Below are 55287 nucleotides of genomic sequence, written 5' to 3'. Positions count from 1 at the left end.
CGAATCGGCGAGCCGGCGGATTTCCTGGTCCGTGTCTTCGTTCAGGAGATTGGTGACGACGATGCGCGGCTCGTGCAGGACGACGTAACCAAGCCCGATGCCCTCGTTGTAGCTGTCGCCATCGATCGCCACATGCCGGGTAAGGTCGAGCTCAATGCCGGGCCGGGTGATCTTCTTCAGTTCACCCGTGGCGATCATTTCGGCGAGGATCATCGCCGTCGTCTCGAGCGCCTCGACCTCGTCTTCGCGGTAGTTGCGCTGCGCCTTGTTCTGCACGACCAGAACGCCAAGCGTTCGCCCGGTTCTCAGAATCGGAACGCCGAGGAAGGAGTGATAGATTTCTTCGCCCGTTTCAGGCAGGTAGCGGTAGGCGGGATGCGACTGCGCGTCCGAGAGGTTCAGCGGCTGGGCGCTCGCGGCAATCGTACCGACGAGACCCTGACCCATCTTCAGCTGGGCCAGGTGGACGGCGTCGGGATTGAGACCTTCGGTGGCGTAGAGTTCGAGGACGCCGTCGGCGCGCAGCACATAGACCGAGCAAACCTCCGCAACCACGTTGCGGGCGATTTGCCGGACGATCTGGTCAAGGCGTTCCTGCGGTTCGAGCGGCTCCGCCATCAGTTCGCGCAGCCGCTTCAGCAGAACACGCGGACCTGTCGACAGATCTCTCATCGCATAAGCGCTCCCGAATGCCTAGAAACATGCCCGGGACAATCTCAAGTCGTAAACGATTCTCGAAAGGCACCCGGCCGATATCAACTCTTATCGAGACCGTAGCAGGAATGCAAAGTCCTGACAGCCAGTTCGGCATAGGCTTCGTCGATCAACACAGAAATCTTGATCTCGGAGGTGGTGATCGCCTTGATGTTGATGCCCTTGCCGGCCAGAGCCTGGAAGGCGGAAGCCGCGACGCCGGCATGGCTGCGCATGCCAATCCCGATGACCGATACCTTGACCAGCCCGCGCTCGCTCTGGATCACGTCGTAGCCGATCGCATCCTTCTGCTTGCCGAGCACCACCATCGCCTTGTCCAGATCGCCGGACGGCACGGTGAAGGTGATGTCGGTGCGAGAGCCATCTTCGGAGATGTTCTGCACGATCATGTCCACGTTGATGTGGTTTTCGGCCAGAGGCCCGAAGATCGCGGCGGACACGCCCGGCCGGTCGGCAACACGGCGCAGCGAGATCTGGGCTTCATCCTTGGCATAGGCAATGCCGGTTACGACTTCCTGTTCCACGATTTCATCCTCGTCACAAATCAGCGTTCCGGGCGGGTTCAACAGATCACCCATGCCCGGCGCATCGGGATCATCAAAGCTGGAGCGCACGAAGGTGCGGACCTTGTGCACCATGGCAAGCTCGACGGAGCGGACCTGCAGCACCTTGGCACCGAGCGAGGCCATTTCGAGCATTTCCTCGAAGGCGATCTTCTTCAGCCGGCGGGCCTTGGGCTCGACGCGCGGATCGGTCGTGTAGACGCCATCGACGTCGGTGTAGATGTCGCAGCGGTCGGCCTTGATGCCGGCGGCGATCGCCACGGCGCTGGTGTCGGAGCCACCACGGCCGAGCGTCGCAATCCGGTTGTCCGGACCGATGCCCTGGAAGCCGGCGACGACGGCCACCTGGCTTTCCTCTTCCATGCGCCGGATCAGTTCAGTGCCGTCGATGTCCTCGATGCGGGCCGCACCGTGCGTGCTGTCGGTCTTGATCGGGATCTGCCAGCCCTGCCACGAGCGCGCATTGACGCCCAGCGACTGCAGGGCGATCGCGAGAAGACCGGAGGTGACCTGCTCGCCGGAAGCTACGATCGCATCATATTCGCGCGCATCGTAAAACGGCGAGTTGGCGCCCGTCACCTTCGGCATGTTCTGGACCCAGCCGACAAGCTCGTTCGTCTTGCCAGCCATTGCCGAAACCACGACAGCCACCTGGTGACCGGCATCGACTTCCCGTTTGACGTGGCGCGCGACGTTGTGAATGCGGTCCAGATCTGCGACGGAAGTTCCGCCGAATTTCATCACAATACGAGCCATGGCCAATTCCGGTAGTGTTCAGATGACGTCTTGCGGCGCCGGACATACGAAAACGCTCCACCGGCGACGGGGAGCGAAGTTGCGGTCTCTTAGCGAAATCCGGCCGAGGGCGCAATGGGTGAATGGAGGCGCCTGCCCGCGACGTCCCGGCACTTGACTTCGTCGGCCATTCACCCGATTTCAACATCATCATAAGGGAGTAACTGCTATGAACGCCGCCGAAGTCCGCACCACCGTCGATCAGAGCGAAATCGATCGTTTCTCGGCCATGGCGGCGGAATGGTGGAATCCGACCGGCAAGTTCAAACCGCTGCACAAGTTCAACCCGGTTCGTCTGGCCTATATCCGCGATACCGCTGCGGCGCATTTTGGGCTTGAGGCGAACGCTGCCTCTCCGCTTAATGGGTTGAGAGTTCTCGACGTCGGCTGCGGCGGCGGCCTCTTGTCCGAGCCGGTCGCCCGCATGGGCGCAACCGTCACCGGCATCGACCCTTCGGAGAAGAACATCGGCATCGCCTCCACCCATGCCGCGGCAACGGGCACCGACGTCGACTACCGGGCGCTGACCGCCGAAGATCTCGCCGCCGCCGGCGAGACGTTCGACATCGTCCTCAACATGGAAGTCGTTGAACACGTCGCCGACGTCGAACTGTTCATGACCACCTGCGCCAGCCTTGTTCGTCCCGGCGGCCTGATGTTCGTCGCCACCATCAACCGCACGATGAAGGCTGCGGCACTCGCCATCATCGGCGCAGAGTATGTTCTGCGCTGGCTACCCCGCGGCACGCATCAGTACGAAAAGCTGGTGCGCCCGGACGAACTCGAAAAGCCCCTGAATGCAGCCGGCATGGACATCTTCCAGCGCACAGGCGTGTTCTTCAGCCCGCTCACCAACAGCTGGAACCTGTCGAAGGACATGGACGTCAACTACATGGTGGTCGCGAAGAGACCGGCCTGAGGTTCAGACTTTGAGCTTTCCGACTGCGGTCAGCATGTCGCGTTGGCGTTCGATGTTCCGAGCGGACATCTCGCGGACCCGGTCCCGCTTCAAAACGGCGTCCTGCCCCTCGCAGTCGTATGGCTTCTTGAAATGGAACGCATGCGGGCTCGGCCCGTGGTCGTGAAGATGTTCGAAACGCTCGACGCCCTCCGCCCATGTCGGCAAACGATCTTTGGGCACCCACCACAAAACCAAAGCGGGCCAGGCTTTTTCCACCTGCCAGATGCGGGCATGCTTCAACGCATCGGCGTGAACACCCGAATAGGTGAATGCCATCAGCGCTTCCAGACTTGTCCAAAGGGAAAGCGAGGACGGCGCAGTCTCAAACCCGCTGCCCTTTATGAACCGAGGAAAGACTTGAGGTCCCCAGCAAGCGGGACCGGTCTCGCCTTCATACCCTGAGCGACCGACAAACCCTTCCGCAGCCTCAGCAGCAGCAAAATTGAAAGGTTCGCGTAGGCGAAAGCCTTCAACTAGATCCGAGTCATAGCTTGCTCGAAAAAGACCGAAGTTATAGATCGCAAGCCGCATCGACCTAGTTCGCGTCATCCGGCAGCACGGGCAGCGGTGCGACCTCGATGCCTTCCTCCAGCAGCGACCGCACCTCCTCGGCCTTCGCCTGGCCGATGATGCCGCGCGCCTCGGCCTCGCCGTAGTGAATCTTACGGGCTTCCTCCGGGAACCGGGTTCCGACGTCCTCGGACTTCGACTTGATCTCGGCGATGGCTTCCTTGAGTTTTGCGTAGGCGGCCTGCTGCACGGCATTCGTTGCCAGCGCCTGCCTGTCTTCCTTCTTCCGCGCCGTCGAGACGGAAGGCGCCATCAACGATTTCGAGACGGCGACAGAGCCGCAGGTGGGACAGGACACAAGGCCGAGCTCCACCTGCCGGTCGAAATCACCGCTGCTGGAAAACCAGCCCTCGAATGTATGCGCCTCGTCACAGATCAGGGAATAGTGGATCAAGCTGCAGCCTCGCCTTTCGAACCATTGCCAGCGGTTTGCATCGAAAAGTCCCGCCCGTTCTTGAGGTTCGGTATTTTCGCGCGCGCCGCCTTTACATCGGCGAGATCGATTTCGGCAAGCACGATTCCCTCACCCGTGCCGCCGGCGGACGCCAGAACCTTGCCCCACGGGTCGATGATCATCGAGTGCCCGAACGTCTCGCGTCCGTCCTCGTGTAGACCGGCCTGCGCGGCGGCGATCAGGAACGCGCCGTTCTCGATGGCGCGGGCGCGCAACAGGATTTCCCAATGCGCCTCTCCCGTCTGGCGGGTGAAGGCAGCCGGGACCGTCAGAATATCGGCGCCGGCCATCGCTTCCGAGCGGAACAGATGCGGGAAGCGGACATCGTAGCAGATCGCAAAGCCCATGTTGCCGAAGGGAAGCGAAGCAACGAGCCCCGTCTCGCCCGGACGATAGACTGCGCTCTCGCGCCAGCTCTCGCCATTGTCGAGATCGACGTCAAACATGTGAATCTTGTCGTAGCGGCACACCAGTTCGCCATCTGGCGCGAACAGAAAGCCGCGATTGGCGATCTTGCCGTCATCGAGAGCGATGGCAGTGGAGCCGACATGGACGTGGATGCCGAGTTCGGACGCCAGCGAACGCGCCGTCTTGACGATCAGATCATTGGCTTCGTCCTTAAGGACAGCCATCAGCGCCGGCCTGCTCTTCTGCACGGCGCCGGTCATTTCGGGCGTCTGAACGTAGACGGCGCCATGGGCGGCCGCCTCTCGCACGAGCCGCGCCATGTCGCTTGCGTTCTTTTCCGGATCGACACCGGAGCACATCTGGATTGCAGCCACCTTCACAGTCATCGGATCAGCCCTTCCCTGCTTCAGGCGGCCAGCATGGCGTCGAGCTTGCCGGCGGCATCGAGCGCATGCAGGTCGTCGCAGCCGCCGACATGCTCGTCGTTGATGAAGATTTGCGGGAACGTCGCACGGCCGTTCGCCTTCTGGATCATTTCCTTGCGCAGATCCGGAGAGAAGGTCGCATCATGCTCGACATAGGCGACGCCCTTCTTTTCAAGAAGGGACTTTGCCCGCGAGCAAAAGCCGCAGAGCTGCCGTGTGTAGATCGTAACCGAGGCCATCATGTACTCCAATGGGGTGGCAGGGAGACCACCTGAAAAGAATTCCGTCTGATTGTCATATAGGCCCGTCCAGCGCCCTTGCAAAGGTGAGGACCGTCACGTCGGTCGCACCGGCCTTCTTCAGGACGCGCGTGGCTGAAGCGACTGTCGCCCCGGTCGTATAGACATCGTCGACAAGCACGACGCGCAGACCGGCGACATCCAGTTCGTGCCCGGGCGCCATCGCGAAAGCGCCTCGGACATTGTCCTCGCGCGCCTTGAGCCCGAGGCCGACCTGCTGCGCCGTCTTCTTTTTGCGGATGAGGCTTGCAGGCAAGAAGACTTTTTCGGTTCCGGCGGCGATCTGCCGGGCGAGTTCCGCCGACTGATTGAACTTGCGCGACATCAGCCGCTGGCGGTGCAGCGGCACGGGCAAAATCGCATCCGCTTGGGCCAGTGCGTCGCCACCTGCCCTTTGCATCCACGCCGCCATCATGCGGCTGAGATCGATGCGATCGCGGTATTTCAGATTGCCGACAAGCTCGCGCACACTACCTTCGTAAAGGGCCGCGGACCGCAACCGGTTGAACACGGGCGGGTTGGCGATCGCTTCCGCGGAGAGAATGCCAGGGCCAGGATCATAGGAAAACGGCGTGCCCATCACCTCGCAATAGGGCCGGTCGATGAAGCGGATGCTGGCCCAGCAGCCGGCGCAAAGCGCGCCGTGATCGCCGCTGCCCGCACCGCAAACCGCGCAGCATGGCGGGAAGGCCAGATCGGCGACGAACCGGCGCACCGGCAATGTCATGCCGGACAGTGATGACAGGCCGCGAAGAATGGACGCTCCAAGCATGAGCTTGACAATAGCGCAAGCCAGGGCCCAAAGCGAAGCACCAACTTCAAGAGACGGCAGGCAGAACCATGGACCCAATCTTCGACCAGGCGCTGATCGCGCGCAATCGCGAACGGGCGAAAAACCTCTCCGAGGGACCGGCGACCTTTCTGCTCGATATCGCGGCGGAAGAACTGGCGGGCCGGCTGGGGGCGGTCGAGCGGCAATTCGAGGAGGCTGTGGAACTGCACGGGGGAAGTGGCGTCACGGCGCAGATGCTCGCCGGCACCGGAAAGGTCGGTCACATCCGGCGCGTCGAGACGTCGGCATTGTTTGCCGCTCCCGGTGAAGATATCCTCGTCGCACCGCTCGACGCAGTGCCGCTGGAACCGCAATCCGTCAACCTGATCGTCTCCCCTCTCTCCCTGCATGTGACGAACGACACGCCGGGCGTGTTCATCCAGATCCGCCGCGCGCTGAAGCCGGACGGCCTGTTCCTCGCCGCCGTTCCGGGTTCGGGCACATTGCAGGAACTGCGCGAGGCGTTTCTGGCAGCAGAATCCGAGAAGACCGGCGGTGCCAGCCCCAGGGTCATTCCCTTTGCCGACGTGCGGGATCTGGGTGCCCTATTGCAGCGGGCCGGCTTCGCTCTTCCGGTCGCCGACACGGAAAACTACACGGTGCGCTACGACACCATGTTCGGGCTGATGCGGGACTTGAGGGCAATGGGAATGACCAATCCGCTTGTCGGCAGAAGCCGCAAGCCTCTCCGGCGGGAAACGCTGGTCCGGGCCGCTGAAATCTATGCCGAGCGGTTCTCGGACCCGGATGGCCGCATCCGGGCGACCTTCTCGATCGTCTATCTGGCAGGTTGGGCGCCACACGAAAACCAGCAGAAGCCGTTGAAACCCGGCAGCGCCAAGGTACGCCTGGCCGACGCGCTGAAAACGCAGGAGATCAAGATCTAGAGGTGAAGCAAAGGGACATCAGCCCGCGTTGGTAATGGCATTCGACACTGTCGAGAAGACGTTGCCCAGACCATCTGAGAAGAGCTCAAGACCACCGATGAGGCCAGCGGAAATGAGCGTGGCGAGGAGGCCGTACTCAACGACGGTGGCGCCGCGACGATCCTTGAGAAGAGCAATCAGAAACTCCACAGTCGCGACCCTTTTTCAGCACTCATTGGTTAGAAGGAAACACCCCGCCTGTCAGCAACCGTCCGATGCATCGCCATCCCCCAGGACGCAAACAGATCCCGGCGAGTCCAGCAGAACGCTGCGGCGCAGCGTGTAGGTGCGGCCGTTGTTATCGGACTTCTTGATAGAGCCGGTCGTGATATTGTCGTAAGGATCCTGGATGCTCGCGTAGAACGGCCCTGTCGACTTCGACAACATGGGCGTCAGGATGAGCGAGAGCGCCACGACGGCAATCCCGAACAGCAGGGCGAAATTCAGAGCGCCGGTACGATAGGTCTTGGCGGAGAACTGCTTCTCATCCCTGATCGTTCTCCAGAGTTCGTCATCTGTCACTTTCGGCACCCTTGTCCTGCCAACGCATAACTTGCGTCCAATATCGCAACGGGTGATAAAAGTTCTGTTAACGACGCTTCGAAAGAGAAAATAAAATGTGATCCGGGGCCCTGCCGTCACGCGGTGTCACTGGCCGGTGCCCGTCGCCACTCCCGCGTCCAGCAATTCAGCCGTCGTCGGAAACCACATGTCGGCCGCACCCTTGGCAAACATCTGCGACAGGAAGGCGGGTGCAACACCCGCCTCGCCATAGAGGCCGCGATCCTTTTCCTGTTCCTTTGCGGGATCATTGCCCAGGACGACGTATTGCGCGTCAACGCGGTATTGATGAAATCCGAGCCGTCCGCCGGGCCCGATGATCCGCTGCGCTCCGCCGATGAAGATGATCGTACAGGCGGACGTGCAGTCCCCGTCCACCCGCGTGTCGATGCCGCGTTCGCGGATCAGCTTCGCAAGACCTCTGGCCTCGAAGATGTTTCCGCCTTCGCTGGCGAGCGTGACGGTCTTGATTCCAGGATGGCCTTCAAGGAGTTCCCGCATACGCCGGGTCGCATTCAACTCGATCGACCCGACCAGAGATACCACGCCGGCCTCGTCGTCCACGATCATCTGGTATCGGCTCATGCGTTCGCGCTCCATCCGCGCGGCAAAGCTTTCGCCCTTGGGGATGTAGATGGTCGTTTGCCAGGCCTCGAAGGCATAGGAGATCGTCAGCCAGAAAGCGATGATGACACCGAGCTGCGCGCCCCAATGCGCGGCGATGGATCCGTTGCTTCGGATATGGGCTTCGCCGGCCCGGAAGACACCGACCACCTGCCAGACCAGCACCACACCATGGAACAGGAACATCAGCAGGAACACTGCGATGCGACCGTCGAAATAGTCGTCGCCCTTCGCGGGACGCAGCAGCCATTGGGCGAGAAAGATGAGGGCCCGAAGCAGCACGAGGTTGACGGCAAAGGACCACCAAAGCCCCTGCTCGCCGCGCCAGTGGGACCGGATGTAGGCTGCAATCGAGGACGGCACCGACGTCCGCTCGGAAAGATGCTGCGTGTCCATACTGGCAGATTAGCGCGGCGACCGGATTTTGTCTGCATCTGCCACCAGGCATGCAGCCTACGTTTCGACGCCCCGACGCTTTAGGCTGTCGACCAGCGCCTCCACACGGGCGGTCGCCTCACCGAGGTCCGTTCCTTCCTTTTCGATCCAGCTGCTGTACTTCTTGAACAACCGCGCGAAGGTGACCAGATCCTCGTCATCCCAGTCCCGCACGGCCTGGGAAAACATGATCGCCTTGTAATCGAAAATGGCATCCAGATAGGCCTGCCCGGTCTCCGTCAGTTCCAGGCAGATTCGGCGGGCGTCTCCCTGCGAGGCGACCCGGCGCAACAGGCCTCGCTCGACCACCTCCGCGACCAGCCGGCTTGCTCGCGACGGGTCGATCGCCAGCCGTTCGGCAATGGTGCCCACCGTCACTTCTCCGGAATCCGGCATGCACGCAGCGGATCCGACCGTGTGGACGACCTCAAGTTGGGGGACATCGATGTCGAGTGAAAGATGTTCGATCGCCTTGCGGGCCACCTGCCGGCGGATCATCGACCGGCGGATAACGGAAAGCGTGTCATCGATCATCACGGCTGCGCCTGCGGCGTCTTCCGACAGGCCGTTCTGCCTGTACCGGCCCACACGCAGATCACGCCCGCATAAGTCTTTCTGATCTGCCGCCAATGACCGTCCAATCTCCTTGTTTCCCGCCTGTTCCACTCTCATTATGACACCCGTCGGACATCGGTCAAGAATATGCATCACGCATATGCAGGCAAAATGTAAATATATGCCATTTACATATAAATGCTACAGACATATAAATTGCGCGTTCTTCAAATAAGGTTCCCCGATGAATACTCAAGCCCTTTCCTCCCGGCGGCGCCACGTCATCTACATCGCGGCTCTGGCCTCGATGTTCATGGCCGTCCTGGACATGCAAATCGTTGCGACAGCGCTTCCGACAATCGCCGATGACCTTGGCAATCTTGACCTTTTCGGCTGGGTCGGAGCCTCCTACCTGCTCGCCACGGCAGCCGTCACGCCGTTCTATGGCAAGCTTGGCGACCTCTTCGGTCGCAAGACCATTTCCATCGCCGCCATCACCATCTTCACGATCGGGTCGCTCGCCTGCGGCCTTGCCTGGTCGATGGAGAGCCTCATCGCTGCCCGCGTTCTGCAGGGCCTTGGCGGCGGCGGCCTCATGACCACCGCCTTCGCCATTATCGCCGACCTCTTCGAACCGCGTGAGCGGGCGAAATACCAGGGCTATTCGACGATCGTCTTCACGCTCGCAAGCCTCACCGGGCCCGCCTCCGGAGGCCTGATCGCCCAGTCGATCGGCTGGGAATACGTCTTTCTGATCAACCTTCCGATCGGCATTCTCGTGGCCGCGGTCCTGGCATTCGCCATGCCGGCCAACCTCAGCACGAAACGGCCTGCAATCGATTATCTCGGCGGTCTGCTGCTCGCCGTCAGCGTGACCGCCATCGTTTACTGGACGGAAGAAGCGGTCTCGGGCTCCATGTCGACCGCGCTCTATGTCGGCATGCCCATCGTCGCAGTGCTCGCGCTCGTCGGCTTTATTTTTGCCGAGACGAAGGCCGAAGAGCCGATGCTGCCGCTCTCACTCTTCACCAACAGGACGATCGCGCTGTCGCTGGCGATTTCCGTCGTCGTCGGCGTCTGCACGCTGGGCCTGCTCAATTATTTCGCCCTGTTCCTGCAGACGGTGACCGGCCTGCCGCCGGCATATGCGGGGCTCCTGTTCATCGCACCTTCGACCGGCTCGCTGATCGCCTCAGTGACATCCGGCATCATCGTGTCAAGAACCGGGCGCTACAAGATCTTCCCGGTCATCGCGATGGCGTTGGGAACCGTCACCCTCATCCTGTTCAGCCAGGTGAGCGCCGCGACGCCCATATGGCTGATCGCGCCGCTGATGTTCTTCTTCGCCTCCGGCATCGGCCTGCAGATGCAGACACTGATGACGGCCATCCAGAACGCCGCCCCGCACCACCAGGTCGGAGCCGCGACCGGTGCGATCAACCTCGCACGGATGATCGGTGCCTCCTTTGGCCTGGCGGTCAATGGCGGCCTCTTGAATGCCGGGCTCGGATACTTCCAGGGTCGCCTGCCGCAGGACGTCGTCGCCAGCCTTCCTGCGCCCGTCAAGGAGATGACCCCGGAGGCCATGCAGGCGCTTCCTCATGACGTCTATGTCATGGTCGTCGATGTCTTCACCGATGCGTTTGGCTGGGTCTACAATTTCGGCGCCATCCTGTTCGCGTTGAGCTTTGTGCTGGCTCTTCTGCTGAAGGACGTCCGCCTGCCGGTTCATGAGAAGGCGGATCCGCTCGACGACACCGAACCGAAGAACGCCACGCTTGCGCCGGCACTCGGCGAATAGGCGAGACGGACCTGCGGGCGGGACTCGACCTCCCCCGCCCGCAGGTTTAAGCTTCGAAGGCCAAGGTCAGGATGGCCTTCACCCGGAGAAGTTCGCGATGGACGACGCCGACCAGAATGACGACCGCCTGACTCCCGAAGAGGCCCGTCAGGATCACCGCGAAATGCTGTGGTTTCTGGGGCTGAACGCGGCCTTCGGCATGGTCCTCGGCATACTCGTTGCTGCGGTTCTGATCGCCACGGATGTCGGCGGCCTCGGCACGCACATCTTCCGCTCGCAGACGCCTTACCTTGCCGCTTTCATGATTTCGGCACCGCTCGCATTGACGTTCGGAAGCGCGGTTACGGGATCGGCCATCATGATGATGCCGTACCGGAAGAAGTTCGAACGCAGAACGAAGCTTCCACCCCGAAATGACCGACGTTAAAGCAGATCCAGGAGGAAGGGGATGAGCGGCTCATCTGCCGGCGGCATCGGATAGTCGCGCAGGGCCTGCGGCTTCACCCATTTGAGCGCCTGCCCCTCGCGGCCATGGGCGACGCCCTCGTAGCGGCGGCAGACATAGAGCGGCATCAGCAGGTGGAAATCGTCGTAGGTGTGGCTGGCAAAGGTCAGCGGCGCAAGGCAGGCGACTTTCGTGGTCACGCCGATTTCCTCATCCAGCTCGCGGATCAGGGTTTCCTCCGGCGTCTCGCCCGGCTCGACCTTGCCGCCGGGAAACTCCCACAGTCCTGCAAGCGCCTTGCCCTCGGGGCGCTGGGTCAGAAGAATGCGGCCGTCGGCATCGATGAGCGCACAGGCGGCAACGAGCAGGATCTTGCGAGGCGTGGCAGACATGCGCGATCAGTCCTTCACCCAATAGCGGTAACGATAGGCTTCCTTGAACCCGAAGCCGCGATAGAGCGCCTTGGCGGGGTCGTTGGCAGCTTCCACTTGCAGCCAGGCCTGCCGCGCGCCGCGCAGCTTCGCCCAGAGGAGGGCCGAGGACAGGATTTCCGTCGCCAGCCCTTGGCGCCGCAGGTGCTTGACAACCGCAACCTGCTGGATGCCGGCAAGATCATTGTCGTGGATGCAGAGCGCAACCGCCCGGGGCCCCTCGACCTCGTCCTCAATGAAGAACAGGCCGGCTTCCGGCTCGATCGCACTGAACAGCCGGACCAGAGCGTCGCGCGACGCCCCCTTGTCCGGTTCCACGGCAAGGCAGGCCTCCACAAAGCGCTCGATGTCATGGCTCGGCAGGTGGTCCTGGCCGTTACCGAGATCCATACCCGCGATGTTCGCGGTCTGGACGGAGGTCTCGCCTTCCGGCTTGAAGCCCTGTTGCTCCAGAAGAGCGACCAGCTGGGGCGGGCAGAGCGGCGTTTCCTTGATGGCAAACCGGCGGCCGGCCTTGGTGAACATGTCACGGGCCTGCGAGAGACGACCGGCAATATCCCGTATGTCGCGCGGGTCCAGCGGGACGAGCGAGTTGGCCCGCCGGCTCGGATGCCCTGCTGTCATGCGCAACTGCCAGCTTCCGTCATAGCGGATGTCGGCAGCCGGCCAGGCCCGAAAACCGACCGCTTCGAGACGGCGGACAAGCGGCAGGTTTGGATTGACGTCAGAGGCCACGGCAGGGGTATTCCACATCGAAAGAGATCAACTCCGGTAGTCGCCATTGATGGCGACATATTCCTTGGTGAGATCGCAGGTCCACACGGTCGCCGAACCCGAACCGATACCCAGATCGGCGCGGACCTTGATACGCTGCTGCTTCATGACGGCCGAGGCCGCTTCCTCGGAATAATCTGCGTCGCGCTCACCGTCGACGGCGACGCGGACGTCGCCGAACCAGATGGCGAGACGGTCGCGATCGGCAGCCTCGCCGGCCTTGCCGACAGCCATGACGACGCGGCCCCAGTTGGCATCCTCGCCGGCGACAGCCGTCTTGACGAGCGGGGAATTGGCAATCGAAAGTGCAATCCGCTTCGCGGCAGCATCGCTCTCGGCGCCGGTGACGTTGACTTCAAGCAGCTTGGTCGCGCCCTCGCCGTCACAGACCACCTGCAGGGCAAGGTCCTTCAGGAGATCGTTCAGCGCCGTACGGAACTCGCCGAGCGCGGGATCGGATGCATCCGTAATCTTCGTCTGGCCATCAGCAGCGGCCGCACCGGTCGCAAACAGCATCAGAGTGTCGGAGGTCGAGGTATCACTGTCGACCGTTACGGAATTGAATGTCGGGCCGACGCCGTCGGAGAGCAGAGCCTGCAATGCCGACGCTTCGATGTCGGCGTCGGTAGCAACGAAGGACAGCATCGTCGCCATGTCCGGCGCAATCATGCCGGCGCCCTTGGCGATGCCGTTGATCGTGACCGTGACACCGCCAATCTTCGCCGTCCGGGTCGCGACCTTCGGAAACGTATCCGTGGTCATGATTGCCTTGGCCGCTTCCTGCCAGAAATCGCCCGTGGCCGCACCTGCCATGTCGGACAGCACGCCGGCAAATTTTTCCGCCTTCAGCGGCTCACCGATCACGCCTGTCGAGGCAAGGAAGACCTCGCTCTCGCTGCAGCCGACGGCTTCGGAAGCCGATTTGGCGGTCAGGGCGGTCGCCTCGCGGCCCTTCTTGCCGGTAAATGCGTTCGCATTGCCGGAATTGACGACTACGGCCCGAGCCACGCCGTGCGGCAAATTGGCACGGCAGAAGTCGACCGGGGCCGACGGGCACTTGGAACGCGTAAAGACGCCGGCAACGGCGGCAGGCTCATCGAACAGCATCAACAGGACATCGGTTCGGCCCTTGTACTTGATACCTGCGGCAGCGGTCGCCATGCGCACACCGCGAAGCGCGGGCATTTCAGGAAAGGATTTCGGAGCGAGCGGCGAAACGGTTCCGGACATGGCCAAATGATCCTGGGAAAGAGCGGGTTGATGCAAATCGGGGCAAGCCCGCCGGATCGCTGAGACCCGGCGGGCGGTGTCAGTCTTTTACTTCGTCGGCTCGGTAGCCTCGGGCGCCTTGTTGGCGTCCTCGTAGCCCTTGCGCAGGGTCTCGTCGAGAATGTCGACCTTGGTCTTGTCCTTGGCTTCCTGCAACAGCGCGACGTACTTGTCACGCATCACCAGCTGGCGAACCTGATCCTTGACCTGATCGAGCGGCGGCGGAGCGACGTCGCGCTTTTCCTCGACCTTGATGACGTGATAGCCGAACTGCGTCTTCACCGGCGTCTTCGTGTAGGTGCCGACCGGCAGCGAGAATGCCACCTCTTCGAATTCCGGAACCATGCGGCCCTTGGTGAACCAGCCAAGATCGCCACCTTCGCTCTTTGCGGGATCGTTGGACTTTTCCTTCGCCAGCGTGACGAAATCGGCGCCCTTGTCGAGCTCGGCAATCACAGCCTTCGCCTCGTCTTCGGTCTTCAGCAGGATATGACGCGCATGCACCTCCTCCTGCTTCGGCATTGCCGCGATTTCCTTATCGTAGCGCGCCTTGACCTCATCATCGGTGACGGCGTCGACGACATGCTTCTGGAAATAGGTGTTGTGAAGCTCGCGATCCTTCAGATAGCGCATGCGCATCTTGAAGTCGGCGTCGTTTTCCAGACCTTCGGCCATGGCGCTCCCGGCGAGGAGCTTGAGGTCGATCGCGCCGGAAAGGGCTGCGACTTCCTTCTGCTCGGGCGGCAGCTTGGCGAGCTGCGGATCCAGGTTGGCGACGGCGAGATCGAGTTCCGACTGGTAGATTTCCAGATCGCCGACCTTGGCGACGACCTTGTCCTTGGCATCTTCGGCAAAAGCCGCGGCGTGGGACAACATGAATGCAGCGATTGCGGCCGCTGCGAATTTCCGAGTGCTGAGCATGAACAGGCCTTTCCCTATTGTCCCGGACTTCGAGGAGCACATATGCGAAACCGGGCGAAAATCGTCATGAACAGTCAAATGTGGCCTTTATCGGCCCGCCTGTCCCGTTGACATCATTTGCCCCCCCTCTTATCTGTCACGCAACCTCGCGTCCAGAAGAGTTCCGGGCGATTTACACCGATTTGCCGCAATTTTCGGCGAACGAAATACAGTCAAGGAAAGGGCCATTCGATGGTCAGCTTCGGCGGATTAGCCCGCAAAATCTTCGGATCAGCCAATGATCGCCGCATTCGCGCCTACCAGCCGAAGGTGGCTGCGATCACTGCGCTGGAAAGCGAAATGCAGTCCCTCTCCGACGAGCAGCTCAAGGCCAAGACGGCCGAGTTCAAGGAGCAGCTCGCAGCCGGAAAGACGCTCGACGACATCCTCGTTCCGGCCTTCGCGGTCGTCCGCGAAGCGTCAAAGCGCGTTCTTGGCCTGCGGCCTTTTGACGTACAGCTGATCGGCGGCATGATCCTGCACGAAAACTCGATCGCCGAAATGAAGACTGGCGAAGGCAAGACGCTGGTGGCCACGCTTCCGGTGTATCTCAATGCGCTCGCCGGCAAGGGCGTGCACGTCGTCACCGTCAACGACTATCTCGCCAGCCGCGACTCCGCCACCATGGGCCGCCTCTACGGCTTTCTCGGCATGAGCACGGGCGTCATCGTCCACGGTCTCGATGACGAACAGCGCAGCCAGGCCTATGCCTGCGACATCACCTACGCCACCAACAACGAGCTCGGCTTCGACTATCTGCGCGACAACATGAAGTTCGACCGCGCCCAGATGGTCCAGCGCGGCCACAACTATGCGATCGTCGACGAAGTCGACTCGATCCTGGTCGACGAAGCGCGCACGCCGCTCATCATCTCCGGCCCGCTGGACGACCGCTCCGATCTCTACAACACCATCGACAAGTTCATTCCGGAACTGGTCCCAAGCGACTACGAAATCGACGAAAAGCAGCGTTCCGCCAACTTCTCCGAAGACGGCATGGAGAAGCTTGAAAACCTGCTGCGCGATGCCGGCATGCTGAAGGGCGAGACCCTTTACGACATCGAGAACGTCGCCATCGTCCACCACCTGAACAACGCGCTGAAGGCGCACAAGCTGTTCCAGCGCGACAAGGACTACATCGTCCGCAACGACGAGATCGTCATCATCGACGAGTTCACCGGCCGCATGATGCCGGGCCGCCGTTATTCGGAAGGCCAGCACCAGGCGCTCGAAGCCAAGGAACACGTCCAGATCCAGCCGGAAAACCAGACGCTGGCCTCGGTGACCTTCCAGAACTACTTCCGCATGTACGACAAGCTGGCCGGCATGACCGGTACGGCATCGACGGAAGCGGAAGAATTCGGCGACATCTATGGGCTTGAAGTCGTGGAAGTCCCCACCAACCTGCCGATCGCCCGTATCGACGAGGACGACGAAGTCTACCGGACGGCGGAAGAAAAATACCAGGCCATCATCACCGAGATCAAGGCCGCCAACGCCAAGGGCCAGCCGGTCCTCGTCGGCACGACCTCGATCGAGAAATCCGAACTGCTGGCCACGCTCCTGAAGAAATCAGGCTTTTCCGACTTCAGCGTGCTCAATGCCCGCTACCACGAGCAGGAAGCCTACATCGTTTCGCAGGCCGGCGTTCCCGGTGCCGTCACGATCGCCACCAACATGGCCGGCCGCGGTACCGACATCCAGCTCGGCGGCAATCTCGAGATGCGCCTTGAGCGCGACCTGGCCGACATGGAGCCGGGCCCTGAGCGCGACGCCAAGGCGGCCGCGATCAAGGAAGAGGTCAAGCAGCTCAAGCAGCAGGCGCTGGCCGCCGGCGGTCTCTACATCATCGCCACCGAACGTCACGAAAGCCGCCGCATCGACAACCAGCTGCGCGGTCGCGCCGGTCGCCAGGGCGACCCGGGACGCTCGAAGTTCTATCTCTCGCTTCAGGACGACCTGATGCGCATCTTCGGTTCCGAGCGCATGGACAGCATGCTCCAGAAGCTCGGCCTGAAGGACGGTGAGGCGATCGTCCATCCGTGGATCAACAAGGCGCTCGAGCGCGCGCAGAAGAAGGTCGAGGCACGCAACTTCGACATTCGTAAAAACCTGCTGAAATATGACGACGTGCTCAACGACCAGCGCAAGGTGGTCTTCGAGCAGCGCGTCGAGTTGATGGACGCGGACGACATCTCCGAAACCGTCACCGACATGCGCCAGGAAGTCATCGAAGCGATGATCAGCCGTCACATTCCGGAGCGGGCCTATGCCGAGCAGTGGGATGTGAAGGGCCTGAAGGCCGAAATCGAGAATGTTCTCAACCTCGACCTGCCGGTCGAGGAGTGGGTCAAGGAAGACGGGATCGCGGAAGACGACATTCTCGCCCGCGTGACCGAGGCTACCGACAAGGCCGCCGCCGACCGCGCCGAGCGCTTCGGTCCCGAGGTCATGACCTATGTCGAGCGCTCCGTCGTGCTGCAGACGCTGGACCATTTGTGGCGCGAGCACATCGTCAACCTCGATCACCTGCGCTCCGTCATCGGTTTCCGCGGCTACGCCCAGCGCGATCCGCTCCAGGAATACAAGCAGGAAGCGTTCGAACTCTTCACGGCGCTGCTCACCAACCTGCGCCAGGCCGTGATCACGCAGCTGATGCGTGTCGAGATCGTCCGCCAGGCTGCCGAAGCACCGGCCCCCGAACTGCCGGCCATGGAAGCACATCATCTGGATGCCACGTCTGGCGAAGATGAATTTACGCAGCCCGCGCTGGCGTCTGCAGAAACGACGGCTCTCTATGTCGCTCCCGAAAACCGCGATCCGAACGATTCGGCAACTTGGGGCAAGGTCGGCCGCAACGAGGCCTGCCCCTGCGGATCCGGCAAGAAATACAAGCACTGCCACGGTGCATTCGAGCAGGCCTGAGATAGTTTCAATCTGAGAATACTTTAACTATTCGCGGCACTACATTATGATCGGCTCCACATCTCATGGAGTCGATCGGTGAGATGCGTGCGGGAACGGAATGGTTAAGCAGTTCGGGATTGATGAGTAGAAGAAGCATAAGACTTCAATTCGCAAAAGCACTACTGCTTTCCAAGCCACTGAATTTTCGTATTTTTTACGACGAAGATCATGTGGCTTTCTTTCCGAAGCTGGGCCTGTGCTTCAACAGGATCAAGAAAAGTGGAAACACGTCCATAGCGGCAAGGCTGTTGGAGTTGGAGAATGGCGTCACCGCCAGTCCCGACTTCAAGCAGCAAATCCGAAACCCGATGAATGTCTCTCTCATTGAAGCCAGTCGCTACGACAACCTCTTCAGCTTTGCGATATCTCGCAATCCCTACACGCGGGCCCTGTCATGCTATCTCGATAAAGTGGGCAGGGGGCGGCATGAAAGGTATCGCCTTCCCGGCTTCGGGATGAACAACAGGGAGGGTTTCACATTATTTCTCGAAGCGCTTCAAAGTGATGTTCTAGCGCACAACCGGCATTTTTGGCCTCAATACAATCTCCTTTTCCAGCCAATCGAGAAATATGGCCACATCGGAAAGATTGAAAACATCGTCGAGGAGATGCACGTGTTATTCAGAAAATGCGGCCTGAACACGGACTGGGCACAGTCCTTTGCAAAGCCGCACTCCGTTGAGGCCGGAACGACAAAGATAACATCAGCCCGCGACAGGCTCGAGACCTTCTATGACAGCCATAATATTCAACTTGTTCAAGATATATATTCAGACGACTTCGTAAATTTCCGGTACTCAATGAACTTCGAAGACGCAGCTCGCGGATAGGTATCCCGTCCATATCGACTTCGGTCGAGCAGCGTCAGACGTCAATCATTGCCATCAGCGTCTCCAGGCGATCCGCCTCTGCCGGCAGTTTGTCCGTCCTAAGCCGTGATATGCGGGGAAAGCGCATGGCCACACCCGACTTGTGCCGCTTCGACCGCGCAATACCTTCGAACGCAACCTCCACGACGAAACCGAAATCCGGCTCCGCGCGAACCGCCCGCACCGGGCCGAAGCGATCGACCGTATTGTTGCGGACGAACCGATCGAGCACTTCGAGTTCGGCATCGGTGAAGCCGAAATAGGCCTTGCCGACCGGAACCAGTTCGCCGACGCCCGGATCATCCGTCCAGACGCCGAAGGTGAAGTCGGAATAGTAGCTCGAGCGCTTGCCGTGGCCGCGCTGGGCATACATCAGCACCGCGTCGACATTGTAGGGATCCCGCTTCCATTTGAACCAAGGACCCTTTGCCCGTCCGGGCGCGTAGGAACTGTCGAACCGCTTCAGCATGACGCCCTCGATCACCGGATCCGGCGGGTCGGAGCGCAGGCGATCCAGCTCTCCCCATGTCGAGAAATCGACCAGCGGCGAAAGGTCGAAGCGCTCCGGCTGCGCCCGCTCTATCAGATCGGCAAGGCGGGAACGCCGCTCGGCAAACGCCGTCTCTCTTATGTCCGTCTCACCGGAAAACAGCAGGTCATAGGCGCGAATGAAGGCCGGATATTCCGTTGTCATCCGGGCGCTTACCGTCTTGCGGTTCAGGCGCTGCTGCAGGTCGGAAAAGGTTCGCGTCGGCCGGTTGGTTCTGGCCGTGCCGCCGATCAGGAGCTCTCCATCGATCACGCCTTCGAAGTCAACGGCCTCGAGGATATCGGGAAAGGCATCGGAGATGTCGTCGCCACTGCGCGAATAGAGTTTTCGGCGGCTGCCTGCGCTTGAGAGCTGAACGCGAATACCATCCCATTTCCATTCGGCGGCGTAGTCTTCCGGATCGAGCTTTTCCAGATCGCCCTCGCCGACCGGATTGGCGAGCATGACCGAGTGGAAGATGGCCGGCGTCGCCAGCTCCGGCTTCTGCGCCCGCCCCTCCAGCCATACGAAGAGGTCGATATATGGCGGATGCAGCCCGTGCCAGAGGGTTTCGATCTCGCTCACCTCCACCGCCCCGAAAGTCGCCAAGGCCTGCTTGGCGAGCCGCGCGGAAACGCCGATGCGCAACCCGCCGGTAGTGAGCTTGATGAAGGCATAGCGCCCGGACGGGTCGAGCCTGTCGAGGAGCCCCCTGACATGCGCCCGCACCTCGGTCCGCCCGAGACTGTTCATCTCCTCGACGACAGAAGACAGTGACGGAGCCTTCTGGCCGGGGCCGGCCGCCTCGCCACCGCTCTCCCAGGCGAGCGAAATCGTCTCCGCCAGATCCCCGACATAGTCGTAGGAATAGCGGAACAGTTCCTCGTCCATCCGTTCGAGGATCAGTTCCTTGAGGAGGGCCGGTTTGACGGCGTGAATGTCGAGCGTACCGGTCAGTGCGGCGAGCGCATAGCCGCGATCGGGATCCGGTGTCGAGCGAAAATAGTCGACCAGAAGCGCGAGCTTGGCATTGCGCTGCGGCGTCAGCAGAAGCCGGTCGAGAAGGGCGGAAAAGGCCTTCATCAGTCGCCCTCGTCCTCGTAGCCGACGAGATGCAGCGGCCGGGCGCGAATGCCCTGCAGTGCGCACCAGCGCACCAGCGCCTCCTCCCGTCCGTGGGTTACCCAGACTTCGCCGGGCTTCAGCTCGGCAATGGTCGCGGTCAACTCCGGCCAGTCACAATGATCGGAGATCACCAGAGGCAATTCGACGCCGCGCTGCTTGGCGCGTTGACGCACCATCATCCAGCCGGACGCGAACGCGCCGATGGGATCGGAAAACCGCCGCGCCCAGCGGTCGGAAAACGACGCCGGCGGTCCGACGACGATTGCGCCGCGAAACGCCTGCCTGTCCGTCCCCTCCACGGTCGCCGGCCGCAGGTCGCCGAGATCAATTCCCTCGCTGGCGTAGTAGTCGCAGAGCTTCTGCAGCGCGCCGTGGATATAGATCGGCGGCTCGTAGCCGGCCTCGCGTATGAGCGCGATCACCCGCTGTGCCTTGCCGAGCGCATAGGCCCCGACGAGATGAGTGCTCTCCGGGAAGGTGCTCAGCGATTTCAGTAGCTTGCCGATCTCTTCCACCGGATCCGGATGATGGAAGACCGGTAGCGCAAACGTCGCCTCGGTCACGAACACGTCGCAGGCCACCGGCTCGAATGGCCGGCAGGTTGGATCGTGGGAGCGCTTGTAGTCGCCGGAAACGACGATCCGCGTTCCGCCACGCTCGACCGCGATCTGCGCCGACCCCAGCACATGGCCGGCGGGATGGAACGAGACGGCCACGCCGCCGATTTCGATCGTCTCGCCAAGGGCCGTCGGCTGCTCGCTCCCGGCAAAGCCATCACCATAGCGGATCCGCATGATGTCTAGCGTCTGGCGGGTCGCCAGGACGGATTGATGGCCGGCACGCGCGTGATCAGAATGACCATGGGTGATCAGCGCCCGCGCGACCGGTCGCACCGGATCGATGTAGAAGTCGCCGTCGGGGCAGTAGAGACCGGCAGGTTGCGGATGAAGAAGTGCCTCTGGTTTCATGAGAACAAGATAGGTTTCAAGCCGCCGAAAACCAACAGGCAGCGCGGCACCGCGAGACGCCTGAGGCTCCGTCCTCACCCTTTCTTAACCCTGTTGGCGATACAACAATACAAGTTCCTCTGCATTTGATCACAGGTATTGCGTTTTGATCATGGCGGTCATTGAAACAGCCGAAAAAGTGCTGCCTCCCCGTTTGCGTGCACGCACTGCACCGCACACGGCGAAGCTTGCCGCCATGCTGACCGGAACAGATGAACTCGCACACGCCCAGCGCATGGCGTTGATCGCTTTCGTAATCCGCGTCGTCAGCGCCGGCATCGCCTTCATATCCCAGATCATTCTCGCCCGCATGATGGGCGAGTTCGAATACGGCGTTTTCGTCTACGTCTGGGTTCTGGTGATCACCTTCGGCGATTTCTCCTGTCTTGGTTTCAACACGGCGGTCATCCGTTTCCTGCCGGAATACGAGGCGGCGGGAGACAATGCGAAAGTGCGCGGCGTGGCCTTTACGGCCCGCATCTTTGCACTCTTGGCTTCAAGCCTCTTGCTGGGCGCCGGACTGGCCTTCCTGCATGCCTTTGGAAACTCGCTGCCGCCCTACTACCTTGCTCCCGTGTTCCTCGGACTGTTCGCGCTGCCCATGATCGCACTCGGCGATGTGCTGGACGGCACGGCGCGCGCCAACCGCTGGCCCGTCAATGCGCTGAGCCCGACCTTCGTCATTCGTCCGACGCTGATCATTCTTTTCATGGCCGTTGCCGTGAAGCTCGGCCAGCCGAGCACGGCGGTCACGGCCATGGTCGCCGCCCTGGCGGCCGCTTATGTGACGACCGTCGGGCAATTCGTCGTCGTCACCATCCGCCTCGGCAGGCGCTTCCTCAAAGGCGACCACAGCATCCACTTCGGCCAATGGATCAAGGTCGCCCTGCCGATCTTTTTCATCGAAGGCTTTTCCTTCCTGCTGACCAATTCCGACGTCGTCATCGTCGGCATCTACCTGCCGCCCAACGAGGTTGCGGTCTACTTCGCCGCCGCGAAGACCATGGCGCTGGTTCAGTTCGTCTTCTTCTCGGTCAAGGCTGCCGCCGGCCCGCGCTTCTCGACACTGTTTGCCCGCAACGATCTCGCCGGCCTTGCACGCTTCGCCAATGAGACCGCGCGCTGGACCTTCTGGCCGTCGCTCGCCATCGGCATTTTCGTGCTGATGGTCGGAAAGCTGATCCTCTCGCTCTTCGGGCAGGCCTTTACGGCAGGCTACATGCTGATGGTGATCCTGTTCTTCGGCCCGCTTTTCAAATCCATGATCGGCCCGGCAGAATCCCTTCTGACCATGTCCGGTCGCCAGAGGGCTTGCGTCGTGGTCTATATCGGCGCACTGGTCGTCAATATCGCTCTCAATATGACACTGATTCCGCTTTGGGGATTGACTGGCGCCGCAGTCGCCACTACCGGCGCCATTCTTGTCGAAACTGTCTTGCTCCATTTAGCCGTGCGCCACGCGCTCGGCATCAGTCTATTCGTCTTCGCCGATCCGTTGGCCGACAAGCCCAAACCGGAGGCCCCATAATGCCTACGACCCAAAACCCTACGAACCAGCCTCCCGTCGATCTCGTCTATCCGGCCACGGCTAGAAAGGCCGACGTGGAACCGCTTCCTGCCGCCGACATCAGCCTCGCCGTCGGCCGCCCGGGTCGCGAGCTGTGCCTCTACCCCGCTTCCGTCGGCTATGATCTACAGAGCGAACTCGACTTCCTGTCGAACCGGTCGGCAGAACCGAATATCTTCTTCTCCGCCCGCTTCCTCGTCCCGGCCATGCCACGGCTGGAGGACAAGGTCATTCGCCTCGCCGTCATGCGCGATAACGACGAGCGCCGCAGCCGTCTGCGCTTCCTGATGCCCTATTCGATCGAGAAGCCCGGATTTTCCCTTGGGCCCTCGATCATGCGCGCCTGGGCCAATCACTTCGGCCCGCTGGGCACGCCGCTGGTCGATGCCGAAGATGCCGCCGAGAACGTCGACAACGTGCTGGAGGCATTCTCCTCGCCGATCGCCGGCCTGCCGAGCGTGCTGGTCCTGCCCGATCTGCGGCTGAACGGCCCGATAGCCAGCCTGTTCAAGGCGATCGCAATCGGCCGGAACCTGCCCGTTCTGGCAACGGAGAAGTCGCTGCGCCCGATGCTGCAGAGCTACGAGGACGGCCAGACCTATCTGCAGGGATCCGTCAGCGCAGCACACCTGCGCGAAATGCGCCGGCAGTGGCGCAAGCTGGAGGAGATAGGCGATCTCACCTACAATGTCGCCCGTCAGCGGCAGGACGTGCGGTTGCGCATGGAAGAATTCCTGGCTCTGGAGGCCGGCGGCTGGAAGGGCCGGAAGCGCACGGCCATGGCCAACGACCGCTTTGGCGCCGCCTTCTTCCGCGAGGCGATCACCAATCTCGCCGAGATCGACGCCGTCCGTATTCACACGCTCGACCTCGATGGCAAGGCGATCGCCTCGATGATCGTCTTCATCATGTCCGGCGAAGCCTACACCTGGAAGACGGCCTATGATGAGAGCCTCGCACGCTTCTCACCGGGCAAGCTCCTCGTCATGCGGCTGACCGAATGGCATCTCGACGACGCCAACATCGAGCGCACCGATTCCTGCGCGGTGCCGGACCATCCGATCATGAGCCGGATGTGGCTGGAGCGCGAGGAGATGGGAACGCTGCTGATCGGCCTCAGGCCGAACGCCGACCGCGATCTGCGCCAGGCCGCCAATCAGCTGCACATGTATGCGAGCACCCGCAATGTGGCCCGGATGATCCGCAACAAACTGCTGTCGATGGCACGACGCGGCCGCGGCTCCGAATAGCAGGCAACTGCGCGGCGGCTATTCCGCCGCCTCGCCTTCCACCATCGCCTGATCGCGCAGCAGCCGGCGGATGATCTTGCCGGTGGTCGTCATCGGCAGGTCGTCGACGAAAGTCACTTCGCGCGGATATTCATGCATGGAAAGCCGCTGCTTCACCCAATCGGATAGCTCGTACGCCAGCGCATCACTTCGCTCGTAGCCATCCCGCAGCACCACATAAGCCTTGACGATTTCGGTCCTAACCGCGTCCGGCTTGCCCACGACGGCGGACAGCCGCACGGCCGGGTGCCCGCTCAGGCAGTCCTCGATCTCGCTCGGCCCGATGCGGTAGCCGGACGAGGTGATGACATCGTCGTTGCGCCCGAAGAATTCGATGTAGCCGTCGCGATCCATGCGCCCCTGGTCGCCGGTCAGCATCCAGTCGCCGATGAATTTCTCCCGCGTCGCCTTCTCGTCCCTCCAGTAGCCGAGGAACATCACCGGGTCGGGCCGCCTCACCGCAATCTGCCCGGTCGCGCCGGCCGGCAGTTCGCGCCCCTCGTCGTCAACTATCGCAACATGATGACCCGGCACCGGCCGCCCGATCGGTCCGGCACGTGTCACACCCAGTTCCGCAGCCGAGGAAATCACGAAGTTGCATTCGGTCTGGCCGTAGAATTCGTTGACCGTGATGCCGAGCACGCGCTTTGCCCACTCATAGGTCTCGCGCCCGAGGCTCTCGCCGGCCGAGCCGATCGTGCGCAACTGAAGATCATAGGTGTCGAGCGGCGCCTCGACGGATTTCAAGAGGCGCAGCGCGGTCGGCGGAATGAAGGCATTGCGCACCTTCATCTCAGCCATGATGCGATAGGCGGTGTCCGGATCGAACTTCTGCGCCGGCGACGAGACGACAGGAACCCCGAGCATCAGGCACGGCATCAGCGCATTGAGCAGGCCGCCCGCCCAGGCCCAGTCCGACGGCGTCCACATCCGGTCGCCCGGCTGCGGCAGGAAATGGTGGGCGAACTGGATGCCGGGAATGTGCCCGGCCAGAACGCGGTGGCCGTGCAGGGCGCCCTTCGGCGCGCCGGTGGTACCGGAGGTGAAAATCATCAGCGCCGGATCGTCCGGCCCCGTTCTCGGCCCATCGAAGTCGGCCGGCTGCGAAGCAATCAGCGCCCCGAAGCCATGCGCGCCCTCACCAGCCGTATCGCCTGTCAGGATGATGTCCTTAAGCTCGGGCAGCCGATCGCGGATCGCCTTCAGCCGCGAATGGCCGAAATCATTGGTGACCACGACCGATGCACCGGCAAAGGCCAGCCGGTATTCCAGGGCCTCTGCGCCGAAGAGCAGCGCCAGCGGCAACGCGATGGCGCCAAGCTTGTAGATCGCCGCATGGGCGACCACCGTCTCGAAGCTCTGCGGCAGGAGCAGCGCGACCCGGTCTCCGGGCACGACGCCAAGAGAGCGCAGGGCGTTTGCAAAGCGGTTGGACTGCTCGGAGAGTTCGCCGTAGGTCATCGACAGATGGTTGCCGTCCGGCGAAAAATGCTGGAGACAGACCCGGTCCGGCTCCCTGACGGCCCAGGCATCGCTGATTGCCCGCCCCATGTTGAAGTCCGCCGGGATATCCCAGACGAAATCACGGATCAGGTCATCATAGCTGTTGCGGGGCGGCAGTTTCATCGGCAGCGTTCCAGAATGCTGCACCGCAATAGCATTTCGCGGCAACGATGAACAAGAAAAAAGCGGGACCGGGAAAAGGTGGCGTGCTCTAACGGGCAAACTTCGAACCCGAAGGGTTCGCAAGGCCAAGTGGCCGTCGCCGGTCGTCCGGCGCCCGCTCTGGAGCGAAGCAGCCAAGGGCTGCGGCAGCATGAAGAGAAAATTGTGGTGCCCCATGCCGGGGTCGAACCAGCACTCCTTGCGGAACTCGATTTTGAGTCGAGCGCGTCTACCAATTCCGCCAATGGGGCATCCGGCTTCGTGGTCGAAGCGGAATTCAGCGGGACTATACGAACGCCGAGGGCCGGGTCAACCGTGATTTTCGCAATTTCTCCCGCTCACGAAAAGTTTTTGAGAAAAGCGTAAGGCTGCGGAAAAGGCTGATTTACAGGCATCACGCCTCCCCCTAAAAGGTCATCGATATTTCAAGAAGGACGGCCATGCTGAGACGCCTCTACGACTGGACCATGTCGCTGTCTGCGACGAAGCATGCGGAAAAGGCGCTTTTCGGCGTCTCCTTCATCGAAAGCTCCGTCTTTCCAATACCGCCGGATGTCCTGCTGATCCCGCTGACGATTGCGAGACCGCAGCGCTGGATAAGACTGGCCGTCATCTGCACACTCGGCTCGGTACTGGGCGCCTTCCTGGGCTATGCGATCGGCATGTTCCTGTTCGAGAGCATCGGCAAGCCGATCCTCGCTTTCTACGGCAAGGAGAACTCGTTCGAGCAGATCGCCGAGTGGTACAACACCTGGGGCGGCTGGGGCGTGCTGTTTGCCGCCGTCACACCGTTCCCGTACAAGGTGCTGACGATCTTCTCCGGCGCCACGGGTCTCAATTTCGTGGTCTTCACCGTCGTCAGCATCATCGGCCGGGCCGCACGCTTCTTCCTCGTAGCCTGGCTGCTCAGCCGCTTCGGTGAGCCGATCCGGCTGTTCATCGAGAAGTATCTCGGCATCCTTTTCACGGTTTTCGTCGTGCTTTTGTTCGGCGGCTTCTACCTGGTAAAATTTGTATTCTGAACGGACGATCGAAACGATGATAGCCGACAAGCTGACCCTGAAATCCTCCGCTGCCCTGCTGACCGCCGGAATGGTCGCCGTCATCGGATCGGCGCTCGCCTTCGAGCACATCGGCGGCTACATTCCCTGCCATCTCTGCCTGATCCAGCGCCAGCCATACTATCTCGGCATACCGCTCGGCGTGCTGGCCGTTCTCTCCGCCGTGTTCAAGTTGCCGGCATCGGTGACGCGCGGTCTTCTGCTCCTGCTTGCCATCATGATGATCGTCGGCGCCGGCCTCGGCGTCTATCATTCCGGCGTCGAATGGGGTTTCTGGGAAGGACCGGCAAGCTGCTCGGCGGGTGGAGCAAGCGTCACCGGCAGCGCCTCGGACCTCTTGACCCAGATCGGCTCGGAACATGGCCCGTCCTGCACGGTCGCAGCACTTCGCATCTTCGGATTGTCGATGGCGAACATGAACGTCATCACCAGTCTCGTGCTCGCCGCGATTGCCTTCATCGGCTTCCGCAAGACCGCCTGACGAGCACTGGCGAACCCAGGCTTACGGCTGCAGTTCGGAATCCCAGTAGAGATAGTCCATCCAGCTTTCATGCAGGTAGTTCGGCGGAAACAGCCGGCCGTTGTTGTGCAGGTCGGCCACCGAGGGCCTGTAGGGCTTCTGGATCGGGATCATGCCCGCCTGCTTCGGCATCTTGTTGCCCTTCCTGAGATTGCAGGGAGAACAAGCCGCCACCACGTTTTCCCACGTCGTCTCGCCGCCATGCGAGCGGGGGATGACGTGGTCGAAGGTCAGGTCTTCGTGCGTCCCGCAATACTGGCACTGGAAGCGGTCGCGCAGGAAGACGTTGAAGCGGGTAAACGCGGGGTTGCGGGACGGCTGGACGTAGGTCTTGAGGCAGACCACGCTCGGCAATCTCATCGAGAAGCTCGGCGAGGAAACGGAGTGTTCGTACTCGGCGACGATGTTCACGCGGTCTAGGAACACGGCCTTGATCGCGTCCTGCCAGGACCATAGCGACAAGGGATAATAACTCAGTGGCCTGTAGTCGGCATTCAGCACTAGAGCCGGCAAAGCCTGTGGTGACACTGCAATCGTCAAGTGAGCACTCCTGATCGATTCGGCATTCGCAAGAACGATATTAGGCGTGTTATTACAGCTATGTGAAGCCTAAATAACAATCGGCCAATGCTTTCCGCAGAACCTCCCGAATACTGTTGCCGATCGGGGTCACGTAACGGGAAGCGCCTCCCTCTGCCGGCGCCGCGCATAGTCGGCCCAGAGCAGCCGGGCGGCGACCGACCGCCATGGCGCCCAGGCCGCCGCGATCGCTTTCGTCGCCTTCTCGTCAGGCCGCTCGCCGTTGAAGAACAGGTCTCCCGCGGCCGCCCGCAAGGCAACGTCGCCGACCGGGAAAATGTCCGGATGGCCGCCGCAGAACATCAGGTAGATCTCCGCCGTCCAGGGCCCGATGCCCTTGACCGAAGTCAGCCGCGCCATGGCCTCGCCGGCCGCCATTTGCGGCACCGCATCGAGATCGAGGTCCCCTTCAGCAACGGCTGCGGCAATCCGCCTCAGGGTCGTTTCCTTGGCCCGCGACAGGCCGAAGCCCGCAATCACCGTCGGCTCGGCCGCAAGATAGGCTTCGGCGGTCACGTCACCAAGAGCCGAGACCACCCGGCCCCAGATGGCGTTGGCGCTCGCCCGCGACACCATTTGCGAGACGACGATATGGGCGATGCCGGCATAGCCCGCCGGCTGCAGCCTGAGCGGCACCATGCCAGCGCAGGCACCGATCACCGGTTCGAGACGCGGATCGGCCTGCAGGAGGGCGTCGAGACCGCGCCGGATATCCTCGTCCGAGCGAATGATGTGCATGCGCGGTGCTTTTCCCTTGGTGTGGCCGAAACAGTCGTGGCAGAAGAAATCATGCAGACCGACGACCGGCAACCCGTTTTCCGCTTCGCGCCGAGCCCCAACGGCGCGCTTCATCTCGGACACGCGCTGTCCGCCCTGATCAACCGCGACATGGCTGAAGCGGCCGGCGGCAGGCTGCTGCTCAGGATCGAGGATATCGACCTTGCCCGCTGCACGCCGGCTTTCGAAGCGGCGATGCTCGAAGACCTCGCCTGGCTGGGCTTTCCCTACGAAAAACCGCCGCGCCGGCAATCCGAGCATTTCGACGAGTACCGGCAGGCACTTCAGGCCCTGATAGAGCGCGGCCTCGCCTATCCCGCATTCATGACGCGCGGCGAGGTCAAGGCGGAGGTGGCAAAGGCGGAAAGTGAGGGCGTGGCCTGGCCCCGCGATCCGGACGGCGCGCCGCTTTACCCGGACACCGACAGAAAACGACCAATAGAGGAAAGAGACCGGCTTCTCGCCTCCGGGATGAAACACGCATGGCGGCTCGACATGGAAAAGTCCCTCGCCTCGATCGACGCTCCATTGACCTGGCTTGAAACCGGCGACGGCGCCCGCGGGATCATTCCGGCGAACCCGGCGGCCTGGGGCGACATCGTGCTGTCACGCTCGGACGCGCCGTCCAGCTATCACCTCTCGGTCGTCCTCGACGATGCGCTGCAGGGGATCACCCATGTTGTACGGGGGCTCGATCTCTTTCACGCCACGTCCGTTCACCGGCTGTTGCAGCATCTGCTCGCGCTGCCGCAACCGGTCTATCATCACCATCGGCTGATCACGGATGACGGCGGCAGGAAGCTTTCGAAGAGCCAGGGCGACACTGCCTTGTCGGCGCTGCGCGCCGCAGGTCACTCATCCACCAACATCCGACGCCTCGTCGGCCTTTAGGGCGGCGCGCTCCTTGTATCCCCGCCCGCCATATTTGCTCAAAACCTCGAATTTCATAAGGGCAGCGTTGAACTCGGCGCCGATGATAAAGATGACGCTGACGATGTTGAGGAAGATCAGAACCACCATCACAGAGGCGAGGCCCGCATAGGTCGCGGTATAATTGGCGAAGGTTGACAGATAGAGCGCGAAAAGCAGGCCGCCGCCGGCCCAGAGCAGCATCGTCAGAAGGATGCCGGGAATGATGTCGACGATCTTCCTCCGGCCGGCCGGAAGCCAGTAATGCACGCAGATCAGCCCGAGCAGCAGGACGACGAGCGTCGTGTAGATGCGCCAATTCGAAACCGCCGTCAGCGGGCCGGAGAGCCAGGGAAACTGGGTCTCGGCAAATTGCAGCGCGATCGGCACCGCCAGCAGCAGCGTACTGGCGATTGCCAGCACGATGACGGCCAGCAGGATGTAGCCGAGACTGAGGAGACGGGTCGTGTACCAGTGGCGGTTCTCGCTCACGCGGTAGGCGCGGTTCAGCGACACCCGTAGCGCCTCGACGCCGTTCGACGAGAAATAGGCGGCCGCCAGAACCGAAATGGTCAAGAGGCCGCTGCGTTGCTCGGTCAGCACCTCCGTCACCTGCTTGGAGATCGGCTCCGCGATCGCCGCCGGCCAGGTGTCGAATATGAGATGCACGGCCGTCTCGGAAAAGCGATTGGCGCCGAGGAAACTCGCCAGCGTCGTGCCGAAAATCAGAAAAGGGAAAACCGCGAGCAGCGTCGACAGCGCGACGTGACTTGCCATTGCGAAACCGTCATCGTCAATGAAGTGGAAGACCGCATCCACCGTGACCCGATATAACACCTTGATTTTCGAAATCATTCGCCCGCTGTCGATGCCTCCGGAGATTGTATCGTCTTCCTGAATATGGGAAAGCTTTGGCACTTGTACAGGAATCGATGAATGAATACCGCCCATAGCGTGACCTCTCCAGTCATCATTGTCACCGGCTGCTCTTCCGGCATCGGTGCGTTTTGCGCGCGGGCACTGAAAGCCGACGGATGGCGGGTTTTTGCCACCGTGCGGCGCGAAGAAGACCGTTCAGGCCTCGAGGTTGACGGTATCGAGACAGCGATCATGGATTACACCGATCACGCTTCGATTGCCGCCCTCGTAGAGAGGGTTACGCAGGAAACCGGCGGCCGGATCGATGCCCTCTTCAACAATGGCGCCTACGGCCAGGTCGGCGCGGTCGAAGATCTGCCGAGCGATGCATTGCGCCGGCAGCTGGAGACGAACGTGATCGGCTGGCACGAGTTGACGCGCCGCGTCATTCCGTTCATGCGCCGCCAGGGCCACGGCCGCATCGTCCAGTGCTCGTCCATTCTCGGCATCGTCCCCTATCGCTGGCGCGGTGCCTATAATGCTTCGAAATTCGCGCTGGAAGGGCTCAGCATCACGCTCGCCATGGAACTAGCCGGCAGCGGGATTCATGTCAGCCTGATCGAGCCGGGTCCGATCGCCTCACGCTTCGTCGACAATGCTCTCGTCAAGCTGCGCGAAACGATCGACATGGAAAATTCCGTGCACCGCGACGAATATCGCCGCCAGCTCGCCCGTCTTTCGGGTGAAGGGCCGCCGAACCGGCACAAGCTTGGCCCGGAAGCCGTCTATGCCGAGCTCCGCCACGCCTTGACCGCCCGCACGCCCCGCCCACATTATCCGGTGACGACTCCTGCCAAACAGGGGATCATCCTGAAGAAGATTCTGCCGGCAGCACTATTCTACAAGATCATTCGGCGCTTCGGCTGACCGGTACGGGAGGAAACGCATGTCAAACTTCACCTACATCCTGGCCCTTGCCGTCATGGCGCTGGTGGTCCTGGTCCTCATCCGCGGCCTCTACAACATGCTGAAGGGCAACAATCCGAGCCTGTCGAACCGGCTGATGCAGATGCGCATCCTGCTGCAGGCCATCGCCATCGCCCTGATCATGCTGACGCTGTGGCTGACGGGCGGCGGACGCAGCTGACGACGACGGAAAACCTCGGAACTGGAAATACGGGAATAGCATGGTCAAGCTCAACAAGATCTACACGAAGACCGGCGACGACGGCACGACGGGACTGGTCTCCGGTCCGCGGAGACTGAAACACGACCTGCGGGTGGAAGCCTACGGGACGGTCGACGAGACGAATTCGGCGATCGGCATGGCGCGCCTGCACACAGGCGGCATTGCGGATTTGGACGCGATGCTGATGCGCATCCAGAATGATCTCTTCGATCTCGGCGCCGATCTTTCTACGCCCGAGACCAACGAGCCGCCGGCCTTCGAGCCGCTGCGCGTGATCGACGCCCAGGTGGATCGGCTGGAGGCGGAGATCGACCAGCTCAATGCCTCTCTCGATCCGCTGCAATCCTTCGTTCTGCCCGGCGGGTCGCCGGCCGCCGCCAATCTGCACCTTGCCCGCACCATCGCCCGCCGCGCCGAACGGCACATGGTGGCGCTGGCCAAATGCGAGGGCGAAATTGTCGGCGCGCCGGCGCTGAAGTATATCAACCGGCTGTCGGATTTCCTGTTCGTCGCGGCGCGCTATGCCAATGACAGCGGCAAGGCCGACATTCTCTGGGTTCCGGGCAAGAACAGATAGATCGTCTGGCCCTTGCGGCCATAGGGAGGCAGGCGCATGTTCATACCGCTCTACGATGCGAATGCCCTCAAGCATATCCAGGCGCAATATGTGACGATCTCCCTGATCGTCAGCAATGTTGCCGTCTGGCTCGTCAGCGGCTTCCTGTCGACGGAAGCCTTCCAGAACGAACTCCTGATCGGCCTTGGTTATATCCCCGCCGTCGCCTTCGGCTATGGGATCCTCGATCCGAGCCTGGCGATCGCGCCGGACTATGCCACCTACGTCACCTATGCCTTCCTGCATGGCAGTTTCTGGCATCTGGCGTCCAACATGGTCTTTCTCTGGGTATTCGGAGACAATGTCGAAGACGCGCTCGGCCATGTGCGCTTCCTGATCTTCTATCTGCTGTGCGCCGCCGCCGGCGCCTTCGTCCATGGCCTGACCGCCCCACATTCCGAGGGGCCGCTCGTCGGCGCTTCCGGCGCGATCGCCGGCGTGGTCGCCGCCTACATGATCCTGCACCCCAAGGTCCGTGTCTGGATCCTTGTGTTCATGCGCATTCCCATTCCCCTGCCGGCCCTCGTCCCGCTTGCGCTCTGGATCGGCTACCAGTTCCTGATGCTGCTGATCGACAACGAAAGCAACGTCTCCTGGGGCGCGCATGCGGGCGGCATCCTCGCCGGCGCCGGACTCGTCGTCATCATGCGCCGACCGGGCGTTCCGCTGTTCGACCGGACCATGCAGACGCCGAAAGCCGTCACCCATATCGAGGCGGCGGAGAGCAGCGCGCGGATCGCGGCAGAAGCCCCGCCGCCGAAGACAATTCGTTGGGGCCGCCAATGAACATTATTGACGTGTACGTAAGCGTAATATATGCACGCTACCCATAGGATAATTCGCAGAAACGCGTTGAAATTGGGGAAAAAACGCTTATCCATGTCGCCAATCGACAATTGGGCGTACGCGCAATAGCGCATTTTCTCCCCACCGAAAGTGAAGGAAGGAATTCGATGAAGATCCTGGTCCCAGTCAAGCGCGTTGTTGACTACAACGTGAAGATCCGTGTCAAGCCGGACGGTACGGGCGTCGAGCTCGCCAACGTCAAGATGTCGATGAATCCGTTCGACGAAATTTCCGTCGAAGAGGCGCTGCGTCTCAAGGAAGCCGGCAAGGCTGAAGAAGTCGTCGTCGTGTCGATCGGCCCGGCCAAGGCCGAGGAAACGCTGCGCACCGGCCTCGCCATGGGCGCCGATCGCGCCATCCTGATCGAGACCGACGAAGCCGTCGAGCCGCTCGCCGTTGCCAAGCTCCTGAAGGGCGTCGTCGAGGCGGAAAACCCCGGCCTCGTCATCGTCGGCAAGCAGGCGATCGACGACGACTCGAACCAGACCGGCCAGATGCTGGCAGCCCTGCTGGGCTGGGCGCAGGGCACGTTTGCCTCCAAGGTCGAACTCGGCGACGGTTCCGCCAAGGTCACCCGCGAAGTCGACGGCGGTCTGCAGACCATCGAGATCAAGCTTCCCGCCATCGTCACGACGGACCTGCGCCTCAACGAACCGCGCTACGCTTCGCTGCCGAACATCATGAAGGCAAAGAAGAAGCCGCTCGACAAGAAGACGCCCGCCGATTTCGGCGTCGACGTCGCTCCGCGGCTGACGGTCCTGAAGACCGAAGAGCCTGGCGGCCGCAAGGCTGGTGTCAAGGTCGGCTCCGTGGCCGAACTCGTTGACAAGCTCAAGAACGAAGCCGGCGTGCTTTAAGGGACGGAAAGGGAGTTTAGTAATATGGCCATTCTTCTTCTGGCAGATCATCACGACGGCGCCGTTTCCGACCAGACCGCCAAGGCTCTGACCGCAGCCACGCAGATCGGCGGCGACGTGCATGTGCTCGTCGCGGGCGCAAATGTTGCAGCCGCAGCGGCAGAAGCCGCCAAGCTTTCGGGCGTCTCAAAGGTCCTGACGGCGGACGCCGGCGACTATGCCAACAACCTCGCCGAGCCGCTCGCAGCCCTGATCGTCTCGCTTTCCGGTTCTTATGACGTCATCATGGCGGCCGCCACTTCGGTCGGCAAGAACGTCATGCCGCGCGTCGCAGCGCTCCTCGACGTCATGCAGATTTCGGAAATCACCGACGTCGTCTCCGCCGACACGTTCAAGCGCCCGATCTATGCCGGCAACGCCATCCAGACCGTCCAGTCGAAGGACGCAAAGAAGGTGATCACGGTCCGCGCCGCCTCCTTCCAGGCAGCGGCAGCCGGCGGCTCCGCCTCCGTCGAGGCAGCACCCGCTTCGGCCAACCCCGGCCTGTCGAGCTTCGTCTCGGACGCACTGTCGGCCTCCGACCGTCCGGAACTGACGTCCGCCAAGATCATCATCTCGGGCGGCCGCGCACTCGGCTCCTCGGAAAAATTCAAGGAAGTCATCCTGCCGGTCGCCGACAAGCTCGGTGCCGCCGTCGGCGCCTCGCGCGCTGCCGTCGATGCCGGCTATGCACCGAACGACTGGCAGGTCGGCCAGACCGGCAAGGTGGTGGCTCCCGAGCTCTACATCGCCTGCGGCATCTCCGGCGCGATCCAGCATCTGGCCGGCATGAAGGACTCGAAGGTCATCGTCGCGATCAACAAGGACGAGGAAGCGCCGATCTTCCAGGTCGCCGACTACGGCCTCGTCGCTGACCTCTTCGAAGCCCTGCCGGAACTCGAAAAGGCACTTTGACCTTTCTTTCGCACTTGCGAAAGGACTGGAAAAATCCGAAGGTCCGGACTATCAATCTGCCGGGCGGTTTTTTAAGACCGCCCGGCTTTTTCATACAACGAGCCTGAAATGGCGCAAGGGAGAGAGGCAATGGACATGCAGATCAAGACCGTCGGCGTAGTCGGTGCGGGCCAGATGGGCTGCGGTATCGCTCAGGTCGCCGCGGCTGCCGGCTACAAGGTCCATGTGTACGATCTGAACCAGGACCGCATCGAAGCCGGCCTTGCCACCATCAACGGCAACCTCGCCCGCCTCGTCTCGAGCGCCAAGCTCGACGAGACCGAGCGCAAGGCGACGCTCGAGCGCATCACCGGCTCCTCCGACATCCAGGACATGGCCCAGGTCGATCTGGCCATCGAGGCGGCAACCGAAGACGAAACCGTCAAGCGCAAGATCTACGCCCAGATCTGCCCCGTACTGAAGCCGGAGGCCATCCTGGCAACCAACACCTCCTCGCTGTCGATTACCCGGCTGGCGTCGGCAACCGACCGCCCGGAACGCTTCATGGGCATCCATTTCATGAACCCGGTGCCGGTCATGAAGCTCGTCGAACTGGTGCGCGGCATCGCCACCGACGACACCACCTTCCGCGCCGCCAAGGGCTTTGTCGACACGCTCGACAAGACGACCACTGTTGCCGAAGACTTCCCCGCCTTCATCGTCAATCGCATCCTGCTGCCGATGATCAACGAGGCGATCTACACGCTTTACGAAGGCGTCGGCAGCGTCGAGGCGATCGACACGGCCATGAAGCTCGGCGCCAATCATCCGATGGGCCCCCTGCAGCTTGCCGATTTCATCGGCCTCGACACCTGCCTGTCGATCATGCAGGTGCTGCATGACGGGCTCGCTGACAGCAAGTATCGTCCCTGCCCGCTGCTGGTAAAGTATGTCGAAGCCGGCTGGCTCGGCCGCAAGTCCGGTCGCGGCTTCTACGATTATCGCGGCGAGAAGCCGGTTCCGACCCGCTAGGGTTCACGACCGCAAGCGGCGAAAGCCCCGCAATAGCCGCGTTCAGCGACCGTTAACGTCCCTGCGATACCCTCTGGCATGCATCGGGGGAACGTATGCGTTACAGCTATCGACTGAGGTTCTGGATGACATTCGTCCTGCTGTGCACCACGATGTGCGCAGCCGCATGGATTGCCAAGGTGAAGCTGGTCGAAAGCGCGAACCGCAGAACCCTCAGCAATATTGCCGAAACCACGGTCAGCCGCGCCACGCTCTCCGTAGACTATGCCATCGCCTCGATGGGCCGCTTGCTGGATGTCGACGGCGGCTCATGTTCGGAGAAGAGCCGCAAGCTCCTGCGGAGAGTCATCTTCGAAACGAGCAACCTGAAGGAAGTTCGTATCCGCGAAGGTCAGCTGACCTGCTGGGGGCTGAACGGCGCAACCGACGGGCTGGACACAGCGATCAAATTGGCGCCGAAGGTGCCCGCCGCCAATCACTTCTTCAGTCTTTTCCTCCTCAACGCCTCCGCCTGGCAAGGCCTCGGCATCCGCTGGCAACTCAGCGAAACACACGACATCATCGAGATCATCAACCCGGGAACGCTCTACGACATCCTCCCGCCCGACCTGCGGTCGCGGGCAAACATCCGCCTGCTTCTTTCCGACGGGACCGTCTTCGCGCGCTATATCTCCAGTGGCGACTTCGAATGGCGGACAACGAACGCGGAAGTCTACACGGCAACCTCGGGCCGTTTCCCGATAAGGGCGGAGATCGAGGTCGACCGGCAGTTCCTGCTTGGCTGGCAGCAGCAGATCCACCCGGCCGCCCTGATCGGTGTGGGACTGGTGATCTGCCTTCTCTCCTTCTTCGTCACCCGCGGCATCGTGCGCGGCAAGGGAATGGCAGACGATATCGACGCCGCCATCCGCTCCGGTCAGATCCGGCCCTACTATCAGCCGATTGTCAGCATCTCGACCGGGGAAGTCATGGGTTTTGAAGCTCTCGCGCGCTGGATTCGCAACGATGGCACCCTCATCCCGCCCGACAAGTTCATCCCCTTCGCCGAAGAGACCGGTCAGATCGAGACGATCACCCACAGCCTTCTGAAGACCGCAGGCGAGGATATTGGCGAGCACCTGCGTGCTGACCCGCGCCTGAAGATGAGCTTCAACGTGACGCCCACACAGTTCCTGAAGGCCGGATTCGCCTCCAACCTGCTCGAGCAATTCCACCGCAACGGTCTGCCACCGGCCTCAATGGTCGTGGAAATAACAGAACGCCAGTCGCTCGGAGACAAGGAGGCCGCGCGCCGGGTTGCCGAAGAGCTCTCTGCCTTTGGCGTCAGGATCGCGATCGACGACGTTGGCACCGGGCACAACGGCCTGAGCTCCATTCACGGCCTCGGCGCACAGTATCTGAAGATCGACAAATACTTCGTCGACAGTCTGACGGTGAACAAGAAGTCCCTGGTGCTCATCGAGATGATGGCGTCGATTGCCAGGGAATTCGGCATGACGGTCGTCGCCGAAGGCATCGAAACAGCCGAGCAGGCCACTATTCTCGCCCGCCTGGGCATTACCGAGGGTCAGGGCTATCATTTCCACCGGCCGGTACCGGCCGCGCAACTCAAGTCCCTTCTGACACGCGCCCCCGAACAGGGCCCGCCGGCAAAGAAGACCAGGGGCCTTCGCAAGGCAGCGGCCTGATTCTCGCCAATTCCGGACTCAGGTCAGCGGGATCATGACGGCCTTCCGATAGGCCGGACGCTCCTTGAGCCGATCGTACCAGGCTTCCAGCGCGGGCATCGACGGGCGTTCGATATCCATTTCAAACCAACCATAGGCGATCACGCCAAGCGGAATGTCGCCCAGACCGCAGACGTCTCCTGAGAGATAGGGCTGCTTCTCCAGCGCAGCATTGGCGATTGCCAGCCCCTTGGCCACGGTTGCTATGCCGCGCTCGACGGCGGCCATGTCGCGCTTGCCGGGTTCGGTGCGCACCATGTTCCAGAAGACGTCACGAAAGCCGCCGCCGAGGGTCGCCGGTGTCCAGTCCATCCATTTTTCTGCGCTAGCCTTGCCGGCGAGGTCCGTCGGCCCGAAACCGTCGGCCCCATATTTCGCAGAGAGATATCGAACGATGGTGTTTGACTCCCAGAGAACGAAGCCTTCGTCCTCGATCACCGGCACGAGGCCGTTCGGATTCATGGCACGGTAGCCGGGATCGTTGACGACGCCGAACACCCCGCCGGCATCGATCCGTTCATAGGAAAGGCCGAGTTCTTCGGCGATCCAGAGAACTTTCTTGACGTTGGTCGAATTGGTGCGACCCCAAATTTTCAGCATTGGACGTTCTCCGTGATCTCTGCTTTCTTGCCCGAAATCAGCTTCCGATTGCCGCGCCGATCAAAGCCTTCGCATCCGGGCTGTCCCAGACGGCCGGCCCGTTCATGGCGCCGAGCAGGCAACCGTCCTCGCCAATCAACATGGTTGCGGGAAGTCCGAAGGCAAGCCCTTCCTTCTTCATCGTGTTGAAGACACCCATCGTGCTGTCGTGGTAGAGCGCCAGCGACTGGATGTTGTAATCCTTGTAGAAGCCTTTCGGCTTCGTGTCGTCGCCCGTGTCGATGTTGACGGCGACGACCTGGAACTTGTCGTTGCCGAGTTCGCGCTCAAGCGCGTCCAGCGCCGGCATTTCCTCACGGCAGGGCACGCACCATGTCGCCCACATGTTGAGCAGCACCGTCTTGCCTTTGAAGCTTTCCAGCGTGTGCGGCTTGCCGTCGGCATCCTTGAAGGCAAGCGCAGGAAGCACACGCGGCTCGCTGACGGCGTTCATAGCCGCGACCTCGCCGACAGTGAACTTGGTAAGCTTGCCGATCTTCTCCTGGTCGACCTTGCAATTGTCCGAAAGCCCTGCCACCTCGGCCATGCTCTTGCCAGAGGCGGCGTGCTTCACGTATACCGCAGCCGCGCCAGCCACCATCCCCGCGACGGCGGCAATGGCAATCAGTTTGACGGAAGGCAGGCGGAAGCTTTTCTTTTCTGTCATTTCGTACTCCAGACCACTCTCCAAGGCAGGCACTTCATGGCGGACTCGACGGACAGCAAATCCTCCAACCAGATGTGGGGCGGGCGTTTCGCTTCCGGACCGGATGCGATCATGGAGGAAATCAACGCCTCCATCGGTTTCGACAAGAAACTCTTCGCCCAGGACATTTCCGGCTCGATTGCGCACGCCACCATGCTTGCCTCCAAAGGCATCATCACGGAAACCGATCGCGATCAGATCGTCGCCGGTTTGAACACGATCCGTGGCGAGATTGAAAGCGGCAATTTCGAGTTCTCACGCAAACTTGAAGACATTCACATGAACGTCGAAGCGCGGCTTGCGACGCTGATCGGCCCCGCCGCCGGCAGGCTGCACACCGCCCGCTCGCGCAACGACCAGGTCGCCGTCGATTTCCGCCTCTGGGTCAAGGAAGAGCTCGGCCGCATGGAAAAGGCGCTGACCGGCCTGATCGCCGCCTTCCTGGACCGTGCCGAAGAGCACGCCGACACCGTCATGCCCGGCTTCACCCACCTGCAGACGGCCCAGCCGGTGACCTTCGGCCACCACTGCATGGCCTATGTGGAAATGTTTGCCCGCGACCGCTCACGCGTCCGCCACGCCATCGATCACCTCGACGAAAACCCGCTCGGGGCTGCGGCACTCGCTGGCACCGGCTTTGCCATCGACCGGCACATGACCGCCAAGGCGCTTGGTTTCCGCGAACCGACCCGCAACTCGATCGACACCGTGTCCGATCGTGACTTCGCGCTCGAATTCCTCGCGGTCGCCGCCATCTGCGCCACGCATCTCTCCCGCCTCGCGGAAGAAATCGTCATCTGGTCGACGCCGCAGTTCGGCTTCGTACGCCTGTCGGACGCCTTTTCGACCGGCTCCTCGATCATGCCGCAGAAGAAGAACCCGGATGCCGCCGAACTGGTGCGCGCCAAGACCGGCCGCATCAACGGTTCGCTGATCGCGCTCCTGACGGTGATGAAGGGCCTGCCACTCGCCTATTCCAAGGACATGCAGGAAGACAAGGAACAGGTCTTCGACGCCGCCGAAAGCATCGAGCTGGCGCTTGCCGCCATGACCGGCATGGTCCGCGACGTCACCATCAACAAGGACCGCATGAAGGCCGCTGCCGGCTCGGGCTATTCGACCGCCACCGACCTCGCCGACTGGCTGGTCCGCGAAGCCGGCCTGCCGTTCCGCGAAGCCCATCACGTGACGGGTCGCGCGGTCGCCATGGCCGAAGGCAAGGGTTGCGATCTCGCCGCCCTCAGCCTTGCCGACCTGCAGTCGATCAACCCGGCGATCACCGACAAGGTTTTCGACGTGCTGACAGTCGAGGCTTCCGTCGCCAGCCGCACCAGCTTCGGCGGCACGGCGCCATCGGAAGTCCGCAAGCAGATCGCCTATTGGCGCTCGCGGAACTGATCAGTACGCTTGATCTGTCCGATCACGAGAATCGGGGTGCACAAGCGTCCCGATTTTCGCTATGACGGCTTCACGATAAACTTCCGGCAAGAACCCAAATGCAAAAAGCGATCCGAAGCATCACCCTTTCCGCCGCCGTACTGGCGCTTGCAGGCCTGGCCCTTTCAGGATGCGGCCGCAAGGGCGATCTCGATCCGCCGAGCACGCCGATCGAAAAACAGAACACGAAGGCCGTCGACACCAGCAAGGTTGAGGTGCAGGACAAGCCGTTCATTCTCGACCCCCTTCTCTGACAGGTAGACGTCCGTGAACCATTTCGAATACCGCGACGGCATTCTCTATGCCGAGGATGTGCCCGTGCCGGAAATCGCCAAGGCCGTTGGTACGCCGTTCTATTGCTATTCCACCGCAACGCTTGAGCGCCACTACAAGGTCTTCTCCGGCGCCTTCGCCGACGTCGATTCGATGGTCTGCTACGCCATGAAGGCCAACTCCAACCAGGCCGTCCTCAAGACGCTCGGCCGACTTGGTGCCGGCATCGACGTGGTGTCGGAAGGCGAACTGCGCAGGGCGCTCGCCGCCGGCATTCCGGCAAACCGCATCATGTTTTCGGGCGTCGGCAAGAAGCCGTCGGAAATGGACCTCGCGCTCGAAGCCGGTATCTACTGCTTCAACGTCGAATCCGAGCCGGAGCTGGAAATCCTCAACCAGCGCGCCCTTGCCGCCGGCAAGCAGGCTCACGTTTCCTTCCGCATCAATCCGGATGTGGACGCCAAGACCCATGCCAAGATTTCGACCGGCAAGAAGGGCGACAAGTTCGGCATTTCCTACGAGCGCGCCCGCAGCGTCTACGCGCACGCCGCAACCCTCAAGGGCATCAAGGTCACCGGCATCGACATGCACATCGGCAGCCAGATCACCGATCTGCAGCCGTTTGCCGACGCGTTCCGCCTGCTGCGCGAACTCGTCGACACGCTGCGCGCCGACGGCCACACCATCGAGCATGTCGATATCGGCGGCGGCCTTGGCATTCCCTATCGCGACGATAACAACCCGCCGCCCCTTCCCGACAGCTTCGCGGAAATCGTCAAGGGGCAGCTGAAGGATCTCGGCTGCAAGATCGTCGCCGAACCGGGTCGTCTGATCGTCGGCAATGCCGGCATCATGGTCACCGAGGTGATCTATGTGAAGGACACCGAAGACAAGACCTTCGTGATCGTCGACGGCGCGATGAACGACCTCATCCGCCCGACGCTCTACGAGGCGTATCACGAGGTCAAGCCGGTCCGGATCTCCGCCGCCAACTCTCCCTGGATCAAGGCCGATGTCGTCGGCCCGGTCTGCGAGAGCGGCGACTTCCTCGCGAAAGACCGGGAGATGGCCATGCCGAAGCCGGGCGACCTGCTCTGGGTCGGAAGCGCCGGCGCCTATGGCGCGGTGCAGGCGGGCACGTACAATACCCGTCCGCTGATCCCGGAAGTCCTGGTTAAGGGCGGCGATTTCCATGTCATCCGTCCGCGCCCGACCTACGACGAACTGATCGGTCTCGACTCCGTGCCAGCCTGGCTCGACTGATACACGGCCGGTTCAAAATTCGTTGATACCGGGCAAAAAAGGCGGGGCCGGCACAAAGCGCCCTCGCCTTCGCCACAAACAATGTTATCCTGACGCCATGAATTCGGCATCGTGCCGCCTTAACCGCCTTGGATGAAACAAGGCAGGGAGCCCGACTGGATGACGGAGCCTGGGCAAGGCCAGAGCAGCAGCAAATCTCAGAAGCAGACGCGAGCGTTGGCGTTCCGGCGGATCACCGCGGCCAGCGTGATGCTGGCCGAAAGGTTGATGCCCATTCTGCTTGCGCCGCTCGCCGTCGCCGCACTTTTCCTGTGCTTCGCCTGGTTCGGCCTTTACCGCCTGATGCCGGATCCGCTGCGCCTCACGCTGATCTTCCTGTTCGTCTTCGCCTTCCTCGCCTCGCTCCTGCCCGCACTCAGGCTGCGCTGGCCGAAGAACCGCGAGGCCGACCGCTTCCTCGAAGAGCGCAACAATCTCGCCCACCAGCCCGTCGCCATCCAGGACGAAGAGCCGGCCTTCGACAGCCCGATCGCCGCCGCCCTCTGGCACGAGCACCAGCGGCGCATGGCGGCCCGCATCGCCTCCCTCGACGCCGGTTTGCCTCGGCCGGACATCGCCCGCTTCGACCGCTGGGCGCTGCGCGCCGTCCCGGTCCTGCTGGTCACGGTCGCCTTTGCCTATTCGTTCTCCAATGGCGCCGGCACTCTCGTCGACGCCTTCCGCAACCAGTCCGTCGCCGCGAGCGATCCGGACATGCGCATCGACGCCTGGATCGCGCCGCCCGCCTATACCGGCAAGGCGCCCGTCTACCTGACAAGCCGCCTCGACCAGTCCGGCGAGCCGGTTTCCGTGCCGGAGGAATCGGTCCTGACGATCCGCATGACCGGCGGCAAGGGCGACAAGACCGCCCTCTTCAAGCCGCAGGGTGTCGGCACTGCCGAAGAAGTGCCGCTTCTGGCGGCAGAAAAGACGGACGACGCAGCACCCGAGCCGAGCCAGGCATCCGCTGACACCCCGGAAACGCATCAGATGACGCTTCAGCAGAGCGGCATTCTCAGCGTCAATGGCCGCAACTGGGCGCTCTCGGTGGTCCCGGACCGGCCGCCGGAAATCGCCTTCGACGGCTTGCCGCGGCGCGCCGTCAACGGCGCTCTGGAAATTCCGTTCAAGGCCAGCGATGATTACGGCCTGCAAGAGGCCCATGCGGACATTGAGCCAGCCTACGACGCCGACAAGGACGCCGTGCCGCTCTTTCCCCTGCCGGAATACAAGCTCAACCTGCCGCGCCGGAATACCAAGGATGCCAAGGGCCAGACGAGCCGCAATCTTACGGAGCATCCGCTCTCGGGCAAAAGGGTCAAGATCACCCTCGTCGCGACCGACGCCAAGGGCCAGACGGGCCGCAGCCAACCGCATTACATGACCCTGCCGGATCGCGGCTTCAGCAAGCCGCTGGCGGCCAGCGTCGCCGAAGAGCGTCAGATCTTCTCCCTCGATGTCCGCGCGCTTCCGCAAGCGATCGCGATGAACGAGGCGCTGCAGGTCCGCCCGGAACTGACCATTCCCAACCTCACCGATTTCCTGCTCATCCGTTCGGCCTTCATGCGGATGAAGATGACGCGGGATCAGGAAGGCCTGAAGGATACCGCTTCCTATCTCTGGGAGATCGCCAACGGCATCGAGGACGGCGACCTGTCCCAGGCCGAGCGCAAGCTTCGCGATGCGCAGCAGGCGCTTGCAAACGCGCTGGAGCGCGATGCCGGCGATGAGGAGATCAAGAAGCTGATGGACGAGCTTCGCAAGGCGATGGACGAGTACATGAAGGAACTCGCCAAGCGCCTCGACAACAATCCGAACGCTTCGCCGCAGCAGCAACAGCAGCAGGCACAGAATATCCTGCGCCAGCAGGATCTGGAAAACATGATGGACCAGATCGAAAATCTGGCCCGCTCCGGCAACAAGGATGCCGCCCAGCAGCTGCTGTCCGAACTCCAGCGGATGATGAACAACCTGCAGGCCGGCCGCCAGCAGCCGAACGGCGGCCAGCAGCAGGACAACCCGATGCGCCAGCAGATGGACAAGCTTGGCGAGCTGATGCAGCAGCAGCAGAAGCTCATGGAGCAGACCTTCCAGATGAACCAGGCGCTGAAGGACCGCATGCAGCGCGGCGACCCGGACCAGCAGGAAGGCGACGACCAGCAAGGCCAGCAGGACGAGGGCCAGCAACAGCAGCAGGGCCAGGATCAGTCCGGCGGCGATCAGCAGCAGCAACAGCAGCAGGATGGCGACCAGCAGGCCCAGAACGGCGAGAACGGCCAGCAGTCAACCGACGGCATGACCAAGCAGCAGCTGGAGGATGCGCTGAAGAGCCTCAAGGCCCAGCAGCAGGCGCTGGCCGATTCGCTGGCGGAACTGCAGGGCGAACTGAAGAAGCTGGGCATCAAGCCCGGCGAAGGCTTTGACGATGCCAACCGCGAAATGAACGGCGCTGCCGGCGCGCTCGGCAAGGGTCGCGGCGATCAGGCGGTCGACGGTCAGGGCCGTGCACTGGAAGCGCTTCGCCGCGGCGTCCGCGACATGATGAGCCAGATGATGCAAGCCATGCAGGGCAATGGCCAGGGACAGACCGGCCAATCGCAGGGCCGTGACGGCCGTGACCCGCTCGGTCGCCCTCTCGGAAATCGCGGTCCGGATTTCGGCGAACGCGTGAAGGTGCCGGATGAGATCGACATCCAGCGTGCCCGCGAAATCCTCGACGCGATCCGCGAGAAGCTGTCGAACAATCCGGCCATGCAGATCGAGAAGGATTATCTGGAGCGTCTGCTGGATATCAAGTAAGCGGCACTGACGGGTCCGTCAGGCCAAGGACTTCTCATACATTTGGCTCAGCGCTTTAAAGGAGCCTTCGACGCCCTCCGGCAGCCAGAGCGGCTCTTCCACCGTCTGCCTCAAGCTCCAGCCTTGACGCTGATAGAACCGTTCCGCCCGCGTGTTTCCTGCAAGACAGTATACCTTGGCGATCTTGCATCCGGCAGACGCCAATTCATCCTCGCCATAGGCAAGCAATGCCTGCGCGGCTCCGGACCCGCGCGCTCGCTGGTCCACATAGAGCCGGCAGATCTCGTCATTGCGCGTGGAAACGAAGCCGAGCACGGTTCCGCCAGCCACGGCGACAGAGAAGAATTCTTCGCCGAGTGCCTCGGCCAACCACTGCGAGAAATGATCGGGTGTTCGAAAAGCCAGGATGCCCGGCGGAACGAGATCGGCATGGGCCTCGTGCCAGGCCCGGTGCCAGAGAGAAATCAGCGGGGCGTAGTCACCATGATGGACGGGTCTGATGGTTCCTTGCACGCCGCCCGCCTCAGGCTCAGGCCGCCAGCGCCAGCGCGACGGCCTTACGGATGTCGGGAAGCGCGAACGGCTTCGGCACCACGTCGACGATCTTGCGCGCAAGGTCGTCGGCCCGCTCGCGCTGCTCGGCATAGCCGGTCATCAGCAGGATCTTCAGCTGGGGAAAGTGCGACGAGGCTTCATGCGCCAGCGCAATGCCGTCCATGACGGGCATGCGGATGTCGGAAAGCAGCAGATCGAACGAGCCGGCCATCAGCTTTTCCAGGCCTTCCGCGCCGTCCGCGGCCTCTTCCGTCTCATGTCCGTCAAGACGCAGGGCACGAGCCACGAAGGTGCGCAGGGTGTCTTCGTCTTCGGTGATCAAAATCCTTGCCATGTCCCGCATCGCTCCATCTTTGTTACTGTCCCGTGAAGGCAACTCATCAAAGTTTCCTTTGCGATCGGTAAATGCAGCTTGCCATCAAGCGGGCATAGTTAACAAGGTCTGTCCGCCGGACGGCCGGAAATCACTCCGCGTCGCCGGTCACGACGCCGACGAAAGGCAGCTCGCGGAAGGCATAGGCGACGTCCATGCCATAGCCGACGACGAAATAGTCGGGACATTCGAAACCGACGTGATCGGCCTCCAGTTTTTCCGAACGCTTGACGCTCTTGTCGAGAAGGACGGCAATGCTGACATGCCGCGCGCCGCGCTCGTAGAGTAGTTCCTTCGCAAACAGCAGCGTGCGGCCGGATTCGAGAATGTCGTCGATCAGCAGAACGTCCCGGTCCTTCACGTCGCTGTCGATGTCCTTGACGATCCGGACCCCCTTGGAGACGGTGCCGGTGCCGTAGCTCGAGAGGGTGATGAACTCCACTTCCGGCGCAAGGCCGGCATCGTGCAGCGCCCGGATGAGGTCGGCGGCGAAGATGAATGACCCCTTCAGGACGGCGATGACCAGAAGGTCACGTGTCGGGCCGGATGCGATCTGGGCGGCAAGGGTACGGTTGCGCTCGGCGATCTGCTCGGCGGTAAAAAGGGGTTCGATATTCTTTCCGCGTACGACGGGCATGCGGCATTCTCCTGGGTGGCGACACTAAAGCCGATACCATGAGAGATGCCCGGAAGCACCCTATTGCATGAAGGAAACCCTGACATCCGGCTGTTTTCCACCGGGATAGCTCAATCGCGCGGCAAAGCCGCGGCTCATTCCGCCCGAAAGCGCGTCGGTCGGCGGGTCGAGGATCAGGCTTGCCGTCAGTTCGCCATCGGCGAGAATATCGGCGCGCAGGCGCGGCACCGGCTGGTCGCTTTCGAGCCGGTTTTCGATGATGCCGTTGACGAGCAGCACATGCATGCCGTTCGCCATCTGCGGCGTCACCGTGACATGGGTGATGTCGAGCGGCGAGACGGATGCCGGCACGGACGCCCCGCCGGCGAGCGCCGAAAAGCCGCCGCAAAGCGCGAAGACCGCCACGAACGAGGTCGCCACAAGCCCGGAAAACTGGCGCTTCGGCAATCGCGCCAGCATACGCTCCGCAAAGGACATGGCGGAAAGGGCGAGGTCCCGGCCGGAAACCATTCTCGCCTTGCGGAATTTCGGGCGGGAAAACGAGGGCCGTTCGTGAGAATCCGGTTTGCGGTTGTCGTTGATGACGACGAATTCGGCATCGACGACATCGGCATGGCCGGATGACTGATAGCGTGGGCGCCGGGATGCCACCGGCCGCTCGGGCGGCAGCAGGTCGATCGTCTCGGCTCTTGCCTGCCGTGAACCGTATGGAGCCATGGCCGCCTAACCTCTCCCTCCGCCGGGCGCATCCATGGTCTGGACAAAGCCCGGCATTGAAACACATAGGAACGGGTCGTAAACGTAAATGGTTAACGCTTCGCAAAGACGGCCCCCAAAACAACGGTTTTCGGCCGTTTCTTTACCGCCTGTTAACCACGTTGGTTAAGAAGTGTCATGTTGGCTCCAATTCAAATCCGAAGCCAGAGACTGGAAATGCTCCCTTGATCCATTTTGAAAATGTCGGCTTGCGATACGGAATGGGTCCGGAAATCCTCAGGGACCTGACCTTCGATATTCCAAAGCGCTCCTTCCAGTTCCTGACCGGACCCTCCGGTGCCGGCAAGACGACATTGCTGCGCCTGCTTTTCCTGTCACTCCAGCCGACCCGCGGCCTCATCCGCATGTTCGACCGGGACATCGCCACCATTCCGAGAAGCGAACTGCCGATGCTGCGCCGGCGCATCGGCATCGTCTTCCAGGATTTCCGCCTGCTGGAGCACCTCACGACATATGAAAACGTGGCGCTGCCGCTTCGCGTGCGCGGCAAGGACGAGGCGAGCTACCGCACCGACGTCGTCGAACTGCTGAAGTGGGTCGGGCTCGGCGATCGCATCAATGTCCTGCCGCCCGTGCTGTCCGGCGGCGAGAAGCAGCGCGCGGCGATCGCCCGCGCCCTGATCGATCGCCCTGAGATCCTGCTCGCCGACGAACCGACCGGCAACGTCGACCCGCCCATGGCCAAGCGCCTCTTGAGCCTGTTCCTGGAACTCAACCGCCTCGGCACGGCGGTGGTCATCGCCACCCACGATTTCGCGCTGATGGACAGCATCGACGCGCGGCGTATGATCCTGACGGAGGGGCGGCTGGAAATCTATGAGTGAGGCCATGAACGACAGGACGGGACGACAGCCACCGCCGCCCCAAACGAAAAAGCCGCGCCGACCGCCGCTTCGCCTGCGCGCCGCGGGTCCGATTGTGCCCTCGTCCAACATTCAGGGCAACGCGCTGATGGTGGTCATCGCCATCATGGCGTTTCTCGCCTGCATCACGCTCGGCGGCGTGTCGATGGTCCGGGCCACCGCCCATTCCTGGCAGAGCCAGATTTCGCGGGAAATCACCATCCAGATCAAGCCTGACGACCGGCTGGACATGAACCAGGCTCTGGAGAAGGCGAAGAACATCGCGCTCTCCTATGTCGGCACCAAGTCCGGAACCATCATGGACGAGGCGGCAACGGCGCGCCTGCTCGAACCCTGGCTCGGCACCGGTCTCGACATCAACGAACTTCCCGTCCCGCGCCTCGTCATCGTCACCATCGACGAGAACAATCCACCCGATTTCAGCGCCATGCGGGCGCAGCTGAAGGCGGAAATTCCCCAGGCGACGCTGGACGACCATCGCACCTGGGTCGATCGCCTCGTCTCGATGGCCCGGACCACGGTCGCCATCGGTGTCGGTCTCCTGGGCCTGGTCTTCTCCGCAATGGTGTTGACCGTGGTCTTTGCAACGCGCGGCGCGCTGGCCGGCAACCATCACATCGTCGAGGTGCTGCATTTCGTCGGCGCCGAGGGCTCCTTCATCGCCAACGAGTTCCAGAAGCATTTTCTGAAGATCAGCCTCAAGGGCTCGGCGGCGGGAAGCCTTCTCGCCGCGGCCTCCTTTGCGGTCGCCGGCTTCTGGCAGAGCCGATCTCTCGCCACCCCGCAGTCCGATCAGGCGACCGCCCTTTTCGGCACCTTCTCCGTAGACTATCTCGGCTACGCCGGTATTTTTGCCACGATGATCGTCATTGCTTTCCTGACGACGCTGACGGCCAGGATCACCGTGATTCGCACGATCTACGAGATCGACCGGATCCGGTCGGACCCCGCCCGCTCCGATGGCACTGCGGGTTGAGGAAAGCCGGAGAGAATGGCCTTGGCGGTTTTGGTCTGTTTCGCACCGGATTCGATAATTAAGAAGATTTCATGGTCACCGAGGAAACATTGCACGGCGCCCCAATGACCGAATCGCGCCGAAAAGCCGAGCCCCGTGCCCGCCGAAGCCTCTTTCGGCGCGTCGCGCGTCGGGTGGGCATTGTCAGCGTTCTTCTGGCCGGCGTCGTCTTCGTCGATTTCCTGCGCTTTGCCGACACCGTCTCCTCCTACGCGCCGCCCTCCTCCCCGAAGGCCGACGCGATCGTCGTGCTGACCGGCGGCTATCAGCGCATCGATCAGGCTGTCGCCCTGCTCGCCGAGCACGCAGGCGCCCGCCTTCTTATCTCCGGCGTGCATCCGAGCACGACCGGCGCCCAGATCCGCAAGATGACCGACGCGCCGAAAGACCTGTTCAACTGCTGTGTCGATATCGGTTACGCCGCGCTCGACACGATCGGCAATGCCAACGAGACGATGGCGTGGATCGAGAAGAATGGCTATCGCTCGGTCCTGGTCGTGACCAACAACTACCACATGCCCCGCAGCCTTCTGGAGCTTCGCCAGGTCGAACCCCGCATCGAGTTCCTGCCCTACCCCGTCGTCAACGCTGATCTCAAGCAGCGCAACTGGTTTGCCGATCCGAACGCCATGCGCACCATGATCGCCGAATACGTCAAGCTGCTGGCTGCCAGGCTTCGCGGCCTGACCGGAATCGGCATCGGTTCCGGCCTGAGGGCCGGCATGGACGGATAGCCCTCGACGGCCGAACGTCTTTCACTCCACGCCCATTTCGTGTAGGCAGCGGAAAACGACTTTCACATCAGGCCCTCCGATGATCTTCTTCCGCTCGATGCTGTTCAACATCCTGTTCTACGCGAACATCATCATCCGGATGATCGTGCTGTCGCCCATCTATTTCTTCTTGCCCCGCAAGACCGCCTTCCGGATTCCGAAGAATTGGGCGATGTCCAACCACCGCCTGATGAAGGCGATCGTCGGCACCACCTACAGCGTCGAGGGCCTTGAGAACCTGCCGGACGGTCCGTACATCGCGTCACCGAAGCACCAGTCGTTCTGGGACGTCTACGCGCTGCTGCCGTTTATCAACGATCCGCTTTTCATCTTGAAGCGCGAGCTGATGTGGATCCCGCTCTTCGGCTGGTACGCCATGAAGCAGCGGATGATCCCCATCGATCGCGGTGCACGCGGCAAGGTCATGGTCGACCTGATGAAGCGCACGAAGGCGGAAATGAAGACCGGTCGCCAACTGGTCATATACCCCGAGGGAACACGCCGCCCGCCCGGTGCCGAGCCGCAGTATCGCGCCGGCATCGCCCGCCTCTACCGCGACCTCGAAATGCCCGTCGTGCCGATCGTCTGCCATGCGGGTCTGTTCTGGCCGCGCCGCAGCCTCAACCGCTATCCGGGCCACATCACCATCCGCATCCTGCCGCCGATCGCGCCCGGCCTGCCCCAGGACGTCTTTTTCAAGACGCTTGTCGAAACCATGGAAAAGGCGAGCGACCAACTGCTGCTCGAAACCGTCGAGAGGAATGCGGACCTGCCGCTGCCGCCGACGGCCGTCGCGAGGATCGCGGAATTGCGGGCGCAGAACGCCGCTGATCAGCTTCCGGCCTGAGCGAGCCGCCCCATCTCTGCGATCACCCTCTCCAGCCGATGGTCGCGAATGCCGATACCCCTGAGATGCTCGACGGTGTTGCGGACATAGGCCTCGTTCGGCCCGGACCGGCCTGTCGCCGAAAGGACGGTGCCGGCGGCATGCAGCGGGTCCAGCGCACCGGCATACTGTTCGTGCCGGCGATCGATGACATAGGTGAGAGCCCTCACCTTTCGCCCGTTGTCCAGCCGGATCGGAACGCTGCGTTCGAGATAGACGCTGGTCACCAGCTCACGCTCCCGCAGATAGTCGATGACGCTGTCGCGGTCGTGCGGTTCAACCTTGAACGCCATGCCCCGGCACGAGCCACCCTGGTCGAGACCGAGCACGAGACCCGGACGCTCGGGCGTGCCGCGATGCACATAGGAGCGGACGCAAAGGGCGCGACGGTAGCCGGCGAGAAGCGCCTGACGGCTTTCGCTGAACACAAAGCCCGGGTTCCACATCAGCGAACCGTAGCCAAACACCCAAAAATCGTCCATATCCCGCGTCAAGTCTCTCAATAAGCCGATTCAAGAACGTGGAGAACCCAATGGCGGCACCTGCTCCCGGCAATAGATCGATAGTGTCAGGAAGGGTCTATTGGCTGGCCGCAGCGGTCCTCGTCGCAATAGTCCTCTATACGGGCGGATGGTATGTCGCGGCAAGTCAGCTGAAGACCAGGGTCGCCGAGTTTCTGGCCGGATCCGGCGCCGCCGACGGCATCGGCGGCCAGTGCAGCGCTCTGGATGTCCGGGGCTATCCGTTCCGCATCGGCCTGTTCTGCGACAAGCTGGCGATCGACGACAGCCGTCAGGGCCTGTCGGCAACCTTCGGCGCCCTGCGCTCGGCCGCGCAGATCTATCAGCCAGGCCATGTCGTCTTCGAACTCGACGGACCGGCCGAGCTCCGCACCACTTACGGCCTTTTCACACATCTCGAATGGTCCAGCCTGCAATCGAGCTTCCGCGCCGGCCTTGGCGGGGTGAGCAAGGTCGACCTGATTGCCAAGGACATCACCGGAAGCGTTTCGAGTTCTCTCGCAAAGGTATCCGCCGATGTGAAATCCGGTCACGGTGAAGCGCATCTGAGAGCCAACGGCGCGGACCTCGACGTCGCGCTGCTGGCCGAAGATGTCAACGCCACGCTGGCCGATCCCGCGCAGAAGGTCCTGCCGCCGTTTTCGACCAGCATCGACCTGACGCTCACCGGCAAGGCAGGTCTTCTCGCCGGCAAGGAACGACTGGATACGGTTCTTCGCAATTCCGAAGGCCAGTTGCGCGGCCTCGCGGTCGATCTCGGCGAAGGCCGCATCGTGACCGCGTCCGGCCCATTCAGCGTCGATGAGAACGGCTTCATCTCCGGCCGCATTCGCGTCGAGATCGAACGCATACAGGCCTGGCGCGACCTGCTGGTCAGCGAGTTTCCGGAAGCTGCGGGCCAGATCCGCAACGTCGCCGATATCCTGAAGAGCATCGCCGGCAAGCACGACAACGGCACCATAAGCCTCGACATCGAGGACGGTGCCGTCTTCGTCAGCTTCATCCCGATCGGCTATCTGCCGCCGCTGTAATCCGGCGGTTTCGCGATTACTTCTTCTCGTCGCGCAGATGGCGGCCGAAGTCGGGCGTATCCACGTCCTGGCCGGCCTCGATGATCAGGCGGCGGATCGCCCGCGTGCGGGTGAAGAGTTCGAACAGCTTGTCGCCTTCGCCCCACCGGATCGCCCGCTGCAGATAGGCAAGATCTTCCGAAAAGCGCGCCAGCATTTCAAGGATCGCATCCTTGTTGTGCAGGCAGACGTCGCGCCACATGGTCGGATCGGACGCGGCAAGACGGGTGAAGTCGCGGAAGCCCGAAGCAGAATACTTGATGACTTCCGATTCGGTCACCGTTTCCAGGTCATCGGCGGTGCCGACGATATTGTAGGCGATGATTTGCGGCAGGTGCGAGACGATCGCCAGCACCTTGTCGTGATGCAGCGGGTCCATCTCGTCGATCTTCGAGCCAAGCGCCATCCAGAAATCCCTGAGCGCCTGCAGCGCCGCCGGATCCGTGCCTTCGAGCGGCGTCAGGATGCACCAGCGACCGGAGAAGAGACCCGAGAAACCGGCATCCGGGCCCGAGCGTTCGGTACCGGCAATCGGATGGCCCGGAATGAAATGGACGTTGTCCGGCATGTGCGGCTGCATCTGCGCGATGACCGACGCCTTGGTCGAGCCGACGTCGGTGACGATCGCGCCCGGCTTCAGGCTGCCGGCAATTTCTGCCGCGACCGCAGCCGATGCACCGACAGGAACCGAGACGACGACGAGGTCCGCATCCTTGACCGCGTCAGCGGCGGACGCGACGTAGCGATCGCCAAGCTCCAGTTCCTCGGCGCGCTTTAGCGTATCCGCGCTGCGCGAAGAAATGACGACTTCCTTGGCAAGACCGTACTTCTTGATGTCGCGCGCTATGGACGAACCGATAAGGCCGATACCGATCAGTGCTATCCGGTCGAAGAGAACATTGCTCATTTCTGCTCACCCATGAATTCCGTCAGTGCGGCGATCACGCCGCGATTGGCCTCTTCCGAGCCGATCGTCATCCGCAGCGAATTGGCAAAACCATATCCCTTGACCGCTCTCAGGATATAGCCGCGGCTGGTCAGGAAGGCGTCGGCCGCATCGGCGCGCTTGCCGTCCACGTCCGGGAAATGGATGAGGACGAAATTGGCGACCGACGGCGTGATCTTGAGACCCAGTTTTTCCAAAGCCTCCGTAACCGTCGAAATCCAGGCAAGGTTGTGCTCGACCGCCTTGCCGACGAAGCCCTGGTCGCGGATGGCGGCCGACGCGGCGGCGATCGCCGGAGCGTTGAGGTTGAACGGACCGCGCACGCGGTTCATCGCGTCGATGACGGCGAGCGGACCGTAAAGCCAGCCGACCCGCAGCGCGGCCAGACCATAGACCTTGGAGAAGGTCCGGGTCATCACCACGTTGCGGTTGGACGAGACCAGTTCGATCCCCGCCTCGTAGTCGTTGCGGCGGACATATTCGGCATAGGCCGCATCGAGAACCAGCAGCACATGCGATGGCAGGCTCTGATGTAGCCGGCGGATTTCGCTGACCGGCACATAGCTCCCGGTCGGATTGCCGGGATTGGCGATGAAGACCATCTTCGTCTTCGCCGTCACAGCGGCGAGGATCGCGTCGACATCGACGGCGCAATCCCTTTCCTTGACCACGACCGGCGTCGCACCCGCGCCCATGATCTGGATCTTGTAGACGAGGAAGCCGTGCTCGGTGATGATGCCCTCGTCGCCGGGGCCGAGATAGACATGGCAGAGCAGGCCGAGAAGTTCGTCCGAGCCGTTGCCGCAGATGAGGTTGGCGGTGTTCAGCCCGTGGACGGACGCAATCGCCTGACGCAGTTCCGTCGCCTGCCCGTCCGGATAAAGCTCGAGATGACTGGCGGCGCCGCGGAACGCCTCGATCGCCTTGGGGCTCGGCCCAAGCGGCGTCTCGTTGGAGGAAAGCTTGTAGACCTTCGCCACGCCCGGAGCGGATTCCTTGCCAGGAACATAGGTGGCGATGTCAAGGATGCCGGGACGCGGAACAGGCTCTTGCATTTCGGTACTCATGTGATCGACCTTGCGGAATTGGGCCGGCCGCAGCCTGCCCGAAAGGAAATCACCGATTAAAGCGGATTGCGCCTTTTGTCGAGGCGGAGTGCGGCGCGATCAGCCGAGTTTTCGAGGGTCCGCGGCGTCCCTGGTGGTCGGCACGCCGTGTGGGGCGAGCACCGGCACGAAGACCCGCCGTGACGCCCGTGCGCTGACTGGCAGGCCCTGGTAGAGCCGCTTCTGCGCCTCGACGACGATGACGCCGGAAAAGAGCGGCCAGAGCTTGCGCCCGAAGCGCTCAAGCAGTGTCCTGAGCTTCAGGATGGTGCGAAACCTCGATGGCGGGAAGAACAGTGCGTCGGTCGCCGAAATCGGCGTGAAATTCGTCTCCCTCAGCAGCGTCGACAGCTGGCCGCGCGAATAGGGCCGGCCCGAGCCGAACGGCGTGTGCTCCATCTGCGCCCACACGCCGCGACGGTTCGGCACGACGATGACGAGGCGTCCGCCCGGTGCCAGGATGCGCCAGATTTCCTTCAGCGACTCGCGCGGATTTTCGGTGAACTCCAGCGCATGGACCATCAGCACGCGGTCGATCGAAGCATCCGGCAGCGGCAATTCCTCGTCGAAGATCAGCGCCGTGGAGGAATATTCGCCGAGCGGCCAGTTCACCGCCCCCTGCCCGGCCGGCATGAAGGCAAATGTGCGCTCGGTATCGGCGCGGAACCGGTCGAGATAGGGCGTAGCATAACCGAGGCCGACGAGACGTTCCTCTGGCAGCCTTGCCCATATCGAAGATAAGGCCATCGCGATCGAATGCTCGGCCAGATGACCGAGCTCGGAATTGTAGAACTGCCTGAGGTCGACGATGTCGGTATGCATGCTGTAAACCTAACTGCGTTTCGGTGGACTTCAAGACGGAACAGTCTACATTCTCCAATCATT

At 62.1% G+C, this 55287-nt stretch carries 59 protein-coding genes and 1 tRNA gene (1 of these 60 only partly in view); 28 read left to right on the top strand and 32 right to left on the bottom strand.

The genetic code is table 11. The annotated features are described in order from the left end of the window. Both ptsP and ACU5AZ_RS14895 read right to left on the bottom strand, forming a co-directional pair. Positions 1-672: the 5' portion of a phosphoenolpyruvate--protein phosphotransferase gene (gene ptsP / locus ACU5AZ_RS14900; protein WP_446823128.1), read on the bottom strand. It extends 1596 nt beyond the left edge of the window; the window shows 672 of its 2268 coding nt (coding positions 1-672); the start codon lies at positions 670-672; its stop codon lies off the left edge, out of view. A gap of 83 nt (positions 673-755) precedes the next feature. After that, positions 756-2033, bottom strand: coding sequence for an aspartate kinase (locus ACU5AZ_RS14895; protein WP_446823127.1), 1278 nt, complete (start codon positions 2031-2033; stop codon positions 756-758). A gap of 208 nt (positions 2034-2241) precedes the next feature. Between ACU5AZ_RS14895 and ubiG the strand changes: the two genes are divergently transcribed. Further along, positions 2242-2991, top strand: a complete 750-nt coding sequence (gene ubiG, locus ACU5AZ_RS14890; protein ID WP_446823126.1) for a bifunctional 2-polyprenyl-6-hydroxyphenol methylase/3-demethylubiquinol 3-O-methyltransferase UbiG — start codon at positions 2242-2244, stop codon at positions 2989-2991. 3 nt (positions 2992-2994) lie between these two features. On the opposite strand, the gene ACU5AZ_RS14885 is transcribed toward ubiG, so the two are convergent. From ACU5AZ_RS14885 to ACU5AZ_RS14865, 5 genes are read right to left on the bottom strand one after another with little or no spacing between them, the layout of a single operon-like run. Continuing rightward, a complete protein-coding gene (locus ACU5AZ_RS14885) occupies positions 2995-3564 on the bottom strand; it encodes a DUF3291 domain-containing protein (protein ID WP_446823125.1) in 570 nt (189 codons plus the stop codon). Between the two features lie 4 nt (positions 3565-3568). Then, a complete protein-coding gene (locus ACU5AZ_RS14880; RefSeq protein WP_446823124.1) occupies positions 3569-3997 on the bottom strand; it encodes a DUF1178 family protein in 429 nt (142 codons plus the stop codon). Next, entirely contained in the window at positions 3994-4851 is an 858-nt protein-coding gene (locus ACU5AZ_RS14875; RefSeq protein ID WP_446823123.1) for a carbon-nitrogen hydrolase family protein, read from the bottom strand. Before ACU5AZ_RS14875 ends, ACU5AZ_RS14880 begins: the two co-directional genes overlap by 4 nt. A gap of 20 nt (positions 4852-4871) precedes the next feature. Further along, complete coding sequence (grxC, locus tag ACU5AZ_RS14870) at positions 4872-5129, bottom strand: glutaredoxin 3 (RefSeq protein ID WP_446826018.1); 258 nt, start codon at positions 5127-5129, stop codon at positions 4872-4874. 55 nt (positions 5130-5184) lie between these two features. Then, on the bottom strand, positions 5185-5916 hold the full coding sequence (locus ACU5AZ_RS14865) for a ComF family protein (RefSeq protein ID WP_446826017.1): 732 nt from the start codon (positions 5914-5916) through the stop codon (positions 5185-5187). A gap of 113 nt (positions 5917-6029) precedes the next feature. On the opposite strand from ACU5AZ_RS14865, the gene ACU5AZ_RS14860 reads away from it, so the two are divergent. Further along, the gene (locus ACU5AZ_RS14860) at positions 6030-6908 is read left to right on the top strand and encodes a methyltransferase domain-containing protein (RefSeq protein ID WP_446823122.1); all 879 of its coding nucleotides are present in this window, start codon (positions 6030-6032) and stop codon (positions 6906-6908) included. An 18-nt stretch (positions 6909-6926) separates the two neighbouring features. Here the strand turns inward: ACU5AZ_RS14860 and ACU5AZ_RS14855 are convergent, their stop codons facing one another. The 4 genes from ACU5AZ_RS14855 to ACU5AZ_RS14840 all read right to left on the bottom strand — a co-directional run bounded on the left by ACU5AZ_RS14855 (position 6927) and on the right by ACU5AZ_RS14840 (position 9155). Further along, on the bottom strand, positions 6927-7097 hold the full coding sequence (locus ACU5AZ_RS14855; protein WP_446823121.1) for a Flp family type IVb pilin: 171 nt from the start codon (positions 7095-7097) through the stop codon (positions 6927-6929). Positions 7098-7148: 51 nt separating this feature from the next. After that, complete coding sequence (locus tag ACU5AZ_RS14850; protein ID WP_446823120.1) at positions 7149-7469, bottom strand: hypothetical protein; 321 nt, start codon at positions 7467-7469, stop codon at positions 7149-7151. 126 nt (positions 7470-7595) lie between these two features. Then, positions 7596-8528, bottom strand: a complete 933-nt coding sequence (locus tag ACU5AZ_RS14845) for a hypothetical protein (RefSeq protein WP_446823119.1) — start codon at positions 8526-8528, stop codon at positions 7596-7598. A gap of 57 nt (positions 8529-8585) precedes the next feature. Next, positions 8586-9155 carry a MarR family winged helix-turn-helix transcriptional regulator gene (locus tag ACU5AZ_RS14840; RefSeq protein WP_446823118.1) on the bottom strand — a complete coding sequence of 190 codons (570 nt, stop codon included), beginning with the start codon at positions 9153-9155 and terminating at the stop codon, positions 8586-8588. A 211-nt stretch (positions 9156-9366) separates the two neighbouring features. On the opposite strand from ACU5AZ_RS14840, the gene ACU5AZ_RS14835 reads away from it, so the two are divergent. Together ACU5AZ_RS14835 and ACU5AZ_RS14830 are read left to right on the top strand one after the other, a co-directional pair. After that, positions 9367-10923, top strand: a complete 1557-nt coding sequence (locus tag ACU5AZ_RS14835; protein WP_446823117.1) for an MDR family MFS transporter — start codon at positions 9367-9369, stop codon at positions 10921-10923. A gap of 97 nt (positions 10924-11020) precedes the next feature. Continuing rightward, a complete protein-coding gene (locus tag ACU5AZ_RS14830; protein ID WP_446823116.1) occupies positions 11021-11350 on the top strand; it encodes a hypothetical protein in 330 nt (109 codons plus the stop codon). On the opposite strand, the gene mutT is transcribed toward ACU5AZ_RS14830, so the two are convergent. The 4 genes from mutT to ACU5AZ_RS14810 all read right to left on the bottom strand — a co-directional run bounded on the left by mutT (position 11347) and on the right by ACU5AZ_RS14810 (position 14763). Continuing rightward, positions 11347-11760 (bottom strand): 8-oxo-dGTP diphosphatase MutT, encoded by a 414-nt coding sequence (gene mutT, locus ACU5AZ_RS14825; protein WP_446823115.1) that lies wholly within the window; start codon positions 11758-11760, stop codon positions 11347-11349. The genes ACU5AZ_RS14830 and mutT overlap by 4 nt on opposite strands. A 6-nt stretch (positions 11761-11766) precedes the next feature. Continuing rightward, the gene (locus tag ACU5AZ_RS14820; protein WP_446823114.1) at positions 11767-12534 is read right to left on the bottom strand and encodes a GNAT family N-acetyltransferase; all 768 of its coding nucleotides are present in this window, start codon (positions 12532-12534) and stop codon (positions 11767-11769) included. A 27-nt stretch (positions 12535-12561) separates the two neighbouring features. Further along, positions 12562-13803, bottom strand: coding sequence for a bifunctional glutamate N-acetyltransferase/amino-acid acetyltransferase ArgJ (argJ, locus tag ACU5AZ_RS14815; RefSeq protein WP_446823113.1), 1242 nt, complete (start codon positions 13801-13803; stop codon positions 12562-12564). Positions 13804-13890: 87 nt separating this feature from the next. Continuing rightward, entirely contained in the window at positions 13891-14763 is an 873-nt protein-coding gene (locus tag ACU5AZ_RS14810; RefSeq protein ID WP_446823112.1) for a peptidylprolyl isomerase, read from the bottom strand. A gap of 231 nt (positions 14764-14994) precedes the next feature. Here ACU5AZ_RS14810 and secA point away from each other — a divergent pair, with 231 nt between their 5' ends. Beyond that, positions 14995-17727, top strand: a complete 2733-nt coding sequence (secA, locus tag ACU5AZ_RS14805; protein ID WP_446823111.1) for a preprotein translocase subunit SecA — start codon at positions 14995-14997, stop codon at positions 17725-17727. A gap of 65 nt (positions 17728-17792) precedes the next feature. Next, entirely contained in the window at positions 17793-18599 is an 807-nt protein-coding gene (locus tag ACU5AZ_RS14800) for a sulfotransferase family 2 domain-containing protein (RefSeq protein ID WP_446823110.1), read from the top strand. 34 nt (positions 18600-18633) lie between these two features. On the opposite strand, the gene ACU5AZ_RS14795 is transcribed toward ACU5AZ_RS14800, so the two are convergent. Beyond that, on the bottom strand, positions 18634-20250 hold the full coding sequence (locus ACU5AZ_RS14795; protein ID WP_446823109.1) for a cisplatin damage response ATP-dependent DNA ligase: 1617 nt from the start codon (positions 20248-20250) through the stop codon (positions 18634-18636). Continuing rightward, complete coding sequence (locus ACU5AZ_RS14790) at positions 20250-21260, bottom strand: ligase-associated DNA damage response exonuclease (protein WP_446823108.1); 1011 nt, start codon at positions 21258-21260, stop codon at positions 20250-20252. Before ACU5AZ_RS14790 ends, ACU5AZ_RS14795 begins: the two co-directional genes overlap by 1 nt. A gap of 151 nt (positions 21261-21411) precedes the next feature. Between ACU5AZ_RS14790 and ACU5AZ_RS14785 the strand changes: the two genes are divergently transcribed. Together ACU5AZ_RS14785 and ACU5AZ_RS14780 are read left to right on the top strand one after the other, a co-directional pair. Continuing rightward, positions 21412-22827: a lipopolysaccharide biosynthesis protein gene (locus ACU5AZ_RS14785; RefSeq protein WP_446823107.1), complete on the top strand. Its 1416-nt coding sequence runs from the start codon at positions 21412-21414 to the stop codon at positions 22825-22827. Then, positions 22827-24116 carry a GNAT family N-acetyltransferase gene (locus tag ACU5AZ_RS14780; RefSeq protein ID WP_446823106.1) on the top strand — a complete coding sequence of 430 codons (1290 nt, stop codon included), beginning with the start codon at positions 22827-22829 and terminating at the stop codon, positions 24114-24116. Before ACU5AZ_RS14785 ends, ACU5AZ_RS14780 begins: the two co-directional genes overlap by 1 nt. 18 nt (positions 24117-24134) lie before the next feature. Here the strand turns inward: ACU5AZ_RS14780 and ACU5AZ_RS14775 are convergent, their stop codons facing one another. Together ACU5AZ_RS14775 and ACU5AZ_RS14770 are read right to left on the bottom strand one after the other, a co-directional pair. Then, positions 24135-25781 carry an AMP-binding protein gene (locus ACU5AZ_RS14775; RefSeq protein WP_446823105.1) on the bottom strand — a complete coding sequence of 549 codons (1647 nt, stop codon included), beginning with the start codon at positions 25779-25781 and terminating at the stop codon, positions 24135-24137. 205 nt (positions 25782-25986) lie between these two features. Continuing rightward, positions 25987-26071 (bottom strand) — tRNA-Leu (locus tag ACU5AZ_RS14770). Positions 26072-26260: 189 nt separating this feature from the next. Here ACU5AZ_RS14770 and ACU5AZ_RS14765 point away from each other — a divergent pair. Next, positions 26261-26842, top strand: a complete 582-nt coding sequence (locus ACU5AZ_RS14765) for a YqaA family protein (protein ID WP_446823104.1) — start codon at positions 26261-26263, stop codon at positions 26840-26842. 16 nt (positions 26843-26858) lie between these two features. Continuing rightward, positions 26859-27362, top strand: coding sequence for a disulfide bond formation protein B (locus ACU5AZ_RS14760; RefSeq protein ID WP_446823103.1), 504 nt, complete (start codon positions 26859-26861; stop codon positions 27360-27362). A 21-nt stretch (positions 27363-27383) separates the two neighbouring features. Here the strand turns inward: ACU5AZ_RS14760 and ACU5AZ_RS14755 are convergent, their stop codons facing one another. Then, the gene (locus ACU5AZ_RS14755; RefSeq protein ID WP_446823102.1) at positions 27384-27941 is read right to left on the bottom strand and encodes an HNH endonuclease; all 558 of its coding nucleotides are present in this window, start codon (positions 27939-27941) and stop codon (positions 27384-27386) included. Between the two features lie 129 nt (positions 27942-28070). Further along, the gene (locus ACU5AZ_RS14750) at positions 28071-28718 is read right to left on the bottom strand and encodes a DNA-3-methyladenine glycosylase family protein (protein ID WP_446823101.1); all 648 of its coding nucleotides are present in this window, start codon (positions 28716-28718) and stop codon (positions 28071-28073) included. A gap of 36 nt (positions 28719-28754) precedes the next feature. Between ACU5AZ_RS14750 and gluQRS the strand changes: the two genes are divergently transcribed. Beyond that, on the top strand, positions 28755-29648 hold the full coding sequence (gluQRS, locus tag ACU5AZ_RS14745; RefSeq protein WP_446823100.1) for a tRNA glutamyl-Q(34) synthetase GluQRS: 894 nt from the start codon (positions 28755-28757) through the stop codon (positions 29646-29648). On the opposite strand, the gene ACU5AZ_RS14740 is transcribed toward gluQRS, so the two are convergent. Continuing rightward, positions 29613-30521: a YihY/virulence factor BrkB family protein gene (locus ACU5AZ_RS14740; protein WP_446823099.1), complete on the bottom strand. Its 909-nt coding sequence runs from the start codon at positions 30519-30521 to the stop codon at positions 29613-29615. The genes gluQRS and ACU5AZ_RS14740 overlap by 36 nt on opposite strands. Before the next feature lie 81 nt (positions 30522-30602). Here ACU5AZ_RS14740 and ACU5AZ_RS14735 point away from each other — a divergent pair, with 81 nt between their 5' ends. From ACU5AZ_RS14735 to ACU5AZ_RS14700, 8 genes are all read left to right on the top strand, one after another. After that, positions 30603-31451, top strand: coding sequence for an SDR family oxidoreductase (locus ACU5AZ_RS14735; protein WP_446823098.1), 849 nt, complete (start codon positions 30603-30605; stop codon positions 31449-31451). A gap of 19 nt (positions 31452-31470) precedes the next feature. Next, a complete protein-coding gene (locus tag ACU5AZ_RS14730; protein WP_446823097.1) occupies positions 31471-31671 on the top strand; it encodes a twin transmembrane helix small protein in 201 nt (66 codons plus the stop codon). A 40-nt stretch (positions 31672-31711) separates the two neighbouring features. Beyond that, the gene (locus ACU5AZ_RS14725; protein ID WP_446823096.1) at positions 31712-32290 is read left to right on the top strand and encodes a cob(I)yrinic acid a,c-diamide adenosyltransferase; all 579 of its coding nucleotides are present in this window, start codon (positions 31712-31714) and stop codon (positions 32288-32290) included. A 36-nt stretch (positions 32291-32326) separates the two neighbouring features. Beyond that, a complete protein-coding gene (locus ACU5AZ_RS14720) occupies positions 32327-33115 on the top strand; it encodes a rhomboid family intramembrane serine protease (RefSeq protein WP_446823095.1) in 789 nt (262 codons plus the stop codon). Between the two features lie 167 nt (positions 33116-33282). Then, on the top strand, positions 33283-34032 hold the full coding sequence (locus tag ACU5AZ_RS14715) for an electron transfer flavoprotein subunit beta/FixA family protein (protein WP_446823094.1): 750 nt from the start codon (positions 33283-33285) through the stop codon (positions 34030-34032). A gap of 24 nt (positions 34033-34056) precedes the next feature. Then, positions 34057-34986, top strand: a complete 930-nt coding sequence (locus ACU5AZ_RS14710; RefSeq protein WP_446823093.1) for an electron transfer flavoprotein subunit alpha/FixB family protein — start codon at positions 34057-34059, stop codon at positions 34984-34986. Positions 34987-35115: 129 nt separating this feature from the next. Beyond that, positions 35116-35997, top strand: a complete 882-nt coding sequence (locus tag ACU5AZ_RS14705; protein WP_446823092.1) for a 3-hydroxybutyryl-CoA dehydrogenase — start codon at positions 35116-35118, stop codon at positions 35995-35997. 95 nt (positions 35998-36092) lie between these two features. Further along, complete coding sequence (locus ACU5AZ_RS14700) at positions 36093-37685, top strand: EAL domain-containing protein (protein ID WP_446823091.1); 1593 nt, start codon at positions 36093-36095, stop codon at positions 37683-37685. Between the two features lie 18 nt (positions 37686-37703). On the opposite strand, the gene ACU5AZ_RS14695 is transcribed toward ACU5AZ_RS14700, so the two are convergent. Beyond that, the gene (locus ACU5AZ_RS14695) at positions 37704-38324 is read right to left on the bottom strand and encodes a glutathione S-transferase family protein (protein ID WP_446823090.1); all 621 of its coding nucleotides are present in this window, start codon (positions 38322-38324) and stop codon (positions 37704-37706) included. Positions 38325-38361: 37 nt separating this feature from the next. Continuing rightward, a complete protein-coding gene (gene tlpA, locus ACU5AZ_RS14690) occupies positions 38362-39030 on the bottom strand; it encodes a thiol:disulfide interchange protein TlpA (RefSeq protein ID WP_446823089.1) in 669 nt (222 codons plus the stop codon). A 36-nt stretch (positions 39031-39066) separates the two neighbouring features. On the opposite strand from tlpA, the gene argH reads away from it, so the two are divergent. From argH to ACU5AZ_RS14670, 4 genes are all read left to right on the top strand, one after another. Continuing rightward, positions 39067-40467, top strand: coding sequence for an argininosuccinate lyase (gene argH, locus ACU5AZ_RS14685; RefSeq protein WP_446823088.1), 1401 nt, complete (start codon positions 39067-39069; stop codon positions 40465-40467). Between the two features lie 98 nt (positions 40468-40565). Further along, positions 40566-40760, top strand: a complete 195-nt coding sequence (gene lptM, locus ACU5AZ_RS14680) for an LPS translocon maturation chaperone LptM (RefSeq protein ID WP_446823087.1) — start codon at positions 40566-40568, stop codon at positions 40758-40760. A gap of 13 nt (positions 40761-40773) precedes the next feature. Then, entirely contained in the window at positions 40774-42042 is a 1269-nt protein-coding gene (gene lysA / locus ACU5AZ_RS14675; protein ID WP_446823086.1) for a diaminopimelate decarboxylase, read from the top strand. A gap of 159 nt (positions 42043-42201) precedes the next feature. Further along, entirely contained in the window at positions 42202-44880 is a 2679-nt protein-coding gene (locus tag ACU5AZ_RS14670; protein WP_446823085.1) for a TIGR02302 family protein, read from the top strand. An 18-nt stretch (positions 44881-44898) separates the two neighbouring features. Here the strand turns inward: ACU5AZ_RS14670 and ACU5AZ_RS14665 are convergent, their stop codons facing one another. From ACU5AZ_RS14665 to ACU5AZ_RS14650, 4 genes are all read right to left on the bottom strand, one after another. Then, on the bottom strand, positions 44899-45393 hold the full coding sequence (locus ACU5AZ_RS14665; RefSeq protein WP_446823084.1) for an N-acetyltransferase family protein: 495 nt from the start codon (positions 45391-45393) through the stop codon (positions 44899-44901). 16 nt (positions 45394-45409) lie between these two features. Then, complete coding sequence (locus tag ACU5AZ_RS14660; RefSeq protein WP_446823083.1) at positions 45410-45769, bottom strand: response regulator; 360 nt, start codon at positions 45767-45769, stop codon at positions 45410-45412. 130 nt (positions 45770-45899) lie between these two features. Beyond that, positions 45900-46445, bottom strand: a complete 546-nt coding sequence (hpt, locus tag ACU5AZ_RS14655; RefSeq protein ID WP_446823082.1) for a hypoxanthine phosphoribosyltransferase — start codon at positions 46443-46445, stop codon at positions 45900-45902. 60 nt (positions 46446-46505) lie between these two features. Beyond that, positions 46506-47162, bottom strand: coding sequence for a hypothetical protein (locus ACU5AZ_RS14650; RefSeq protein ID WP_446823081.1), 657 nt, complete (start codon positions 47160-47162; stop codon positions 46506-46508). Between the two features lie 224 nt (positions 47163-47386). Between ACU5AZ_RS14650 and ftsE the strand changes: the two genes are divergently transcribed. From ftsE to ACU5AZ_RS14630, 4 genes are all read left to right on the top strand, one after another. Continuing rightward, positions 47387-48046 carry a cell division ATP-binding protein FtsE gene (ftsE, locus tag ACU5AZ_RS14645; RefSeq protein ID WP_446823080.1) on the top strand — a complete coding sequence of 220 codons (660 nt, stop codon included), beginning with the start codon at positions 47387-47389 and terminating at the stop codon, positions 48044-48046. A 4-nt stretch (positions 48047-48050) separates the two neighbouring features. Beyond that, complete coding sequence (locus tag ACU5AZ_RS14640; protein ID WP_446823079.1) at positions 48051-49061, top strand: cell division protein FtsX; 1011 nt, start codon at positions 48051-48053, stop codon at positions 49059-49061. A gap of 104 nt (positions 49062-49165) precedes the next feature. Beyond that, positions 49166-49834 (top strand): YdcF family protein, encoded by a 669-nt coding sequence (locus ACU5AZ_RS14635; protein WP_446823078.1) that lies wholly within the window; start codon positions 49166-49168, stop codon positions 49832-49834. 79 nt (positions 49835-49913) lie between these two features. After that, positions 49914-50720 (top strand): lysophospholipid acyltransferase family protein, encoded by an 807-nt coding sequence (locus ACU5AZ_RS14630; RefSeq protein ID WP_446823077.1) that lies wholly within the window; start codon positions 49914-49916, stop codon positions 50718-50720. Here ACU5AZ_RS14630 and ACU5AZ_RS14625 read toward each other — a convergent pair. Continuing rightward, on the bottom strand, positions 50705-51241 hold the full coding sequence (locus ACU5AZ_RS14625; RefSeq protein WP_446823076.1) for a gamma-glutamylcyclotransferase: 537 nt from the start codon (positions 51239-51241) through the stop codon (positions 50705-50707). The two genes, ACU5AZ_RS14630 and ACU5AZ_RS14625, sit on opposite strands and share 16 nt — an antisense overlap. Before the next feature lie 50 nt (positions 51242-51291). Here ACU5AZ_RS14625 and ACU5AZ_RS14620 point away from each other — a divergent pair, with 50 nt between their 5' ends. After that, the gene (locus ACU5AZ_RS14620) at positions 51292-52311 is read left to right on the top strand and encodes a DUF2125 domain-containing protein (RefSeq protein WP_446823075.1); all 1020 of its coding nucleotides are present in this window, start codon (positions 51292-51294) and stop codon (positions 52309-52311) included. A gap of 16 nt (positions 52312-52327) precedes the next feature. On the opposite strand, the gene ACU5AZ_RS14615 is transcribed toward ACU5AZ_RS14620, so the two are convergent. The 3 genes from ACU5AZ_RS14615 to ACU5AZ_RS14605 all read right to left on the bottom strand — a co-directional run bounded on the left by ACU5AZ_RS14615 (position 52328) and on the right by ACU5AZ_RS14605 (position 55224). Continuing rightward, positions 52328-53257 (bottom strand): prephenate/arogenate dehydrogenase family protein, encoded by a 930-nt coding sequence (locus ACU5AZ_RS14615; protein ID WP_446823074.1) that lies wholly within the window; start codon positions 53255-53257, stop codon positions 52328-52330. Further along, positions 53254-54363 (bottom strand): histidinol-phosphate transaminase, encoded by a 1110-nt coding sequence (gene hisC, locus ACU5AZ_RS14610; RefSeq protein ID WP_446823073.1) that lies wholly within the window; start codon positions 54361-54363, stop codon positions 53254-53256. Before hisC ends, ACU5AZ_RS14615 begins: the two co-directional genes overlap by 4 nt. Positions 54364-54462: 99 nt before the next feature. Then, positions 54463-55224 carry a class I SAM-dependent methyltransferase gene (locus ACU5AZ_RS14605; RefSeq protein WP_446823072.1) on the bottom strand — a complete coding sequence of 254 codons (762 nt, stop codon included), beginning with the start codon at positions 55222-55224 and terminating at the stop codon, positions 54463-54465. Between the last annotated feature and the right edge of the window lie 63 nt (positions 55225-55287).

This window comes from Rhizobium sp. PAMB 3182, assembly GCF_052908355.1.
The sequence above is the reverse complement of the archived record's forward strand: the minus strand, read 5'-3'. Positions and strand labels throughout refer to the sequence as shown.

Bases quoted from the DNA above. Each gene is read 5' to 3' on its own strand.
- ACU5AZ_RS14895 (WP_446823127.1), bottom strand. From the start codon at position 2,033: ATGGCTCGTATTGTGATGAAATTCGGCGGAACTTCCGTCGCAGATCTG.
- ACU5AZ_RS14640 (WP_446823079.1), top strand. From the start codon at position 48,051: ATGAACGACAGGACGGGACGACAGCCACCGCCGCCCCAAACGAAAAAG.
- ACU5AZ_RS14670 (WP_446823085.1), top strand. From the start codon at position 42,202: ATGACGGAGCCTGGGCAAGGCCAGAGCAGCAGCAAATCTCAGAAGCAG.
- ACU5AZ_RS14760 (WP_446823103.1), top strand. From the start codon at position 26,859: ATGATAGCCGACAAGCTGACCCTGAAATCCTCCGCTGCCCTGCTGACC.
- ACU5AZ_RS14630 (WP_446823077.1), top strand. From the start codon at position 49,914: ATGATCTTCTTCCGCTCGATGCTGTTCAACATCCTGTTCTACGCGAAC.
- ACU5AZ_RS14765 (WP_446823104.1), top strand. From the start codon at position 26,261: ATGCTGAGACGCCTCTACGACTGGACCATGTCGCTGTCTGCGACGAAG.
- ACU5AZ_RS14625 (WP_446823076.1), bottom strand. From the start codon at position 51,241: ATGGACGATTTTTGGGTGTTTGGCTACGGTTCGCTGATGTGGAACCCG.
- ACU5AZ_RS14715 (WP_446823094.1), top strand. From the start codon at position 33,283: ATGAAGATCCTGGTCCCAGTCAAGCGCGTTGTTGACTACAACGTGAAG.
- ubiG (WP_446823126.1), top strand. From the start codon at position 2,242: ATGAACGCCGCCGAAGTCCGCACCACCGTCGATCAGAGCGAAATCGAT.
- ACU5AZ_RS14650 (WP_446823081.1), bottom strand. From the start codon at position 47,162: ATGGCTCCATACGGTTCACGGCAGGCAAGAGCCGAGACGATCGACCTG.
- secA (WP_446823111.1), top strand. From the start codon at position 14,995: ATGGTCAGCTTCGGCGGATTAGCCCGCAAAATCTTCGGATCAGCCAAT.
- ACU5AZ_RS14885 (WP_446823125.1), bottom strand. From the start codon at position 3,564: ATGCGGCTTGCGATCTATAACTTCGGTCTTTTTCGAGCAAGCTATGAC.
- ACU5AZ_RS14700 (WP_446823091.1), top strand. From the start codon at position 36,093: ATGCGTTACAGCTATCGACTGAGGTTCTGGATGACATTCGTCCTGCTG.
- ACU5AZ_RS14735 (WP_446823098.1), top strand. From the start codon at position 30,603: ATGAATACCGCCCATAGCGTGACCTCTCCAGTCATCATTGTCACCGGC.
- ACU5AZ_RS14605 (WP_446823072.1), bottom strand. From the start codon at position 55,224: ATGCATACCGACATCGTCGACCTCAGGCAGTTCTACAATTCCGAGCTC.
- ACU5AZ_RS14800 (WP_446823110.1), top strand. From the start codon at position 17,793: ATGGAGTCGATCGGTGAGATGCGTGCGGGAACGGAATGGTTAAGCAGT.
- ACU5AZ_RS14845 (WP_446823119.1), bottom strand. From the start codon at position 8,528: ATGGACACGCAGCATCTTTCCGAGCGGACGTCGGTGCCGTCCTCGATT.
- ACU5AZ_RS14865 (WP_446826017.1), bottom strand. From the start codon at position 5,916: ATGACATTGCCGGTGCGCCGGTTCGTCGCCGATCTGGCCTTCCCGCCA.
- ACU5AZ_RS14810 (WP_446823112.1), bottom strand. From the start codon at position 14,763: ATGCTCAGCACTCGGAAATTCGCAGCGGCCGCAATCGCTGCATTCATG.
- ACU5AZ_RS14775 (WP_446823105.1), bottom strand. From the start codon at position 25,781: ATGAAACTGCCGCCCCGCAACAGCTATGATGACCTGATCCGTGATTTC.
- argJ (WP_446823113.1), bottom strand. From the start codon at position 13,803: ATGTCCGGAACCGTTTCGCCGCTCGCTCCGAAATCCTTTCCTGAAATG.
- ACU5AZ_RS14635 (WP_446823078.1), top strand. From the start codon at position 49,166: ATGACCGAATCGCGCCGAAAAGCCGAGCCCCGTGCCCGCCGAAGCCTC.
- ACU5AZ_RS14785 (WP_446823107.1), top strand. From the start codon at position 21,412: ATGGCGGTCATTGAAACAGCCGAAAAAGTGCTGCCTCCCCGTTTGCGT.
- ACU5AZ_RS14710 (WP_446823093.1), top strand. From the start codon at position 34,057: ATGGCCATTCTTCTTCTGGCAGATCATCACGACGGCGCCGTTTCCGAC.
- ACU5AZ_RS14705 (WP_446823092.1), top strand. From the start codon at position 35,116: ATGGACATGCAGATCAAGACCGTCGGCGTAGTCGGTGCGGGCCAGATG.
- hpt (WP_446823082.1), bottom strand. From the start codon at position 46,445: ATGCCCGTCGTACGCGGAAAGAATATCGAACCCCTTTTTACCGCCGAG.
- ACU5AZ_RS14780 (WP_446823106.1), top strand. From the start codon at position 22,827: ATGCCTACGACCCAAAACCCTACGAACCAGCCTCCCGTCGATCTCGTC.
- ACU5AZ_RS14830 (WP_446823116.1), top strand. From the start codon at position 11,021: ATGGACGACGCCGACCAGAATGACGACCGCCTGACTCCCGAAGAGGCC.
- argH (WP_446823088.1), top strand. From the start codon at position 39,067: ATGGCGGACTCGACGGACAGCAAATCCTCCAACCAGATGTGGGGCGGG.
- mutT (WP_446823115.1), bottom strand. From the start codon at position 11,760: ATGTCTGCCACGCCTCGCAAGATCCTGCTCGTTGCCGCCTGTGCGCTC.
- ACU5AZ_RS14795 (WP_446823109.1), bottom strand. From the start codon at position 20,250: ATGAAGGCCTTTTCCGCCCTTCTCGACCGGCTTCTGCTGACGCCGCAG.
- lptM (WP_446823087.1), top strand. From the start codon at position 40,566: ATGCAAAAAGCGATCCGAAGCATCACCCTTTCCGCCGCCGTACTGGCG.
- ACU5AZ_RS14750 (WP_446823101.1), bottom strand. From the start codon at position 28,718: ATGCACATCATTCGCTCGGACGAGGATATCCGGCGCGGTCTCGACGCC.
- ACU5AZ_RS14835 (WP_446823117.1), top strand. From the start codon at position 9,367: ATGAATACTCAAGCCCTTTCCTCCCGGCGGCGCCACGTCATCTACATC.
- tlpA (WP_446823089.1), bottom strand. From the start codon at position 39,030: ATGACAGAAAAGAAAAGCTTCCGCCTGCCTTCCGTCAAACTGATTGCC.
- ACU5AZ_RS14740 (WP_446823099.1), bottom strand. From the start codon at position 30,521: ATGATTTCGAAAATCAAGGTGTTATATCGGGTCACGGTGGATGCGGTC.
- ACU5AZ_RS14720 (WP_446823095.1), top strand. From the start codon at position 32,327: ATGTTCATACCGCTCTACGATGCGAATGCCCTCAAGCATATCCAGGCG.
- ACU5AZ_RS14730 (WP_446823097.1), top strand. From the start codon at position 31,471: ATGTCAAACTTCACCTACATCCTGGCCCTTGCCGTCATGGCGCTGGTG.
- ACU5AZ_RS14620 (WP_446823075.1), top strand. From the start codon at position 51,292: ATGGCGGCACCTGCTCCCGGCAATAGATCGATAGTGTCAGGAAGGGTC.
- grxC (WP_446826018.1), bottom strand. From the start codon at position 5,129: ATGGCCTCGGTTACGATCTACACACGGCAGCTCTGCGGCTTTTGCTCG.
- ACU5AZ_RS14790 (WP_446823108.1), bottom strand. From the start codon at position 21,260: ATGAAACCAGAGGCACTTCTTCATCCGCAACCTGCCGGTCTCTACTGC.
- ACU5AZ_RS14615 (WP_446823074.1), bottom strand. From the start codon at position 53,257: ATGAGCAATGTTCTCTTCGACCGGATAGCACTGATCGGTATCGGCCTT.
- ACU5AZ_RS14875 (WP_446823123.1), bottom strand. From the start codon at position 4,851: ATGACTGTGAAGGTGGCTGCAATCCAGATGTGCTCCGGTGTCGATCCG.
- ACU5AZ_RS14860 (WP_446823122.1), top strand. From the start codon at position 6,030: ATGGACCCAATCTTCGACCAGGCGCTGATCGCGCGCAATCGCGAACGG.
- ACU5AZ_RS14695 (WP_446823090.1), bottom strand. From the start codon at position 38,324: ATGCTGAAAATTTGGGGTCGCACCAATTCGACCAACGTCAAGAAAGTT.
- hisC (WP_446823073.1), bottom strand. From the start codon at position 54,363: ATGAGTACCGAAATGCAAGAGCCTGTTCCGCGTCCCGGCATCCTTGAC.
- ACU5AZ_RS14660 (WP_446823083.1), bottom strand. From the start codon at position 45,769: ATGGCAAGGATTTTGATCACCGAAGACGAAGACACCCTGCGCACCTTC.
- ACU5AZ_RS14725 (WP_446823096.1), top strand. From the start codon at position 31,712: ATGGTCAAGCTCAACAAGATCTACACGAAGACCGGCGACGACGGCACG.